General features: G+C 69.3%; 50 protein-coding genes and 1 pseudogene (1 of these 51 only partly in view). 29 read left to right on the forward strand and 22 right to left on the reverse strand.

All coding sequences use genetic code 11. From position 1 onward, the window contains the following. Positions 1–1,285, reverse strand: the 5' portion of a protein-coding gene (locus tag ACGFU7_RS26620) for a ricin-type beta-trefoil lectin domain protein (protein ID WP_393698837.1). Its footprint begins 245 nt before the window's first position; 1,285 of the gene's 1,530 nt are visible here — the first part of the coding sequence; its start codon is at positions 1,283–1,285; its stop codon lies off the left edge, out of view. A gap of 106 nt (positions 1,286–1,391) precedes the next feature. Here ACGFU7_RS26620 and ACGFU7_RS26625 point away from each other — a divergent pair, with 106 nt between their 5' ends. The 4 genes from ACGFU7_RS26625 (at position 1,392) to ACGFU7_RS26640 (ending at position 7,466) form a co-directional block, all read left to right on the forward strand. Beyond that, positions 1,392–2,816 (forward strand): class II fumarate hydratase, encoded by a 1,425-nt coding sequence (locus tag ACGFU7_RS26625; RefSeq protein WP_393698839.1) that lies wholly within the window; start codon positions 1,392–1,394, stop codon positions 2,814–2,816. 44 nt (positions 2,817–2,860) lie between these two features. Beyond that, on the forward strand, positions 2,861–3,559 hold the full coding sequence (locus ACGFU7_RS26630) for a DUF402 domain-containing protein (protein WP_393698840.1): 699 nt from the start codon (positions 2,861–2,863) through the stop codon (positions 3,557–3,559). Between the two features lie 371 nt (positions 3,560–3,930). After that, entirely contained in the window at positions 3,931–5,862 is a 1,932-nt protein-coding gene (locus tag ACGFU7_RS26635) for a SpoIIE family protein phosphatase (RefSeq protein ID WP_393698842.1), read from the forward strand. Positions 5,863–5,996: 134 nt separating this feature from the next. Further along, a complete protein-coding gene (locus tag ACGFU7_RS26640) occupies positions 5,997–7,466 on the forward strand; it encodes a catalase (protein ID WP_393698844.1) in 1,470 nt (489 codons plus the stop codon). 84 nt (positions 7,467–7,550) lie between these two features. On the opposite strand, the gene ACGFU7_RS26645 is transcribed toward ACGFU7_RS26640, so the two are convergent. Continuing rightward, complete coding sequence (locus ACGFU7_RS26645; protein ID WP_393698845.1) at positions 7,551–9,782, reverse strand: transglycosylase domain-containing protein; 2,232 nt, start codon at positions 9,780–9,782, stop codon at positions 7,551–7,553. A gap of 221 nt (positions 9,783–10,003) precedes the next feature. On the opposite strand from ACGFU7_RS26645, the gene ACGFU7_RS26650 reads away from it, so the two are divergent. From ACGFU7_RS26650 to ACGFU7_RS26670, 5 genes are all read left to right on the forward strand, one after another. After that, positions 10,004–10,975: an SPFH domain-containing protein gene (locus ACGFU7_RS26650; protein ID WP_393698846.1), complete on the forward strand. Its 972-nt coding sequence runs from the start codon at positions 10,004–10,006 to the stop codon at positions 10,973–10,975. Then, entirely contained in the window at positions 10,972–11,208 is a 237-nt protein-coding gene (locus tag ACGFU7_RS26655) for a hypothetical protein (RefSeq protein ID WP_393698848.1), read from the forward strand. The genes ACGFU7_RS26650 and ACGFU7_RS26655 overlap by 4 nt, the downstream gene beginning before the upstream one ends. Before the next feature lie 111 nt (positions 11,209–11,319). Beyond that, a complete protein-coding gene (locus ACGFU7_RS26660) occupies positions 11,320–11,844 on the forward strand; it encodes a PadR family transcriptional regulator (RefSeq protein WP_393698849.1) in 525 nt (174 codons plus the stop codon). Then, positions 11,841–12,527, forward strand: coding sequence for an ABC transporter ATP-binding protein (locus tag ACGFU7_RS26665; protein WP_393698851.1), 687 nt, complete (start codon positions 11,841–11,843; stop codon positions 12,525–12,527). The genes ACGFU7_RS26660 and ACGFU7_RS26665 overlap by 4 nt, the downstream gene beginning before the upstream one ends. Continuing rightward, complete coding sequence (locus ACGFU7_RS26670; protein WP_393698853.1) at positions 12,524–14,932, forward strand: FtsX-like permease family protein; 2,409 nt, start codon at positions 12,524–12,526, stop codon at positions 14,930–14,932. Before ACGFU7_RS26665 ends, ACGFU7_RS26670 begins: the two co-directional genes overlap by 4 nt. Positions 14,933–14,991: 59 nt before the next feature. Here the strand turns inward: ACGFU7_RS26670 and ACGFU7_RS26675 are convergent, their stop codons facing one another. Beyond that, a complete protein-coding gene (locus tag ACGFU7_RS26675; RefSeq protein ID WP_393698855.1) occupies positions 14,992–15,951 on the reverse strand; it encodes a hydrogen peroxide-inducible genes activator in 960 nt (319 codons plus the stop codon). A 131-nt stretch (positions 15,952–16,082) separates the two neighbouring features. On the opposite strand from ACGFU7_RS26675, the gene ACGFU7_RS26680 reads away from it, so the two are divergent. Further along, positions 16,083–16,637, forward strand: coding sequence for a peroxiredoxin (locus tag ACGFU7_RS26680; protein ID WP_014048079.1), 555 nt, complete (start codon positions 16,083–16,085; stop codon positions 16,635–16,637). A 12-nt stretch (positions 16,638–16,649) separates the two neighbouring features. Continuing rightward, a complete protein-coding gene (locus ACGFU7_RS26685) occupies positions 16,650–17,183 on the forward strand; it encodes an alkyl hydroperoxide reductase (RefSeq protein WP_072483998.1) in 534 nt (177 codons plus the stop codon). 69 nt (positions 17,184–17,252) lie between these two features. Here the strand turns inward: ACGFU7_RS26685 and ACGFU7_RS26690 are convergent, their stop codons facing one another. From ACGFU7_RS26690 to ACGFU7_RS26705, 4 genes are all read right to left on the reverse strand, one after another. Beyond that, the gene (locus ACGFU7_RS26690; protein WP_393698857.1) at positions 17,253–18,698 is read right to left on the reverse strand and encodes an AI-2E family transporter; all 1,446 of its coding nucleotides are present in this window, start codon (positions 18,696–18,698) and stop codon (positions 17,253–17,255) included. A gap of 135 nt (positions 18,699–18,833) precedes the next feature. Further along, positions 18,834–19,541, reverse strand: a complete 708-nt coding sequence (locus ACGFU7_RS26695; protein ID WP_393698859.1) for a transglycosylase SLT domain-containing protein — start codon at positions 19,539–19,541, stop codon at positions 18,834–18,836. Positions 19,542–19,931: 390 nt separating this feature from the next. Continuing rightward, positions 19,932–21,254 (reverse strand): PhoH family protein, encoded by a 1,323-nt coding sequence (locus tag ACGFU7_RS26700; RefSeq protein WP_393698860.1) that lies wholly within the window; start codon positions 21,252–21,254, stop codon positions 19,932–19,934. 475 nt (positions 21,255–21,729) lie between these two features. Continuing rightward, positions 21,730–22,491 (reverse strand): isoprenyl transferase, encoded by a 762-nt coding sequence (locus ACGFU7_RS26705; RefSeq protein WP_393698862.1) that lies wholly within the window; start codon positions 22,489–22,491, stop codon positions 21,730–21,732. A 200-nt stretch (positions 22,492–22,691) separates the two neighbouring features. Between ACGFU7_RS26705 and mgrA the strand changes: the two genes are divergently transcribed. Then, on the forward strand, positions 22,692–23,732 hold the full coding sequence (mgrA, locus tag ACGFU7_RS26710; protein WP_393698863.1) for an L-glyceraldehyde 3-phosphate reductase: 1,041 nt from the start codon (positions 22,692–22,694) through the stop codon (positions 23,730–23,732). A 224-nt stretch (positions 23,733–23,956) separates the two neighbouring features. Here mgrA and ACGFU7_RS26715 read toward each other — a convergent pair whose 3' ends face one another. Beyond that, positions 23,957–24,484: a hypothetical protein gene (locus tag ACGFU7_RS26715; protein ID WP_393698865.1), complete on the reverse strand. Its 528-nt coding sequence runs from the start codon at positions 24,482–24,484 to the stop codon at positions 23,957–23,959. Positions 24,485–24,535: 51 nt separating this feature from the next. Here ACGFU7_RS26715 and ACGFU7_RS26720 point away from each other — a divergent pair, with 51 nt between their 5' ends. Further along, on the forward strand, positions 24,536–25,687 hold the full coding sequence (locus ACGFU7_RS26720) for a winged helix DNA-binding domain-containing protein (RefSeq protein ID WP_393698867.1): 1,152 nt from the start codon (positions 24,536–24,538) through the stop codon (positions 25,685–25,687). 82 nt (positions 25,688–25,769) lie between these two features. Here ACGFU7_RS26720 and ACGFU7_RS26725 read toward each other — a convergent pair whose 3' ends face one another. The 3 genes from ACGFU7_RS26725 to ACGFU7_RS26735 all read right to left on the reverse strand — a co-directional run bounded on the left by ACGFU7_RS26725 (position 25,770) and on the right by ACGFU7_RS26735 (position 27,995). Next, positions 25,770–26,228 (reverse strand): hypothetical protein, encoded by a 459-nt coding sequence (locus ACGFU7_RS26725; RefSeq protein ID WP_393698868.1) that lies wholly within the window; start codon positions 26,226–26,228, stop codon positions 25,770–25,772. A 67-nt stretch (positions 26,229–26,295) separates the two neighbouring features. Next, positions 26,296–27,099: a class I SAM-dependent methyltransferase gene (locus tag ACGFU7_RS26730; RefSeq protein WP_393698870.1), complete on the reverse strand. Its 804-nt coding sequence runs from the start codon at positions 27,097–27,099 to the stop codon at positions 26,296–26,298. 86 nt (positions 27,100–27,185) lie between these two features. After that, positions 27,186–27,995 (reverse strand): prepilin peptidase, encoded by an 810-nt coding sequence (locus ACGFU7_RS26735; protein ID WP_393698872.1) that lies wholly within the window; start codon positions 27,993–27,995, stop codon positions 27,186–27,188. A 103-nt stretch (positions 27,996–28,098) separates the two neighbouring features. On the opposite strand from ACGFU7_RS26735, the gene ACGFU7_RS26740 reads away from it, so the two are divergent. Beyond that, positions 28,099–28,482, forward strand: coding sequence for a DUF192 domain-containing protein (locus tag ACGFU7_RS26740; protein WP_393698874.1), 384 nt, complete (start codon positions 28,099–28,101; stop codon positions 28,480–28,482). Positions 28,483–28,575: 93 nt separating this feature from the next. Here ACGFU7_RS26740 and ACGFU7_RS26745 read toward each other — a convergent pair whose 3' ends face one another. Both ACGFU7_RS26745 and ACGFU7_RS26750 read right to left on the reverse strand, forming a co-directional pair. After that, a complete protein-coding gene (locus ACGFU7_RS26745; RefSeq protein WP_393698876.1) occupies positions 28,576–29,868 on the reverse strand; it encodes an amidohydrolase in 1,293 nt (430 codons plus the stop codon). Next, positions 29,865–31,130 carry an MFS transporter gene (locus tag ACGFU7_RS26750; RefSeq protein ID WP_393698878.1) on the reverse strand — a complete coding sequence of 422 codons (1,266 nt, stop codon included), beginning with the start codon at positions 31,128–31,130 and terminating at the stop codon, positions 29,865–29,867. Before ACGFU7_RS26750 ends, ACGFU7_RS26745 begins: the two co-directional genes overlap by 4 nt. 110 nt (positions 31,131–31,240) lie before the next feature. Between ACGFU7_RS26750 and ACGFU7_RS26755 the strand changes: the two genes are divergently transcribed. Next, entirely contained in the window at positions 31,241–32,296 is a 1,056-nt protein-coding gene (locus tag ACGFU7_RS26755; RefSeq protein WP_393698880.1) for an Lrp/AsnC family transcriptional regulator, read from the forward strand. Positions 32,297–32,374: 78 nt separating this feature from the next. On the opposite strand, the gene ACGFU7_RS26760 is transcribed toward ACGFU7_RS26755, so the two are convergent. After that, positions 32,375–33,598 (reverse strand): hypothetical protein, encoded by a 1,224-nt coding sequence (locus tag ACGFU7_RS26760; RefSeq protein ID WP_393698882.1) that lies wholly within the window; start codon positions 33,596–33,598, stop codon positions 32,375–32,377. 182 nt (positions 33,599–33,780) lie between these two features. Between ACGFU7_RS26760 and ACGFU7_RS26765 the strand changes: the two genes are divergently transcribed. The 3 genes from ACGFU7_RS26765 to ACGFU7_RS26775 all read left to right on the forward strand — a co-directional run bounded on the left by ACGFU7_RS26765 (position 33,781) and on the right by ACGFU7_RS26775 (position 36,929). Further along, positions 33,781–35,778 (forward strand): hypothetical protein, encoded by a 1,998-nt coding sequence (locus ACGFU7_RS26765; protein WP_393698884.1) that lies wholly within the window; start codon positions 33,781–33,783, stop codon positions 35,776–35,778. 72 nt (positions 35,779–35,850) lie between these two features. Further along, positions 35,851–36,438, forward strand: a complete 588-nt coding sequence (locus ACGFU7_RS26770; RefSeq protein ID WP_393698885.1) for a hypothetical protein — start codon at positions 35,851–35,853, stop codon at positions 36,436–36,438. 41 nt (positions 36,439–36,479) lie between these two features. Then, positions 36,480–36,929, forward strand: a complete 450-nt coding sequence (locus ACGFU7_RS26775) for a DUF3592 domain-containing protein (RefSeq protein ID WP_393698887.1) — start codon at positions 36,480–36,482, stop codon at positions 36,927–36,929. Positions 36,930–36,956: 27 nt separating this feature from the next. Here ACGFU7_RS26775 and ACGFU7_RS26780 read toward each other — a convergent pair whose 3' ends face one another. From ACGFU7_RS26780 to ACGFU7_RS26790, 3 genes are all read right to left on the reverse strand, one after another. Next, the gene (locus ACGFU7_RS26780; RefSeq protein WP_393698889.1) at positions 36,957–37,685 is read right to left on the reverse strand and encodes an Imm52 family immunity protein; all 729 of its coding nucleotides are present in this window, start codon (positions 37,683–37,685) and stop codon (positions 36,957–36,959) included. 47 nt (positions 37,686–37,732) lie between these two features. Further along, a complete protein-coding gene (locus ACGFU7_RS26785; RefSeq protein ID WP_393698891.1) occupies positions 37,733–40,090 on the reverse strand; it encodes a Tox-REase-5 domain-containing protein in 2,358 nt (785 codons plus the stop codon). A gap of 175 nt (positions 40,091–40,265) precedes the next feature. Further along, positions 40,266–40,859, reverse strand: coding sequence for a hypothetical protein (locus ACGFU7_RS26790; RefSeq protein WP_393698893.1), 594 nt, complete (start codon positions 40,857–40,859; stop codon positions 40,266–40,268). 223 nt (positions 40,860–41,082) lie between these two features. On the opposite strand from ACGFU7_RS26790, the gene ACGFU7_RS26795 reads away from it, so the two are divergent. Continuing rightward, a complete protein-coding gene (locus ACGFU7_RS26795) occupies positions 41,083–41,586 on the forward strand; it encodes a DinB family protein (RefSeq protein ID WP_393698895.1) in 504 nt (167 codons plus the stop codon). A gap of 253 nt (positions 41,587–41,839) precedes the next feature. Then, positions 41,840–42,370: a DUF2867 domain-containing protein gene (locus ACGFU7_RS26800; protein WP_393698897.1), complete on the forward strand. Its 531-nt coding sequence runs from the start codon at positions 41,840–41,842 to the stop codon at positions 42,368–42,370. A gap of 34 nt (positions 42,371–42,404) precedes the next feature. Here the strand turns inward: ACGFU7_RS26800 and ACGFU7_RS26805 are convergent, their stop codons facing one another. Continuing rightward, positions 42,405–43,274 carry an LLM class F420-dependent oxidoreductase gene (locus ACGFU7_RS26805; protein ID WP_393698898.1) on the reverse strand — a complete coding sequence of 290 codons (870 nt, stop codon included), beginning with the start codon at positions 43,272–43,274 and terminating at the stop codon, positions 42,405–42,407. 63 nt (positions 43,275–43,337) lie between these two features. Further along, the gene (locus ACGFU7_RS26810; protein WP_393698900.1) at positions 43,338–43,544 is read right to left on the reverse strand and encodes a DUF2795 domain-containing protein; all 207 of its coding nucleotides are present in this window, start codon (positions 43,542–43,544) and stop codon (positions 43,338–43,340) included. A gap of 498 nt (positions 43,545–44,042) precedes the next feature. Between ACGFU7_RS26810 and ACGFU7_RS26815 the strand changes: the two genes are divergently transcribed. The 4 genes from ACGFU7_RS26815 to ACGFU7_RS26830 all read left to right on the forward strand — a co-directional run bounded on the left by ACGFU7_RS26815 (position 44,043) and on the right by ACGFU7_RS26830 (position 47,354). Next, positions 44,043–44,561, forward strand: coding sequence for a hypothetical protein (locus ACGFU7_RS26815; protein ID WP_393698901.1), 519 nt, complete (start codon positions 44,043–44,045; stop codon positions 44,559–44,561). Between the two features lie 89 nt (positions 44,562–44,650). Further along, on the forward strand, positions 44,651–45,496 hold the full coding sequence (locus ACGFU7_RS26820) for a DUF4097 domain-containing protein (RefSeq protein WP_393698903.1): 846 nt from the start codon (positions 44,651–44,653) through the stop codon (positions 45,494–45,496). 62 nt (positions 45,497–45,558) lie between these two features. Continuing rightward, entirely contained in the window at positions 45,559–46,566 is a 1,008-nt protein-coding gene (locus tag ACGFU7_RS26825) for an ATP-binding cassette domain-containing protein (protein ID WP_393698905.1), read from the forward strand. Further along, the gene (locus ACGFU7_RS26830; RefSeq protein WP_393698906.1) at positions 46,563–47,354 is read left to right on the forward strand and encodes an ABC transporter permease; all 792 of its coding nucleotides are present in this window, start codon (positions 46,563–46,565) and stop codon (positions 47,352–47,354) included. The genes ACGFU7_RS26825 and ACGFU7_RS26830 overlap by 4 nt, the downstream gene beginning before the upstream one ends. On the opposite strand, the gene ACGFU7_RS26835 is transcribed toward ACGFU7_RS26830, so the two are convergent. Next, the gene (locus tag ACGFU7_RS26835) at positions 47,335–47,487 is read right to left on the reverse strand and encodes a hypothetical protein (protein WP_393698908.1); all 153 of its coding nucleotides are present in this window, start codon (positions 47,485–47,487) and stop codon (positions 47,335–47,337) included. The two genes, ACGFU7_RS26830 and ACGFU7_RS26835, sit on opposite strands and share 20 nt — an antisense overlap. A gap of 141 nt (positions 47,488–47,628) precedes the next feature. Here ACGFU7_RS26835 and ACGFU7_RS26840 point away from each other — a divergent pair, with 141 nt between their 5' ends. Further along, positions 47,629–48,639, forward strand: coding sequence for an amidase domain-containing protein (locus ACGFU7_RS26840; protein ID WP_393698909.1), 1,011 nt, complete (start codon positions 47,629–47,631; stop codon positions 48,637–48,639). Between the two features lie 44 nt (positions 48,640–48,683). After that, positions 48,684–49,154, forward strand: coding sequence for a hypothetical protein (locus ACGFU7_RS26845; protein ID WP_393698911.1), 471 nt, complete (start codon positions 48,684–48,686; stop codon positions 49,152–49,154). Between the two features lie 327 nt (positions 49,155–49,481). Here the strand turns inward: ACGFU7_RS26845 and ACGFU7_RS26850 are convergent, their stop codons facing one another. Next, complete coding sequence (locus ACGFU7_RS26850; protein WP_393698912.1) at positions 49,482–50,021, reverse strand: ATP-binding protein; 540 nt, start codon at positions 50,019–50,021, stop codon at positions 49,482–49,484. 315 nt (positions 50,022–50,336) lie between these two features. On the opposite strand from ACGFU7_RS26850, the gene ACGFU7_RS26855 reads away from it, so the two are divergent. Then, a complete protein-coding gene (locus tag ACGFU7_RS26855; RefSeq protein WP_393698914.1) occupies positions 50,337–51,188 on the forward strand; it encodes a DUF5753 domain-containing protein in 852 nt (283 codons plus the stop codon). Positions 51,189–51,199: 11 nt separating this feature from the next. Beyond that, a complete protein-coding gene (locus tag ACGFU7_RS26860) occupies positions 51,200–51,391 on the forward strand; it encodes a hypothetical protein (RefSeq protein ID WP_393698916.1) in 192 nt (63 codons plus the stop codon). A 183-nt stretch (positions 51,392–51,574) separates the two neighbouring features. On the opposite strand, the gene ACGFU7_RS26865 is transcribed toward ACGFU7_RS26860, so the two are convergent. After that, positions 51,575–52,153: a winged helix-turn-helix domain-containing protein gene (locus ACGFU7_RS26865; protein WP_393698918.1), complete on the reverse strand. Its 579-nt coding sequence runs from the start codon at positions 52,151–52,153 to the stop codon at positions 51,575–51,577. A 111-nt stretch (positions 52,154–52,264) separates the two neighbouring features. Between ACGFU7_RS26865 and ACGFU7_RS26870 the strand changes: the two are divergent. Beyond that, positions 52,265–52,554, forward strand: a pseudogene (locus tag ACGFU7_RS26870) (hypothetical protein); the annotation flags it as partial.

Consider the following 52,554-nt stretch of genomic DNA (forward strand, 5'->3'; position numbering starts at 1 on the left):
CGGAGTCGTACCACCAGCCCTGGTTGCGGCCGCCGTGGCAGTCCCAGCCGGTGATCCGGGTGTCGTTGCGGGTCACCGAGGCGGGGACGTCCACGCAGGTGCCCGTGGCCTCGTTCTTCAGGGGCTTGAAGACGTCGTCCCACGCCGCGGCCTGCAGGACGGGCGATCCGGTGCTCGCCGGGTCGGCGCAGCTCGCCTCGCGCAGACCCGAGTTGTAGATCTGGGTCAGGCAGGAGGCGAAGGCGGCGTGGCCGCGCGCGTTCGGGTGGAAGGACTGCCGGACGGAGTTGGAGTCCGGCGGAAAGTGCGACAGGTCGATGTAGAGGCCGCGGGCCCAGGTGTCCTCGCTGCAGACCTCGTGGCCGTGGAAGAGCCGGGAGTTGTCGAGGTAGACGGCTCCGGTGTCGGCGGCCGCCCTGCGCATGCCGCGCTCGAAGGCGGGGACCGCGGTGTTACGTCCCCAGGCGGCGTCGGAGTCGTATCCGGCGCAGCCACCGGGAAGCTTGCCGGGGAAGTTCGGGTTGTCGTAGAAGTCCGGGCCGATCGGGCTCGGGTAGCCCATGACCACGAGCTTGTAGTCGCTGTTGTTGTATCCGGCGTCGGACATGACAGTCTTCAGATCGCGCACCGTCTTCTCGACCTTGGGGACGAGTCCGTCGACGCGCGCCTGCCAGCCGCCCTCGTACTTCGACTGGCACGCGCCCTGGAGGAGGACCCAGCGCTCGACACAGTCCGTCATGACCGGGCCGAACTGGAGGTCGTCATTGGCGCCGGCGACCAGCACGATCATCTTGATGCGGGTGTTGCGGGCCTTGATGGCGAGGTTGTCGCTCTGCACGAGTTCGTCGGCGTACTGCTTCGATCCGCCGATCACGATGTTGCCGGTGTACGCGCCGGAGCAGGAGACGTTGTACGTGACGTCGGCCGGGATCCCGGTGCGGTGGATGGCGGAGTCGGGCGAGCGGTGGCACCAGTTGTCGGGGCCGTCGGTGCCCGACTCGTACGTGCCGACGCCCTCGCCGGAGATCTCGCTGTCACCGAGCGAGATCAGCCCGGTCTTGCGGTCGGCGAGCGGGCGCTCGGCCGGGTCGCCGTACAGCTGGGTGGCTTCGGCGGCGCGGATGGCCTCCAGCTCGGGCGACAGGGGGGTGGATGCGGTAGGGGTGGTACCGGACCGGTCCGCCGCGCCCGCCGGTCCTGCGGCGGCGGCCATGCCGCCCAGTGCCGCCGCCATGGCCGCGACGGCCGCGACCGTACAGCGAAGTCTGTGCCTGGTGCGCCTCATTGCGCCTCCCCGGGTTGTGGTTACCCCCGGTATTTACTGGTCGGTAGGCGACTTGGGAATACACAGAACAAGACAAGTGCTCAGCTTTTTCAGGAGGTTGAACCCCATGGACGACGCACAGACCCCCGCACAGACCCCCGCGGGCGGTACGGATTTCCGCATCGAGCACGATTCGATGGGCGAGGTGAGGGTGCCCGCGGACGCCAGGTGGCGGGCCCAGACGCAGCGCGCGGTGGAGAACTTCCCGATCTCCGGCCAGCGCCTGGAGCGGGCCCACATCGAGGCCCTGGCCCGCATCAAGGCGGCCGCGGCCAAGGTGAACGCCGAGCTGAAGGTGCTCGACCCGGAGATCGCCCTGGCGATCCAGGAGGCCGCCGAGGAGGTCGCCGGGGGGCGCTGGGACGCCCACTTCCCGATCGATGTCTTCCAGACCGGGTCCGGCACCTCGTCCAACATGAACACCAACGAGGTCGTGGCCACCCTCGCCACCGAGCGTCTGGGCCGCGAGGTCCACCCGAACGACCACGTCAACGCCTCGCAGTCGTCCAACGACGTCTTCCCGTCCTCCATCCACATCGCCGCGACCGCGGCCGTCACCGGCGAGCTGATCCCGGCGCTGGACCATCTGGCCGGCGCCCTGGAGCGCAAGTCCGCCGAGTTCGCGACGGTCGTGAAGTCGGGGCGTACCCATCTGATGGACGCCACGCCTGTCACTCTGGGCCAGGAGTTCGGCGGCTACGCGGCGCAGATCCGGTACGGCATCGAGCGGCTGCGCGCGTCCCTCCCCCGCCTCGCCGAGCTGCCGCTGGGCGGCACGGCCGTCGGCACCGGCATCAACACCCCGCCCGGCTTCTCCGCCGCCGTCATCGCCGAGGTCGCCCGCGTCACCGGGCTGCCGCTCACCGAGGCCAGGGACCACTTCGAGGCGCAGGGCGCGCGGGACGGGCTCGTGGAGACATCCGGCCAGCTCCGTACCGTCGCCGTCTCGCTCACCAAGATCTCCAACGACCTGCGCTGGATGGCCTCGGGCCCCCGCACCGGATTGGCCGAGATCAGCCTTCCCGACCTCCAGCCGGGCTCGTCGATCATGCCGGGGAAGGTAAATCCGGTCATTCCTGAGGCCGTGCTGATGGTCGCGGCCCAGGTGATGGGGAACGATGCGACGGTCGCCGTCGCGGGCGCGGCGGGCAATTTCGAACTGAATGTGATGCTTCCGGTCATGGCGAAGAATCTGCTGGAGTCGGTGCGGCTGCTGGCCAATGTCTCCCGGCTGCTCGCGGACCGTACCGTCGACGGGATCACGGCGAACGTGGAGCGGGCCAGGGAGTACGCGGAGTCCTCGCCGTCCGTCGTCACCCCGCTGAACAAGTACATCGGTTACGAGGAGGCGGCGAAGGTCGCCAAGAAGTCCCTGGCCGAGCGCAGGACGATCCGCGAGGTGGTGCTGGACTCGGGATATGTCGAGCGCGGCGACCTCACGGTGGAGCAGCTCGACGAGGCGCTGGACGTGTTGCGTATGACCCGCCCGTGACATGCGTCGCAGCAACCGGGCTGCGGCATCTCTAAGATCTGCCCATGGCAGGTACGGAGTACATCGAGCACTGGGCGCCGGGCGATCAGATCCTGTGGCGCTACCGCGGCAACGGCCCGCTGCCGCGGGACGCCGCGCCGGATCATGCCCCGGGCCCGGTCCACATCTGTCGCCCCGTCACCGTCGTCCAGGACACCGACGAGCTGCTCGCCGTATGGGTGGCGCCCGGCACCCAGTGTGTGAAGCCGGTGCTGGCCAACGGCACCGAGGTGCACGACGAGCCGCTCGCCACCCGCTACACCGCCCCGCGCACCACCGCCCGCTCGACCTGGCTGGGCAACGGAGTGCTGAAGCTCGCCCGTCCCGGTGAACCCTGGTCGGTCTGGCTGTTCTGGGAGCCCGGCTGGGAGTTCCGCAGCTGGTACGTGAACCTGGAGGAACCGCGCACCCGCTGGGCGGGCGGTATCGACTCCGAGGATCACTTTCTCGACATCTCCGTCTACCCGGACCGCAGCTGGGTCTGGCGCGACGAGGACGAGTTCGCCCAGGCGCAGCGGGTCGGTCTGATGGCCCCGCAGACCGCGCAGCGGGTGCGCGAAGCGGGCCGCGCGGCCGTCGAGGTGATCCGGGACTGGGGCGCACCGTTCCGGGACGGCTGGGAGGACTGGCGGCCCGATCCGCGCTGGCGGGTTCCCGCGCTCCCGGATGACTGGGACCGTACCCCCTCGCATATGCCGTCGTGAGACCCTTGATGCACCCCAGGGGGGCAAACGTAGGATCGTCCTCCGGAGGGCCGCTCCGCTCCAACCGGCGTACGCGGAACCGGACCTGACCGCAAGTCATCGCACGAGCACCACGTACTGCATGAGCTGTATGAGCCGCATCAGTCGCATGAGTCGCATGAACCACTACGAGGGGGTGGAGACGTGCTCGCTGTCGCCCGCCCCGTCGCTGGAAACGTTGTCACCGAACCGCGCTGCGGGCATCCGGTTTCGGCCCCTCGTTCGGGGGCATCCGGTGACAGCCGTTGTTATCGCCGCTCTTGCCGGGGCACAGTAGCGCCCCACGAGGTGATTGCCTCATACAACCGGCCCGGACGGACGGAACCCCACGCGTGACGGAGCATCCCACCTCCCACGAAGGCCGGCAGCCTCTCGCCGCCCGGTCGCAGGAACGCACCCGGCCGCGGCAGCAGGACGCCGCGGCGGCTGCTTCCCCTGTCGGCGCCGCGATCCCCGGCCCGGCCCCGGCGCCGGACGCGGGACCGAATCCGGCGGCTTCCGCGGCGAACCCCGGCCCCGCAGGACTCGACCCACAGGCCGCGGCCCGTCGCGAGGGCGACCGGCTGCGTTTCGTGGGGGCCGCCACCCGCCGGATCGCCCGCGGCATAGACCTGGACGAGATCGTGCTGGGCCTGTGCCGGGCCAGCGTGCCGACGTTCTCCGACGCCATACTGGTCTACCTCCGCGACCCGCTCCCGGTCGGCGACGAGCGGCCGGTCTCCCCGTTCGTGCTGCGGCTGCGCCGCTCCGACCGGCTGCGTTTAAACGAGGAGGAGACCGAGACCTCGTCGGAGATCGAACGGCTGCGGCTGCCCGCCATCGATCCGTACGGCGACCTGCCCCTGGCGGCCGAGCTGTGCGAGGTCCGCTCGGGCGGCGCGCTCGCCGAGGTGCTGCGCGGTGTACGGCCGGTCTTCGGGGACTCCGCGGCGGCCCGTGCCGCGCTGCCCGAACTGCTCGGCACCGGCCGGGCCGTGCCCACCGGGCACCGTGCGATCCTCGCCCCGCTGCGCGGCCGGCGACGGGTGATCGGCGCCGCCGTCTTCCTGCGCGGGACCGAGCGGCCGCCCTTCGAGGCCAACGACCTGCTGGTCGCGGCCCAGCTGGCGACGCACACCGCGCTCGGCATCGACAAGGCCGTGCTGTACGGACGCGAGGCGTACATCGCCGACGAGCTGCAGCGCACCATGCTGCCCGACTCGCTGCCGCAGCCGACCGGCGTCCGGCTCGCCTCCCGCTACCTCCCGGCCGCCGAGACGGCCCGGGTCGGCGGCGACTGGTACGACGCGATCCCACTGCCCGGGAGCCGGGTCGCCCTGGTCGTCGGCGACGTCATGGGCCACTCCATGACCTCCGCGGCGATCATGGGCCAGCTGCGCACCACCGCACAGACCCTCGCCGGGCTCGACCTGCCGCCGCAGGAGGTGCTGCACCACCTCGACGAGCAGGCGCAGCGGCTCGGCAGCGACCGCATGGCGACCTGCCTGTACGCGGTGTACGACCCCGTCGCGCACCGCATCACCATCGCCAACGCCGGGCATCCGCCGCCCGTCCTGCTCCATCTGGGCGGCCGCGCGGAGGTGCTGCGGGTGCCGCCCGGCGCCCCGATCGGCGTCGGCGGTGTGGACTTCGAGGCCGTCGAGCTGGACGCACCCGCGGGCGCCACACTGCTGCTGTACACCGACGGTCTGGTGGAGTCCCGGCTGCGGGACGTCTGGACCGGGATCGAGCAGCTGCGGGAACGGCTCGCCGCCACAGCCCGGCTCACCGGCCCGGACCACTCGCCTCCGCTGGAGGCCCTCTGCGACGACGTGCTCGACATGCTCGGCCCGGGCGACCGGGACGACGACATCGCACTGCTGGCCGCCCGGTTCGACGGGATCGCGCCCAGTGATGTCGCGTACTGGCACCTGGAACCGGAGGAGACCGCTCCGGGCAAGGCCCGCAGGCTGGCCCGCCGGGCGCTGAGCCGATGGGGGCTCGACGATCTCTCCGACTCGGTGGAGCTGCTCGTCAGCGAGGTGGTCACCAACGCGGTGCGCTATGCGGAGCGGCCGGTGACGCTGCGGCTGCTGCGCACCGACATCCTGCGCTGCGAGGTCGGCGATGATGCACCGCAGCTGCCCCGGCAGCGCCGGGCCCGGGACACGGACGAGGGCGGCCGTGGCCTGTTCCTCGTGAACCGGCTGGCCAGACGGTGGGGGGCGACGCGTCTTTCGACCGGCAAGGTGGTCTGGTTCGAGATGCCGACCCGGGGCCAGTAGGAGGGTCCGGGCGGGGCACAGAAGAGAGCCCTGCACGGACGGTAGCCAAATGTTGCCGACCTCCTGTCGGCGGAGTTGACTTCAGTCGTGAACGAGACGACCTGACCGAAACCCCCACCGACGGGAGGACGCTCGTGCCCGAGGAATCGAAGACCAAGAACGTTCCTTACACCACCAACAACGCCGGAATCCCGGTGGAGAGCGACGAACACTCGCTCACCGTCGGATCCGACGGGCCGGTCCTGCTCCAGGACCACTACCTCATCGAGAAGATGGCCCAGTTCAACCGTGAACGGGTCCCCGAACGGGTGGTCCACGCCAAGGGCTCCGGCGCCTACGGCACTTTCAAGGTGACCAACGACGTCAGCCAGTTCACCAAGGCCGACCTCTTCCAACCGGGCAAGCAGACCGCCATGCTCGCCCGCTTCTCCACGGTCGCCGGTGAACAGGGCTCCCCCGACACCTGGCGCGACCCCCGCGGTTTCGCGCTGAAGTTCTACACCGAGCTCGGCAACTACGACATGGTCGGCAACAACACGCCGGTCTTCTTCGTACGCGACCCGATGAAGTTCCAGGACTTCATCCGCTCGCAGAAGCGCCGCCCGGACAGCGCGGTGCGCGACCACGACATGCAGTGGGACTTCTGGACCCTCTCCCCCGAGTCCGCCCACATGGTCACCTGGCTGATGGGCGACCGCGGCATCCCGAAGACGTACCGCAACATGAACGGCTACAGCTCGCACACCTATATGTGGGTGAACGCGGGCGGCGAGAGGTTCTGGGTCAAGTACCGCTTCAAGACCGACCAGGGCATCGACTTCTACCCCCAGGCCGAGGCCGACGAGGTGGCCGGCATCGACGGCGACGTCCACCGCCGCGACCTGTTCGAGTCGATCAAGCGGGGTGATCACCCGAGCTGGACGCTGTACGTCCAGATCATGCCGTTCGACGATGCGCCGGACTACCGGTTCAACCCGTTCGACCTCACGAAGGTGTGGCCGCACGGCGACTACCCGGAGATCGAAGTCGGCCGGATGACGCTCAACGAGAACCCCGAGGACTTCTTCGTCCATATCGAGCAGGCGTCCTTCGAGCCGTCGAACCTGGTGCCCGGCATCGGTCCGTCGCCCGACAAGATGCTGCTCGGCCGGCTCTTCTCGTACCCGGACACCCACCGGTACCGGATCGGTCCGAACTACGCGCAGCTGCCGCCGAACCGTCCGCGGTTCGGCCGGAACTCGTACGCGAAGGACGGCCCGATGCGGTACGAGCCGGCTCGTACGGGAGCGGTCTACGCACCGAACTCGTACGGCGGTCCGGCCGCGGACACCGAGCGCTACGGCGACCCGGCGGGCTGGGCCACGGCGGGCGAGATGGTGCACGAGGCGTACAAGCTGCACAGCGAGGACGACGACTGGGGCCAGGCGGGCACGATGGTCCGCAAGGTGCTCGACGACGCGGCGCGGGATCGGCTGGTGTCGAACATTTCCGGCCATCTGCTGGACGGCGTGAGCGCCCCGGTCCTGGAGCGGGCGCTGCAGTACTGGCGCAACGTGGACAAGGACCTCGGCGACCGGATCGCGAAGAAGGTCAACGGCGGCTGACACCGTCGTACGCGGACGCATGAGTCAGGGGCGGTGCCGGCCGGCACCGCCCCTGACTCATGCGTTCACTGCTCTCTCACGCGTTCACTGATTGAGCGGGTTGTTGTTGCTGTTGTTATTGCCCGGCCGCCCGGAGTTGCCTCCCTCGCCCGGCAGGACCGGGGACTGACTCGGTGGCTCCGGCGACTGGCTCGGCGGCTCGATGGGCGACTGACTGGCCGAATCGCTGGGCGTCTCGCTCGGGCGCTGCGAGGGCACGTCCGGCGACTGGGACGTCGACGGATCGGGGCTCTCCGACTGCGAGGGAGTCATCGACGGGCTCGCCGGCACGGTGACCTCGCCACGCTCGACATCCTCCAGATCGAACTGGGCACTGGAGCCGCCGCCCAGCGCGCCGAGGGTGTAGTCCGCCCAGATCTGCGCCGGGAAGCCACCGCCGTTGGCCCGGCCGGAGTTGGCGGTACCGGTCAGGCTGACCTGGCCGCCGCCGTCCTTGGGGGATTCACCGAAGAGCGCCACGACCGTGGTGAGCTCCGGGGTGTAGCCCGCGAACAGGGCGGCCTTGTTGTTCTCCGAGGTACCCGTCTTGCCGGCCGCCTCGTAGGCCGAGGTGTTGGCCGCCTGGCCGGAGCCGCTCTCCACGACGCCCGTCAGCACGGAGGTCACGGTGTCGGCGGACTTACGGCTGATCACCTGGTCGCCGATGCCCTTGACCGGCTCGACCGTCCGGTCGCGGTTCTTCGCGGACTTCACGATGAACGGGGTGACCTTCTTGCCGTGGTTGTCGAGCGTGGCGTACGCGCCCGCCATGTCCCAGGTCGAGGCGTTCATCGTGCCCAGCGAGATGGCTGGACGCTCGGGGAAGTACTTGTCCGGTACGCCGAGCGCCAGCGCGGTCTTCTTCACCTCGGGCGGGCCGACGTCGACCACCATCTGCGCGAAGACCGAGTTGATCGACTTGTTCATCGCGGTCTGCACGGTGACGTTGCCGTAGCTCTGGTTGTCCTCGTTCTCCGGGGCGAACGGCGTATCGCTGCCCACGACCGGCCGCTTGCTGGTGCCGTCGTAACGGGTGTTGACGCCGATCAGATCGCCGTCGTGGGTCTTCGACTCGTTCTCCAGCGCGGAGGCGAGCACCAGCGGCTTGAAGGTGGAGGCGGGCTGGTAGTCCTGACGCGTGGCGTTGGAGATGTAGTGCTTGACGTAGTCCACCCCGCCGTAGAGCGCGACGACTGCGCCGGTCCTGGGATCGACGGAGGTGGCACCCGCCTGGACGGTCGCGTCGACCTTGTTGCCCTTGCGGTCCAGCTTGGACTCCAGCTGCCGGTCGACCGACTGCTCCAGCTGCTTCTGCCGCTTCTTGTCGATGTTGAGGGTGAAGGTCCAGCCGCCGGCCTGCCGCATGTCCCCCGTGATGCCCTGCTTGTCCAGCTCCTTGTTGGCGGCCTCGACCAGGTAACCGGTCTGGCCCTCCATGCCGCGGGCAGGCTTGGGCTTGTCCGGGTAGGGGAACTTCAGGGTGTCGCGCTCGGACTTGTCGAGCCAGTGCATCTCGACCATGTTGTCGAGCGTGTAGCCCCAGCGCTCCTTGACGAGCTTCTTGCCGGTCCCCGTCGCGGTCGCCCAGTCGTACTGGCTGGGGGCCTGGAGCAGCGCGGCCAGATAGGCGCCCTGGGAGACGTTGAGGTCCTTGGCGTCGACCCCGTAGTAGGCCTGCGCCGCGGCCTGGATCCCGCTCGCGCCGCGTCCGTAGTACGCGGTGTTGATGTACCCGGCGAGGATGAAGTTCTTGTCCTTCTTCTGGTCGACCTTGAGCGAGATCACCAGCTCTTTGAGCTTGCGGCTGACCGTCGGGTCCTGCGTCAGGTAGTAGTTCTTCACGTACTGCTGGGTGATGGTCGAGCCACCCTGCTTGCCCTTGCCGGAGAGCGTGTTGAGGAGGCCGCGCGCGGTGCCCTTCAGGTCGACGCCCTTGTCCTTGTAGAACGTCTTGTTCTCGGCGGCGACGAAGGTGTGCTGCACCTCCTTGGGGACCTCGGCGAGGTCCACGATCTGGCGGTTGACCCCGTCACCGGTCCGGGTCAGCACGGTGCCGTCGCTGTACTGGTAGACGTTGCTCTGCCGCTCGGCCATGTCGTTGGCCTTCGGTATGTCCACGTACATGTAGAGCGCCACGAAGGCGCCCATGATCAGCAGGCAGAACCCGAAGAACGTGCCCAGCATCTTCCGCCAGGTGAAGAGTCTGCGTATGCCGCCGCTCTTCGCAGCCCGCCGCGCTCCGCGCCGCTGGGCTCGTCGCGCATCCGCTCGACCCATCGCTGTGTTGCTCCCGTTTCTCTGCTCGACCGACCAGCTCAGCCCAGCCAGCTAACACCGTCGGCGAGGACAAAAAGCAAGCGATGCGGTCTTTTCCGGACGTGACAATCAGCACCCGTTCTCTAGGGAACCGACTCATGAGAGGCGCTCAAGGTTGCGAAACCCGGTAATGTGTAATCACATTGCTAGCACCGAGTCAGTCTTTCGAAACGGGGGATTCCATGCCCGACCAAGGCAATCCGCGCGACGTGTCCATCCCGGCCGTCGATCTCACGCCCGACGCGCCTCAGATGCCCGAACCGCAGGTGAGGGAGGTGACGGCGCACAGCATCCCCGGCGGCCTCGGCCTGCTGCTGACCGTGATCGGAGTGATCGCCGGCATCGGTCTCGCCATAGTCGGCGGCGTCGTCGGCTCGAACGGGAACAACGGGGTGGGCGTCCCGGTCTTCATCCTCGGGGTCCTGCTCGTCATCGCCTCGTTCTTCTGCATGACGGGTGTGAAGATGGTCGCACCGGGTGAGGCGCGGGTGATTCAGCTCTTCGGCCGGTACGTCGGCACGATCCGTACCGACGGGCTGCGCTGGATCAACCCGCTCACCAGCAGCCGGAAGATCTCCACCCGGGTCCGCAACCACGAGACCGCGGTCCTGAAGGTCAACGACGCCTACGGCAACCCGATCGAGCTCGCCGCGATCGTCGTCTGGAAGGTCGAGGACACCGCGCAGGCACTCTTCGAGGTCGACGACTTCCTGGAGTTCGTCGCCACCCAGACCGAGGCGGCCGTCCGCCACATCGCGATCGAGTACCCGTACGACGCTCACGAGGAGGGCGGTCTCTCGCTGCGCGGCAACGCGGAGGAGATCACCGAGAAGCTGGCCGTGGAGCTCACGGCCCGGGTGCAGGCCGCCGGCGTACGGATCATCGAATCGCGCTTCAGCCATCTCGCGTACGCCCCCGAGATCGCCTCGGCGATGCTTCAGCGCCAGCAGGCCGGTGCGGTGGTCGCGGCCCGGCAGCAGATCGTCGAGGGTGCGGTCGGCATGGTCGAGATGGCACTGACCCGGATCGCCGAGCAGGACATCGTCGAGCTGGACTCGGAGCGGAAGGCAGCCATGGTCAGCAATCTGATGGTGGTGCTGTGCGGTGACCGTGCGGCGCAGCCGGTCCTCAATACGGGCACTCTTTACCAGTGACGGAAGAGACCCCCGGGCGCAGTCAGCCGCCGCAGCGCAAGCAGATGCTGCTGCGGCTGGACCCCGCGGTGCACGATGCGCTGGCCCGCTGGGCCTCCGACGAGCTGCGCAGCGCGAACGCCCAGATCGAGTTCCTGCTGCGCAGGGCGCTGGCGGAGGCGGGCCGCCTGCCGGGCACGGCCCGCCCGATCCCCCGCCGGGGGCGGCCCCCGAAGTCCCCACCCCCCGAGTGATCCCCGGGGCTTCGCCCCCGGACCCCCGGTCGTCAATCTCCGGACCGGCTTGGTTTACCCTCCACTCCCGGGTATACACCCGAGGTATACACGCCATGTACAGTGCTTGGCATGTCTATCGGCCACACCCTGCTCGGACTCCTGGAGTCCGGCCCCCGCCACGGCTACGACCTCAAGCGCACATTCGACGAGAAGTTCGGCCACGACCGCCCCCTGCACTACGGCCAGGTCTACTCGACCATGTCCCGGCTCCTGAAGAACGGCCTCGTCGAGGTCGACGGCGTCGAGAGCGGCGGCGGCCCCGAGCGCAAGCGGTACGCCATCACCGAGGCGGGTATCACCGATGTCGGCACCTGGCTCGCGCAGCCGGAGAAGCCCGAGCCGTACCTCCAGTCGACGCTCTACACCAAGGTCGTCCTGGCCCTGCTCACCGGCCGCAGCGCCGAGGCCCTGCTGGACACCCAGCGCGCCGAGCATCTGCGCCTCATGCGCGTCCTCACCGACCGCAAGCGCAAGGGCGACCTCGCCGATCAGCTGATCTGCGACCACGCGCTCTTCCACCTCGAAGCGGATCTGCGCTGGCTGGAACTGACCGCCGCCCGGCTGGACCGGCTCGCCGCGGAGGTGGGCGCATGACCCCCGCCGGCTCCCTGCTGAGCGCCGACAACCTGTACAAGTCGTACGGGTCCACGCCCGCGCTCGACGGTGCCTCGTTCTCCATCCACCCCGGCGAGGTCGTGGCCGTGATGGGCCCGTCCGGCTCCGGCAAGTCGACCCTGCTGCACTGCCTCGCCGGAATCGTCACCCCCGACAAGGGCACGATCACCTACGCGGGCCGCGAGCTCTCCGCGATGTCGGACGCCGAACGCAGCGCCCTGCGCCGCACCGAGTTCGGCTTCGTCTTCCAGTTCGGCCAGCTCGTCCCCGAGCTGACCTGTGTGGAGAACGTCGCCCTGCCGCTGCGCCTGAGCGGCGCCAAGCGCAAGGACGCCGAGCGCACCGCCCACCACTGGCTGGAGCGCCTGGAGGTCGAGGACGTCGGCGCCAAGCGCCCCGGCGAGGTCTCCGGCGGCCAGGGCCAGCGCGTCGCCGTGGCCCGTGCACTGGCCGCATCGCCGAAGGTGATCTTCGCGGACGAGCCGACCGGCGCCCTGGACTCCCTCAACGGCGAGCGCGTCATGGAGCTGCTCACCGAGGCGGCCCGGTCCGCCAATGTCGCCGTGGTCCTGGTGACCCACGAGGCCCGGGTCGCCGCGTACTCCGACCGCGACGTAACCGTGCGCGACGGCCGGGCCCGCGACATGGAGCACGCGGTATGACCCTGCTCGACCACAAGAACGCCCCGGCGGACGCACCTCCCCGGCCGACGCAGCCCACCGGCATCGCCGCCCTGCTGCGCGATCTCGGCCTCGGCATCCGGTTCGCCGTCTCCGGCGGGCGCGAGGGCTGGATCCGCACCCTGCTGACCGCCGTCGGCGTCGGCCTCGGCGTGGCGCTGCTGCTGGCCGCCGCCTCCGTGCCGCATCTGCTCGACGAGCGTTCCGCACGCGATCAGGCCCGCTCCGAGACCAAGATCTCCGAGTCACCCGACGCCACGGCCGAGAAGTCGGACACCTCGGTGCTCCGGATCAACGCGGAGACGGAGTACCGCGGCCGCTCCATCGGCGGCTTCCTGATGCGCGCGGACGGTGCCCACCCGGTCGTCCCACCGGGCGTCGCAGGCTTCCCCGGTGCGGACGAGATGGTGGTGTCCCCCGCTCTGAAGGAGCTGCTGGGTTCCTCGGAGGGCAGCCTTCTCAAGGAGCGGCTGCCGTACCGGATCACCGGCACGATCGCCGACGCGGGCCTCGTCTCCCCGGGCGAGCTGCTCTTCTACGCGGGCAGCGACACCCTGGCCCCCGCCAACGGCGGCCACCGGATCGCCGGTTACGGCGACCCGGGCCCGGCCGACAAGCTTCCGCCGATCCTCATCGTGCTGATCATCATGATCTGTGTGGTGCTGCTGGTACCGGTCGCGATCTTCATCGCGACGGCCGTGCGCTTCGGCGGTGACCGCCGCGACCGCAGGCTCGCCGCGCTGCGGCTGGTCGGTGCGGACATCCGGACGACCCGCCGGATCGCGGCCGGTGAGGCGTTCTTCGGGGCGGTGCTCGGCCTGCTGACCGGCCTGGTGTTCTTCCTGGTGGCGCGTCAGTTCATGGGCTACGTCGAGGTGTGGGACGTCAGTGCCTTCCCCTCCGACCTGGTCCCCGATCCCTTGCTGACCGCCTTGATCGCCGTCGCGATTCCGGTGGCGGCGGTGCTCGTCACGCTGACCGCCCTGCGTTCGGTGGTGATCGAACCGCTCGGCGTCGTACGCAACGGCCGAAGCCGCAGGCGCCGCCTCTGGTGGCGGCTGCTGATGCCGGTCGCGGGCCTGGCGGTGCTCGGGCTGACCGGCAAGGTCGACGATTACTCCCCGGTCGACCCGTATCCGATCGCGGGCGGCGCCGTGCTGGTCCTGGTGGGGCTCGCGCTGCTGCTGCCCTGGCTGGTCGAGGCGTGTGTGAACCGGCTGCACGGCGGCCCTGTGCCCTGGCAGCTCGCCACCCGCAGGCTCCAGCTGAGCAGTGGAGCGGCCGCCCGCGCGGTCAGCGGCATCACCGTCGCGGTGGCGGGAGCGGTGGCGCTGCAGATGCTGTTCGCCGCGGTGAACGACGACTTCAACCGGATGACGGGGCAGGACCCGACGCGCGCCCAGTTCTCCACGTTCTCCGAGAACGTCACCGGTGAGGCGGCCACCCGGACCATCAAGGAGTTCCGGGCCACCAAGGGGGTGGAGGCGGTCATCGGCCTGGTCGAGTCGTACGTCGTCAGGCCGGGCACGTACAAGGGCGACGACGTCCAGCCCACCACCTCGCTGACCATCGGCGACTGTGCGACTCTGCGCGAGATCGCCCGGATCGGCTCCTGCAAGGAGGGCGACGCGTTCGTCGTCCACCCCAAGGGCAAGGAGATGGCCGAGTGGGTGGACAAGACGGCCCGCAAAGGCAGGGCGGTCGAACTCAACTACCAGGTGGGATCGGAGCCCGGCGCGAAGTCGAAGCTGTGGACCCTGCCTGCCGACGCTCCGACCGTTCTCTCCCGCCGTGATCCGGTGGGCCAGGACCACTGGGGCATCATGGCGACGGTCGGCGCGATCGACCCGAGCACCCTGCCGCACGCGCAGACCAACGCACAGATCCGGGTGGACCGGAGCGTCAAGGACGTCGCCGAGTATGTACGGAACACGGCGGCCCGGCTCGACCCGGGGATGCGGATCGGCACCCTGAACTCGGTGGCGCGCGACCGCCAGTACGCCAGCGTGCAGACCGGCCTCCAGGTCGGCGCGACCGCGACCCTGCTGCTGATCGCCGCCGCGATGCTGGTCTCGCAGCTGGAGCAGCTGCGCGAGCGCAAGCGCCTGCTGTCGGTCCTGGTCGCCTTCGGTACCCGGCGGACCACGCTCGGCTGGTCGGTGCTCTGGCAGACCGCCGTACCCGTGGTCATCGGCCTGGTGGTGGCCGTAGCGGGCGGTCTCGGCCTGGGCGCGGTGATGATCAGGATGATCGCCAAGAAGGTGACCGACTGGTGGCTGTTCCTGCCCATGACGGTCGCGGGAGCGGCACTGATCCTGCTCGTCACCCTGCTGTCGCTGCCACCGCTGTGGCGCATGATGCGCCCGGACGGCCTGCGCACGGAGTGATGGCCCAGTAGCCGCAAGGGGTGCGGTCTCCCGGGGGACCGCACCCCCTTCCGCCTGCTCTATGCGCCCGCCGTCACCCGTACCGGCAGCATCCCCATCGCCTCCCGCAGCGCCGCCGCGAACTCCTCGAACTCCTCGTGCCGCGCCGCCCCCGTCCGCATCGCCAGCGCCACCCGCCGCGACGGTGCGGGGTCCGCGAAATACCCGGTGGCCAGCGCATCGTTGCGGCCGGTCTCGACCGTCACCGCGGTACGCGGCAGCAGCGTCACCCCGAGCCCGCCGGCCACCAGCTGCACCAGCGTGGAGAGCCCGGCCGCGGTCGTGGTGACCGGCGCGCCCTCCGTACGCCCCGCCTCCCTGCATATGTCGAGCGCCTGGTCGCGCAGGCAGTGCCCCTCGTCGAGCAGCAGCAGCGACAGCTCGCGCAGGGCCTCGCGCGGAATGTCGGTGCGCCCGCCCAGCCAGTGGTCCCGCTCCATCACCAGCACGAAGTCCTCGTCGAAGAGCGGGAGTTCGGTCACTCCCGGCACCCCCAGCGGCACGGCGAGCAGCAGCAGATCCAGCCTTCCCGCGGCCAGCCCCTCCAGCAGCGAGGAGGTCTGCTCCTCGTGCACCTGGAGGTCGAGGTCCGGGTAGCGCTCGTGAACCAGCCGCAGCACGGTCGGCAGCAGATAGGGCGCGACGGTCGGGATCACTCCGAGCCTGAGCACTCCGGTGAACGGCGCCCGGACCGCTTCGGCCTCCTCCATCAGCTCACCCACGGCCTCCAGCACCACCCGGGCCCGCACCGCGAGCCGCTCCCCGGCCGGCGAGAGCAGTACCTTGCGCGTCGTACGCTCGATGAGCTGGACACCCAGTGCCTCCTCCAGCGCCGACACGGCTCCGGACAGTGCCGGCTGACTCATCCCGATTGCTGCCGCAGCGTCCCTGAAGTGCAGATATTCGGCGACGGCCGCGAAGGCCCGCAGCTGCGACAGGCTGGGCTGTTTGGTCCGATTGCCCTGATTACTCTGCGCCACTGATAGGCACCTCCGATCATCACGACCAAGTGTAGCTATTTCCGTGATCAATGCACTCTGTGCCAAGGTGGAGATCGTCCAACCTCCAGGAACTCCCGCAAAAGGGAATTCCTATGCTGCAAGGAGAGCGCGTGCTCACTGTCGGTGACAAGTTCCCCGAGTTCGACCTGACTGCTTGTGTCTCGCTGGAGAGCGGCAAGGAGTTCGAGCAGATCAACCACAAGACCTACGAGGGCAAGTGGAAGATCGTCTTCGCATGGCCGAAGGACTTCACCTTCGTGTGCCCCACCGAGATCGCCGCCTTCGGCAAGCTGAACGACGAGTTCGCCGACCGTGACGCCCAGATCCTCGGCTTCTCCGGTGACTCCGAGTTCGTGCACCACGCCTGGCGCAAGGACCACCCGGACCTGACCGACCTGCCCTTCCCGATGCTGGCCGACTCGAAGCACGAGCTCATGCGTGACCTCGGCATCGAGGGCGAGGACGGCTTCGCCCAGCGCGCCGTCTTCATCGTCGACCAGAACAACGAGATCCAGTTCACGATGGTGACCGCCGGTTCCGTGGGCCGTAACCCCAAGGAGGTCCTGCGGGTCCTGGACGCCCTGCAGACCGACGAGCTGTGCCCGTGCAACTGGACCAAGGGCGAGAACACCCTCGACCCGGTCGCGCTCCTCTCGGGCGAGTGAGCTGACAGCGACATGGCACTCGACGAACTGAAGGCCGCCGTTCCGGACTTCGCCAAGGACCTGAAGCTGAACCTCGGTTCGGTCATCGGGAACAGCGAACTCCCGCAGCAGCAGCTCTGGGGCACCGTCCTCGCCTGCGCGATCGCCTCGCGCTCGCCGAAGGTGCTGCGCGAGCTGGAGCCGGAGGCGAAGGCCAACCTCTCCGCGGAGGCGTACACCGCCGCGAAGTCGGCCGCCGCCATCATGGCGATGAACAACGTCTTCTACCGGACCCGGCACCTGCTGTCGGACCCCGAGTACGGGACGCTCCGTGCGGGCCTGCGGATGAACGTCATCGGCAAGCCCGGCGTGGAGAAGATCGACTTCGAACTGTGGTCGCTCGCCGTCTCCGCGATCAACGGCTGCGGCCAGTGCCTGGACTCCCACGAGCAGGTGCTGCGCAAGGCCGGCGTGGATCGTGAGACCATTCAGGAAGCCGTCAAGATTGCCTCGGTGATCCAGGCGGTCGGCGTGACCCTCGATGCCGAGGCCGTGCTCGCCGAGTAGGACCAGCAGTACCCCTTGTACGAGAAGGGCCCCGAGGACGACCGACCGTCCACGGGGCCCTTCTTCTGTTCACTTGGTCTTCTTGCCGCCGCTCGCCTCGTCGTCGCCGTGGTCGATGCCCTCGGGCGGCGATCCCGGTGCTGCTGTCGGAGCGATGTCGAGCGCGGTCGCCCCGCGCGGGGACGGCGAGTGCCGCAGGGCTTCCTCCTGCCCGTACGACCGCAGATAGCCGACCACCGTATTGGTGACCGCGACCAGCGGCACCGCGACGACCGCGCCGCCGATGCCCGCGACCATGCCGCCCGCGGCGACCGAGAGGACGACGGCGAGCGGATGCACCCGCACCGCGCGTCCCAGGATGAACGGCTGCAGCACATGGCCCTCGATCTGCTGCACGGCGAGCACCACGAGCAGCACCATGAGCGCGGTGAACACGCCCTCGGTGACCAGTGCGACGACCACCGCGAGCGCTCCGGAGATCACCGCGCCGACCAGCGGGATGAAGGCGAAGAGGAAGATGAAGACGGCGAGCGGCACCGCCATCGGCACGTTGAGGAACCAGATCCCGAGCCCGATGAAGATCGCGTCGATCAGCGCCACTACGACCGTGCCCCGCACATAGGCGGTCAGCGTCCGCCAGGCGCGCGGCCCGGCGCCCGCGACGCCCGGCCGGGCCTGCGCGGGCACCAGCTTCAGCACCCAGTGCCAGATGCGCTTCCCGTCGTACAGCAGGAAGAGCGTCGAGAACATCGCCAGCAGTATCCCGGTGAGGAACTCCACCATCACGGTGACGCCCTGCAGCCCTGCTGAGGTGATCTGTTCGGTGTTGGTGCCGATGGTGTCGCTGAGGTTCTTCGCGATGTCGTTGATCTGCTGCTCGGTGACATGGAAGGGGCTGTCGAGCAGCCAGTTCTTCAGATCATCGATACCCGCCCGCACCTTGTCGGAGAGGGTGTCGATGTTGTCCATGACCTGCCAGACCACGAACCAGCCGACCAGCCCCATGATGACGAAGCCCAGGATCGCCGTGACCGCGGTGGCCAGTCCGCGCGGCAGACCGTACCGCCTCAGCCGGGCGACGGTCGGATGCAGCATCGCGGTGACGAGCAGCGCGGCGACGAAGGCCAGGACCACCAGCTGTACGGCGCTGATGACCCGCATCAGCACGTAGAGCGTGCCCGCCAGGACGAGCAGCCGCCAGCCCGCCTCGGCCGCGACGCGCATGCCCCAGGGGATCGCCGCGACGGGATCGGGCCGGGCCGCCACGGAGGGGGCGTACGCGGGCGGCAGCGGCACACGGTCGGCCGCGGCGCCACGCCGGGCGGACTCGTCCGGTACGGCTCCGGCAGGCACGGCAGCGGCGGGTACGGCGGCGGTCTCCGGCGGCTCGAACGGCGCGGCCTCGCCCCCCTCGTCCTCGACCCTCTCGGCCTCGGCCCTGCGCTGCTCCAGCCGCTCGCCCAGTTCGGTCAGTTCGGCACCCAGACGGCCGAGCCACCCCGGAAGCTTCGACATGATCGTTCCTCTTCCCCCGTCTTCTCTCCCCACCGCTCCCCCGCCGAGCGTCCGGAACGACCGTACACGCGCGAAGCCCCTCACCGTAGGACGGCGAGGGGCTTCGAAAGGTTGAGACCGGAACCTCGGAAGGTTCTAGTACCAGTGGTTGGCCTGCCAGAAGGACCAGGCAGCGCACGGGCTTCCGTAGCGGCCGCTGTTCATGTAGCTGAGGCCCCACTTGATCTGCGTGGCCGGGTTGGTCTGCCAGTCGGCTCCGGCGGATACCATCTTCGAGCCCGGCAGCGCCTGGACGAGGCCGTAGGCACCGGAACTCTCGTTGGTCGCCCGGTAGTTCCAGCTCGACTCGACGTTCACGATGTTGCTGAAGCACTGGAACTGGTCGGCGGGAACGATCTGCCGCGCGATCGCCTGGATTTCGGCCACGGTGTACGAGCCCTGCTGGGCGAACGAGGAGGCGCTGCGGATCTCGGAACGGCTGGCGCGCTCTGCCGCGTCCTTCTTGTCCTGGCGCTCCTGCTCCAGCTTGTCCTCGGCCGCCTGCTTCTTCGACTTGGCGTCCTTGGCAGCCTGGATACGGGCCGCTTCCTCCACGGACTTCTTCGCCGTCGCGTCGGCCGCGGACGCCTGGGCGTCGGCCTGCTGAGTCAGCGAGGCGGTCTGCACCTGGGCCTGCTGGCCCGCAGGGATGTCGGCGAGAAGTGTCGTATCGGCTGCGGTCGCCTCGAAGTTGTTGTCGTCGACAGCAGGAGTGCTGCCCGAGGCAACGCCTACGACGGCGCCGACGGTGGTGACCGCGGTGGCTGACGCCACGGCGAACCCCCGGACCGAGATCCGGCTCACACGGTGTCCTTCCAGCATCGCCCGCTTAGGTGACCTCGCGGACGCAATCGTGCCCTTGACACTGGCCTCCCTACTGCTTGGGTCACGGGAGGCACGGGCCCGGTGGGCAACTCCCCGGAGGGAGTGCCGCGTGATGCTCGCGGGCGGCATACGGACGGCGATTGTTGAGTTGTGTGGTGCGTGGCACCTCTGGAGGTGCGGGTGTGCCGTATGCGGGGCCTGACGGAAGCAAGACTCTGCCGGAACGGCACACCGGGAAGCAATTCTCTGTTGCGTGTGAAAGCTCACACCCCGTTTGCAGCAAGTGTTTTACGGAAATGCCGCCGCAGCCCGATGCCGCCCGGCTAAGCTGCTTCGCTCGCCGGGCGGCACCAACTGTCGCATCCCGTATCAGATCTGGCCTTCCTCCAGCATTTCGGTCACCAGCGCGGCGATCTGCGAACGCTCGGAGCGGGTGAGCGTGACATGCGCGAAGAGCGGATGGCCCTTCAGTTTCTCGACCACGGCGACGACTCCGTCGTACCGGCCGACCCTGAGGTTGTCCCGCTGGGCCACGTCATGCGTGAGCACCACCCGGGAATTCGCCCCGATCCGGGACAACACGGTCAGCAGTACGTTCCGTTCGAGGGACTGCGCCTCGTCGACGATCACGAAGGCGTCGTGGAGCGAGCGGCCCCGGATGTGGGTGAGCGGCAGGACCTCCAGCATGCCGCGCCCCAGCACCTCCTCGATGACCTCGCGCCCGGCGACCGCCGAGAGCGTGTCGAAGACGGCCTGCGCCCAGGGGCTCATCTTCTCGGCCTCGGTGCCGGGGAGATAGCCCAGTTCCTGCCCGCCGACCGCGTACAGCGGGCGGAAGACCATTACCTTCTGGTGCTGCCTGCGCTCCAGAACGGCTTCGAGTCCGGCGCAGAGCGCCAGCGCCGACTTGCCGGTGCCGGCCCGGCCGCCCAGCGACACGATGCCGACGTCCTGGTCGAGGAGCAGATCGAGCGCGATGCGCTGTTCGGCGCTGCGGCCGTGGATGCCGAAGGCCTCCCGGTCGCCACGCACCAGACGCACATTGCCCTCGGCCGTGACCCGGCCGAGGGCCTTGCCGCGCTCGGACTGGAGGACCAGTCCGGTGTGCACGGGCAGTTCGGCGGCCTCGGGTACGTACAGCGTCTCCTCCCCGTAGAGCAGATCCACCTGCTCGGCGGCGAGGGGCAGTTCCGACATTCCCGTCCAGCCGGAGTCGGTGATGGCGAGTTCGGCGCGGTACTCCTCGGCGAGGAGGCCGACCGAGGACGCCTTGATACGCAGCGGCAGGTCCTTGGAGACGACCGTGACGTCGTACCCCTCGGCCTGGAGGTTGCGCGCGACCGCGAGGATCCGTGAGTCGTTGTCCCCCAACCGGTAGCCGGCGGGCAGTACGCCGGGGTCTGAATGGTTGAGTTCGACGCGCAGCGTCCCGCCCAGATCCCCGAGCGGGATCGGGGCATCCAGCCGGCCGTACCGGGTCCGGAAGTCGTCCAGCAGGCGCAGGGCCTGCCGGGCGAAGTACCCGAGCTCCGGGTGGTGCCGTTTGGCCTCCAGTTCCGTGACCACGACGATCGGGAGCACGACTTCGTGCTCGTCGAACCGGGCCATGGCATTCGGATCGGCCAGCAGGACGCTGGTGTCGAGAACATAGGTGCGCCTGTCGGGCATGCGGCGCTTTGTGCTGGTCACCACGGAAGGACGTACCCCCTCGGACGAGGTTGGGGTGCGACGGCGTCGCGGAGCATCCCAATGGGAGAGGACGGACCGGGCTGCGACCCCGATGCACGGGCCGAGCGCCGGCCCTCCGCGTCGGCCGCACTGTATGTACGGTCCTTCGTGTGCAAGAGGCCTCCCGGGCGAGCGGACTCCATGCCGCTCACTTGGACACGACGTCCGCCTGGTTTGTGACCGGACGTCGACCTGTCAGGGGTATTCCCTCGAACACGCGAAGCCATGCCGCCCTGGGCCGGCCGGGTGAGCCGGGTCGGTGCGTCCGGGCACGTCAGTGCGGGCCCACCGCCGTGACGGTTCCGTCCTCAAACGCCGGACGGGCTGGAAAAGGTCGGTGAGCGACACCGCTCAAGCCCGTCCGGCAATTGAGGACGGAACCGGTGCCACCGGGGGGCGGCGCCCTGTCCTGGGGACGGAGCCCCGTAAAACGGCGGCGTCAGCCGCCGAAGCGGCGGCCTCGGGCGGCGTAGTCGCGCAGCGCGCGGAGGAAGTCGACCTTGCGGAAGGCCGGCCAGAAGACCTCGCAGAAGTAGTACTCGGAGTGCGCGCTCTGCCAGAGCATGAAGCCGGACAGCCGCTGCTCGCCGCTGGTGCGGATCACCAGGTCCGGGTCGGGCTGGCCCCGGGTGTAGAGGTGCTCGGAGATCAGGTCGGTGGAGACGATCTCCGCCAGGTCCTCGAAGGACGTCCCCTTGGCGGAGTGGTCCAGCAGCAGCGAGCGGACCGCGTCCGCGATCTCCTGGCGCCCGCCGTAGCCGACGGCGACATTGACCAGTATTCCGTCGATGCCGACCGTGGCCTGCTCGGCCTCCTTGAGGACGGTCTGGGTGCGGGCGGGCAGCAGATCGAGCGTGCCGACGTGGTGGACCCGCCAGCGCCCGTCCGCCGCGAGGTCGCGCACGGTGTTCTCGATGATGCCGAGGAGCGGCGTCAGCTCGGACTCGGGCCGGTCGAAGTTGTCCGTGGAGAGCAGCCAGAGTGTGACGACTTCCACATCGGTCTCACTGCACCAGCCGAGCAGCTCCTGGATCTTGTCCGCACCGGCCTGGTGCCCCTGTGCGGCCGTGCCGCCGGACGCCTTCGCCCAGCGCCGGTTGCCGTCGAGGATGACGCCGATGTGCTTGGGCACCTGGGTGTGGTCGAGGCGGGCCTCCACCCGGCGCGCGTAGAGCCCGTACACCAGGTCGCGCAAGTTCACTGAGTTCACCTCTCGGTTCCGTGCGGGCCCGCCCGCCCCCTTGCCCGGGGCCCGGGGTCGTCCCCCTGGGGATCGCCGCACTACTCCGCAGAGTCCATCGCCCCGCCGTGCCGTGGCAGTCCCCGAAGCCGCCACATTACTGCGCAGGCGGCGCACCGGCCCAACCCGGCCTGTCACAAGTCCGTGATAAGCAGAGAAACGTGACTGATTCTCCTCTCTTCTACCGGGCCGCCGGTTCGCGCTACGACTCCATGGAGTACCGCCGCACCGGCCGCAGCGGTCTCAAGCTTCCGGCCGTCTCCCTCGGCCTCTGGCACAACTTCGGCGACGACCGCACGCTGGACTCCCAGCGGGCGATCCTGCGCCGCGCCTTCGATCTCGGGGTGACCCATTTCGATCTGGCCAATAACTACGGGCCGCCGCCCGGCTCCGCCGAGCTCAACTTCGGCAAGATGTTCCGGCAGGACTTCGCCCCGTACCGGGACGAGCTGATCATCTCCACCAAGGCCGGCTACGACATGCACCCCGGCCCGTACGGCGAGTGGGGCTCCCGCAAGTACCTGCTGTCGTCGCTGGACGCCTCGCTGAAGCGGATGGGGCTCGACTACGTCGACATCTTCTACTCCCACCGCTTCGACCCGGACACTCCGCTGGAGGAGACGATGGGGGCGCTGGCCTCCGCCGTACAGCAGGGCAAGGCGCTGTACGTGGGTGTGTCCTCGTACAACGCGGAGCAGACCGCCGAGGCGGCCCGGCTGCTCAAGGAGATGGGTGTACCGGCCCTGATCCACCAGCCGTCCTACTCGATGATCAACCGCTGGATCGAGGACGACGGGCTGCTCGACACCCTGGAGACGGCCGGCATGGGCTGCATCTCCTTCGTGCCGCTCGCCCAGGGCCTGCTCACGAACAAGTACCTGACGGGCATCCCGGAGGGTTCGCGCGCCACCCAGGGCAAGTCGCTGGACCCGGGCCTGCTCTCCGACGAGGTGCTGCGCCGGCTGAACGGGCTGAACGACATCGCCCGGCAGCGCGGGCAGTCACTCGCCCAGCTGGCACTCAACTGGGTGCTGCGGGACAGCCGTATGACGTCGGCGCTGATCGGCGCTTCGAGCGTGAAGCAGCTGGAGGAGAACGTCGCGGCGCTGGCCGGGGCGCCGCTGTCCGCCGAGGAGTTGAAGGAGATCGACACCTTCGCCGTGGACACCGCGGGCACCAACATCTGGGCCGGACGGGGCTGACCGGGGCGGCCTTCGCGGGGCCGGTACGGGGTCGGGACGCGGCCGCCACGGGGTCCGCACAGCGGGCCCACAAAAAACGGGCCGGTCCGTGGGGGGGGATACGGACCGGCCCGAGGGGGGGTTTCCACCATAACCCTTCGTAAGTGATGCTGCGTGCCGCGCCACTCCATAATTACTCTCCGAATTCACCGGACTCCGCTGCGAGCACGGCATCCGGTGACGTCTCAGTGGCCGCCGACCGGCTTCACGCAGCCGGTGCCTTCGAGATACTTGCCGTGGGCCTCGGCCGTGACGAGCCCGTTGACCATGCCGTCCAGCGCCCCCTGCACACAGATCGCGCCGAGGTCGAGGATGAACGTGTTGCGGTGGGGCCCGAAGGTGTCGGTGGAGATGGTTTCGGGGCCGTATCCCAGACGGGCGAGTGCCTCACGGATCTGGGACTGGGTTGTCCTGCGGCCCTCCGCGATCCCGGCCAGGCCCGCCTCGACCTTCTTCACCTCGGCCTCGCCCTTGGCCCGGTCGGCCGGGGACAGCTCGGCGGTGGACTGGAAGGCGTGGTTCTCCCGGTAGTGCGGTGCGCCGTCACCGGCGTCCGGTTCGACGTAGGGGGAGGCGCCCACGGCCGGAGGGCTGCTCGCCGCTCCGGGTCCGGCGTACCCGGCCCGCTCCGTGCCGCAGCCGGCGAGGGCGAGGGTCAGGACGGGCACCGCCACGGTGGCGAGAGTCTTGGCTGTACGTCTCGCAGAGGTCATGGGCCGAGTATGGGACGGGACCTGACCTGATGGGCCGCTAGTCTCCGAATCATGACGACACGAACCGCGACCGTGACCTGGACCGGGGCGAACGCGCGCCGAATGGAACGTCAGGGGCTCGCCGCCCCGGTGCACCTCACCCCGGCCGATGTGGTCGGCGCGCTGCCGGCCGCGCACGCCCAGGTGCTGTCGGCCGCCGAGCTCTCCATCGGGCTGCGGACGGCGGGCGTGACCCGTACCGATGTGCGCGAGGCGCTCTGGGCCGAGCGCACGCTGGTCAAGACGCACGGGCCGCGCGGCACCGTCCATCTGCTGCCGATGGCCGAACTGCCCATGTGGACCGGCGCGTTGTCCGCCGTACCGGTCGGGCGCAGTCCGTTTCCCGACGATGTCCGGATGACGCCGGAACAGACCGAGGCCGTGCTCGCCTCGATCGCGGACGCGCTGACCGGGGCTGAGCTGACCATCGACGAGCTCTCGGAGGCGGTGGTGGAACGTGTCGGGGCATGGGCCGGGGACCGGGTGATGCCCGCGTTCCAGGACATGTGGCCGCGCTGGCGGCAGGTGATGCATCTTGCGGGTCACCGCGGCGCGCTGTGCTTCGCGCCCGGTCGCGGCCGCAAGGTCACCTTTACCCGCCCGGACGCCGTTCTGCTCGACGGTCCGGAGTCGCTCGCCCGTCTCGTACGCCGCTATCTGTACGCATACGGTCCCGCCACACCGCAGCACTTCGCGAAGTGGCTCGCGGCGCCGCGGCGTTGGGCGGCGGAGCTGTTCGCGGGGATGGCCGCGCGCGGGGAGATCGATGAGGTGGTGTACGAGGGGGAGCCGGCCTGGCTGGTGGCGGGCGACACCGCGTTTCCGGTGGAGCCGGTGCGCGGGGTGCGGCTGCTCCCCTACTTCGACGCGTATCTCATCGCCTCCCAGCCGCGCGAGAAGCTCTTCCCCGGGGCGGCTTACACCCGTGCGCTGGCGGGTGGCCAGGCGGGGAACTTCCCGGTGCTGCTGATCGACGGGGCCGTGGCCGGGGTGTGGCACCAGCGCCGGTCGGGCCGGCGGATCGCGGTGACGGTGGAGCCGCTGTCACCGCTCACGACCGGGCAGTTGCGGGGGCTGGAGGAGCAGGTGGCGCGGGTCGGCGAAGTGCTTGAGGGGAAGCCGGAACTGACGGTGGGGAAGGTGGCGGTGGGGCCGCACGCGTAGCGCCTGCCGGCGCTGTGACGGCATTGGTTCACCGGGCCCGCCCGGTCGCCGTCTTGTTCTCAAGCGTCGGACGGGCCGGAAGTCAGCCCCTTGCCGGTGCGCCCCGGTGGCCGCGGGTGAAGCGGATCGACACGGTGTCGCCGCCGATGACCACGAAGCGTCCGCCCTCGCACCGGATGACGGCCTCGTGTACCTCGCCCTTCTCGTCCCTGCGCTCCTCGGTGCGGGTGACGGTCCAGCCGCCGTCGGGCGGCTGCGGCAGGTTCGACACGGCGGCGAACTCCCACTGCCCCGACGGTACGCACCAGTCGGGCAGCTGTGGCCAGGCGCCGGGGCCGACATGCAGGGTTCGGTCGGAGACGCAGGTCAGGATCACCGACTGGCCGTCGGCCAGCAGGAATTCAACGGCTTCCGGCTCCCCCATCCGCCCCTCGGGCCGGTAGAAGACGCCGAGCACTCCGACGATCCGCGCACCTCTGAGCCAGTCGGCCTTCCCCTGCCGCGGGACACGCGGTGCTTCCTCTTCGTTCCCCACCCTCATGGCCGGTTCCCTCCCATGCGCTCACCGTCCAGGGTCGCATCCTTCGGGCGAAAGCAGGGGGCACGGCCTATGCCGGTTTGCGGGCCTCGGCCTTGCGGGCCTCGATCAGGAATCGGGTGGTGTGGGCGACGAACGGGCCCTCGGTCCCGATCCGGTGGTGCAGCGCGGCCAGTTTCGGCCGGTACTCCTCGACGGTGAAGCCCGGCACCATCCAGATCACTTTTCGCAGGAAGTAGACGACGGCGCCGATGTCGAAGAACTCGGTACGCAGCGTCTCCATCCGCAGATCCACGACTTCGAGTCCGGCTGCCTCGGCTGCGGCCCGTGCCTTCTCCGGGTCGCGGGCGCCTCGCGCCTCGGGCGGCTGCGGGCCGAGGAAGTACTCGACGAGTTCGAAGACGCTGGCCGGGCCGACCTGCTGCGAGAAGTACGTGCCCCCGGGGGTGAGCACCCGTGCGATCTCCGCCCACCAGGTGGTCACCGGATGCCGGCTGACCACCAGGTCGAAGGCGTTGTCGCCGAACGGCAGCGGAGGCTCGTCCGCATCGGCGACCACGGCTGCACCGAGCGGGTGCAGGAGAGCGGTGGCGCGGGTGATGTTCGGCGGCCAGGACTCGGTGGCGACGGTGAGTGGCGGCAGCTTCGGTACGGAGGCGAGGACCTCGCCGCCGCCGGTCTGGATGTCGAGCGCGGCCCCGGCCCGTCCCATCCGGTCCGCCATGGCGCGGGCGTAGCCCCAGGAGGGGCGCTGTTCGGTGGCCCGGCCGTCGAGCCAGGAGAAGTCCCAGCCGTCGACGGAGACGGCAGCGGCCTCCGCGACGAGGGCGTCGAACCGTGCGCGCTCTGCTGCTTCTTCGGGTGTCCCTGGCATACGGGAATGCTGTCAGCCGGGCGGTGGCCCGCGCGACCTCAATTCGGCGGGACGGGCGGCCGGCAGGCCGAGCAGTGGTCAGTCGGTCAGGCGGCCAGTCCGCCGAGGAGTATGCCCAGCACCGCGCCCGTGATCATGAACGGTCCGAACGGGATGCCGGTCTTGCGCCCGGCCCGCTTCAGGACCATCAGCCCGAACCCGTACACCGCACCGAGCAGGAACCCGGCGAAGCCCCCGGCGAACACCACGGCCCAGCCGTACCAGCCGAGGGCCACGCCCAGCGACAGGGCGAGCTTGACGTCTCCGAAGCCCATTCCGTTCGGGTTGATGAGGAAGAGCAGGAAGTAGAAAGCGCCGAGGGCCACTCCGCCGAGCAGGGCGGACAGCCAGGATCCGCCGTGCTCCGGCAGCAGCGCCGCCACACCCAGGAGTACGGCGACCGCCCCCGCGGCCGGCAGGGTCAGCCGGTCGGGCAGGCGGTGGACGCGGCGGTCGATGGTCGCGAGGAGTACGCCGACAGGGGCCAGCAGCAGCCAGACGGCGAGCTCGGGCCGGAGTCCGGTGGCCGCTGCGAGGGCGGCGCAGGCGAGCGCGGTGACGACGGGGACGAGGACGCCGGGGGCGTAGCGCGCGGCGGGCCGCGCGGTGTCTTCCCCGTCGCTCCGGTCTCCCGGCTCGGCGCCCGGAGCGATGGGTACCGGTACGGCCGCCGCACACAGGGCGCACCGGGTGGAGCCGAGCCAGCCGCGGGCGGCCCCGGTCAGGGCGTGCCCCGCGGGGCAGGTGTCCCGCCAGGCGTCCTCCGGTTCGACGGAGAACCGGTAGGCGGCGCGCGGGACCAGCAGTCCGGCCGCTGCGCCCCAGAGTGCGGCGAGCACTGTCAGCATGGCGTACACGGAGCAGACCCTAGGCGGGTGCCGGGCACGGGTCATGGGTCCTGGGGCCCACTGCGCACCGTTCCGGACCCAGCGGCCGTCACCGGACGCTACGGTCTTGGCCATGGCTCAATGGCGCAATGGGAATGGCACGTTGACGGTCACCGATCCACAGGGAGGGCAGGAGCCGGAGATACCGCTGCGGATCGCGGCCACGTACCGGACCAGGAGCCGCGGGCTGCTCGGGCAGGACGGGATCGACGGCGCCCTGCTGATCACCCCGTGCGGGAGTGTGCACACCTTCCGGATGCGGTTCACCATCGATGTGGCTTACCTGGACCGGAAGTTCAACGTGGTCGCCGTCCACACGATGAAGCCGGGCCGGCTCGGGATGCCGCGGCTGCGGGCCCGTCATGTGATCGAGTCGGAGGCCGGGGCGATGGAGAAGTGGGGGCTGCGACCGGGGGTGCGGGTGGCGGTCGTCCAGACGGAGGAGAGCCGGGGCTGAGGCGCGGGCGGCCGGGCCGCCCGCGCGCGTGCGGTGTCTCGTTCACGCTGTCCGGGTGGGGCGGCCGCCGAGGCTGGTGGCCGGGACGGCGACCTACCCGTGGGTGGTGTCGGTGCCGGCCGTCAGCCACTGTGCGGCAGCCGTCAGCAGTGACGTCACGCCGATTTCGACGGTCGGGTCGATGACCGGTGCGAACAGCGGTGAGTGGTTGCCGGGGATCTCGGCGGGGATTCCGTTCTCCAGCAGGGCGTCGGGGTCGATGTCCTTGAACGCGGCCAGGTCGGCGCCGCCGAAGTACCAGAAGACCGAGGGCACTTGGAGCGCGGTGCCGAAGATGCCGAAGTCCTCGCTGCCGGTGAGCGTGTGGGGCAGGGTGAAGACGTGTCCCTCTCCCAGGGTCCGGGTGAGGGCGGCCTGGACGGTGGCGGTGGCCTCGTGGTCGTTGACGGTCACCGGGAAGGCGTTGAAGTCCGTGATCTCGGGGTCCTTGGGGGCGCCGGAGGCGGCGGCCTCGGCGCGGACGATCCGCTTGACGGCCTCCAGGACCCGTTCCCGTACGGCGGACGTCGTGCTGCGGATGTTGATCCTGAGGTCGGCGGTGTCCGGGATGATGTTCTCCTTGGTGCCGCTGTGGATCGAGCCCACGGTCACCACCGCCTGCTGCGCCGCCCCCACTTCGCGGGAGACCACCGTCTGCAGCCGCATCACGATCGCGGCGGCCATCACGACGGGGTCCACGGTCGTCTCGGGCATCGACCCGTGACCGCCCCGCCCGAACAGCCGCACCCGCACGCTGTCGGACGCGGCCATCACCGGGCCGGGCCGGGTGGCGACGAAGCCCGCGGGGACGGGCCCCACATGCTGGCCCAGGCAGACCTCGGCGCGCGGGAAGCGCTCCAGGAAGCCGTCGTCGATCATGGCCGGGGCCCCGCCGATCTCCTCGGCGGGCTGGAACACCGCGACGACAGTGCCGCGCCAGGCATGCCGGTTGGCGGCCAGCAGCGCGGCGGCGCCGAGCAGACAGGTGACATGCATGTCGTGGCCGCAGGCGTGCATCACCGGGACCTCGTTGCCCTCCGGGTCCACCCCGGTCCTCGTGGAGGCGTACGGAAGTCCGGTCTCCTCCTTCACGGGCAGCGCGTCCATGTCGGCGCGGAGCAGCACCACCGGGCCGTCGCCCGCGGTGAGGACACCGACGACGCCGGTTTCACCGACCCCCTCGGTGACGTCCCAGCCCTGCTCCCGCAGTCGGGCGGCGACGATCCCCGCCGTACGGACCTCCTGGAAGGAGAGCTCCGGGTTGGCATGCAGATCCTTGTACAGGTCGCGCAGGCCGGGCAGTTGTCCGTCCAGTCCGGACAGCAGCGAGGTGACCGAGGCAGTCATGAGTGCTCCAATGCGAGAGGAGTACGGCGTGCGGAGGAAGCGAGGAAGGACGTGGTGTCCTGCGGGGTCGCGATGGCCATGGCCGCGGCGATGACCGCGCCCAGGACGAGGAAGGCGAAGGCGACCTGGAAGGAGAAGGTGTCGGCGAGCACGCCCATGACGGGCGGGGCGATCATGCCGGCGACCTGGCCGCCGAAGACGATCACCGCGCTTCCCACTCCGACGTGTTCGGGAGCGAGGCTGCGCAGGGGCACCGCGAAGATCGGCATGTAGCAGAGAGAGGCGGCGAAGACGGCGAGCGTCCCGAAGACGATGAAGCCGACGAGTGAGGCCGAGAAGGCCATCAGGAGCAGCGCGAGCGCGGACACCGCCATCCCGGGCACGATCACCTTCCGGTGGTGGCCTTCGAGGCGGTCCGACAGACGGCCGCCGACAATGGTGGCCGCTGCAGCCCCCAGTGCCGGGATGGCGACGAGGGCTCCGGCCGAGGTCAGGGAGATGCCGCGCTCTTCGCTGAGATAGGACGGAACCCAGGTGTTGAGGCCCCAGATGATGACGCTGTAGCCGAACATCATCAGCGCGAAGCGCCAGAGCACGCCCATGCGCAGCAGGTCACGGACGCCGCCCCGGCCGCTGTGCGTCCCGGCGTCCGGCTCCGTACGGGGCAGCGGATCCGGCAGCCGCATCCGTATCGCCACCAGGACGAAGACGCCGAGCGCCGCCGTCGAGAAGAAGGCGGACCGCCAGCCGAAGACGCCGATCAGCGGTGCGACGGCGAGCGGTGTCACCACCGCGGCGATGGCGTTCGAGCTCATGATCAGCCCGTTGGCGCCCATCCGCTCCTCGGGCGTGGTCCGCTCGACCAGCACCTTCGTCCCGGCCGACGGGAAGATCCCTTCGGCCGCTCCGAACACGAAGCGCAGCACCAGCAGAGCGGCGAAGGACCAGGCGAGGCCGGTCAGGGCCGTGAACAGGGACCAGGCCAGCAGGGCCCAGCCGGTGACCCGCTTGCCGCCGAAGCGGTCGGCGAGCATGCCGCCGGGGATCTGGCAGGCCGCGTAGGCGAGGAAGAAGGCGGAGACGATCAGGCCCTGCTGTCCCCGGTTGAGGTCGAAGTCCTCACCGATGGACGGCAGTACGAGGTTGATCACGAGCCGGTCGGTGTAGTCGATCAGCCAGGCGGCGAACAGCAGCACCACCGTGGTCCTGACCGCGCGGTTCGCGGCCTCGGGGCGCGGGATTCTCGGGCGCGGAGCAGGCACGGCACTCCTCTCTGCAGTGGCCGATACACAGTGGCCGATGAGTGGCCGATACTGGGCGTCGGCCGGGAAGTGCCCTTACGATCCGGCCTGCGCGTGAGGGAGGACCGAAAATGCAGGAAAGCGTCGTTGGCTCACCGGATACACCGGATTCCGACACACGGTTCTCCGAACTGGATCTCGCCCTCGTCGACGCCCTGCAGGCCGCGCCCCGTGCACCGTGGACCCGTATCGGCCGGGCGCTCGGCGTGGACGCGACGACTGCGGCCCGCCGCTGGGAGCGCCTGCGCGCCAACCGCCTGGCATGGATCACCGCCTACGACGCACCGAAATCGGCCACGGTCGCCTATGTCGAAGTGCGTTGCCGGCCCAGCTCCCTCGAAACGGTCAGCGCCGCCCTGGCCGAACTGCCGTGGGTCTTCAGCATCGACGAGACGGCCGGGGACTTCGATCTCTTCCTGTCCGTCGCCGCCACCGACCTGCCCACGCTCGGCCGGGCGGTCCACCGCACCATCGGCGGACTGCCGGGGCTGCGCTCCACCCGTACCCGGCTCGGGATCACGCTCTACGGCGAAGGCGGCGACTGGCGGATCCGGGCGATGGAACCGGCGGGGCGTGCCACGCTCTCGGCTCCGCGCGCCGCGCGGCAGTCCACGTACAGCACGGACATGCACGACCGGCCGTCCCCCGAGGACCAGGCGTTGATAACCGCCCTCGGTGGCAATGGGCGACTCGGCTACACCGAGCTCGGCGCCGCGACGGGGATGAGCGAGCACACCGCCCGTCGCCGCCTCCAGCGCCTGATCCACCACGGCGACGTCAATTTCCGCTGCGACATCGCCCACCCCCTGGCCGGTCTGCGGACCATGGTGATCTACCGGGTCGCCGCCCCGCACGCCCAACTCGAACACACCGGAAACGCCCTCGCGCGTATGGAACAGGTCCGTATGTGCGTCTCCGTCAGCGGGCCGCACAACCTCCTGGTCGGCGTCTGGCTCCATGGCCTGAACGCCATCGGCCCGTTCGAGATGCTGCTGGCGGAGCGCTTCCCGACGCTGGAGGTCAAGGACCGCACGGTGGCGCTGCACTCCCCCAAGCGCATGGGCTGGCTCCTCGACACCCGGGGCCGCGCGACCCGCCGCATCCCGCTGGACCTGCCCCGGCCCTGACCGGGTTCGGGCTCATGCTCATGCTCGTGCTCGTGCTCGTGCTCGTGCTCGTTCTCGTGCTCGTTCTCATGCTCGTGCTTACGGCGGGCCGGAGCCGAGCAGTGTCCACGCCCCGTAGGCCGCCGAAGCCACCGCGAGCACGGCGACGACCGTCACCGTGCGGGCCGTGGTGCGCAGCCGCAGCAGCGCGACGGCGGGCGGGAGGAGCAGCGGGAACGCGGGCATCATCAGCCGCGGCCTGGACCCGAAGTACCCGGAGCCGATCAGCGCGATGACGACGACGGCGATGCAGTAGGCGAGTACGGGGAGCGGCTGGCGCTGCCGTACGCACAGGAACACCACCCATCCCAGGCCCACCAGCGCCGCGCACAGCCCGAGCGCGCCGGGCAATGGCAGCCCGAGGATGAACGAGGCGAGCGCCACACCTCCGTCGATGCTGTTGCCCCACTGCGCCTGAACGTCGAAGTACGCGAACGGGCTGCCCTCCCGTACGGCCACGAACACCACGTACGCGAGCCAGCCCAGCGGCGCGAGTGCGGTACCGGCCAGCATCCGTGCGTTGCGGCGCACGATGCCGTGCGTCCGGCCGGCCCGGTACTCCCGTACGAGCGTGAGCGCGGCGGTGATCGCGAGGGCGGCGATGAGCGCCGCCGCGGAGGGCCTGGTCAGCCCGGCGAATACGCACAAGGTGCCCGCCACGATCCAGCGCCGGGTCAGTACGGCGTACAGCGCCCAGGCGGCGAACGCGGTGAACAGTGTCTCGGTGTACGCCATCGACTGCACGAACGCCGTCGGGTACACGCCCCACAGCGCGGCCAGCACCACCCCGGCCCGGCGCCCGTACAGATGCGCCCCGACGGCGTAGATCCCCCAGGCGGCGAAGAGCCCGGCGACCCAGGCGACCAGCAGCCCGGCGCCCGCGAGGGAGAGCGGGGTCAGCTCGGCGATGCCGCGCTCCAGAGCGGGCAGCAGGGGGAAGAAGGCCAGGTCGGAGTGGATGCCGCCGTTCAAAAGGGTGACGGTGTAGCCGTAGCCGTTCTCGGCGATCCGCTGGTACCAGACGGAGTCCCAGCGCTCTCCGAGGAGATGGAAGGCGCTCTTGTCGGCGTTGGACGCGGCGGCAGCGAAGACGACGAGACCGATCAGGCGCACGGCCGCGTACGCCCCCAGGGCCGGTGCCGCCGCCGCGAGGGCCGTGGCGAGGCGGCCGCGGACGGGGGGCTGCGGCGGCTGCGGCCCCGTGCGGCGGCTGCGCTGCCGTACGGGGGCGGTGGCCTGAGCGGCCGGATCGTCGTCGGGCATGCTGCCGATTATCTCCGCAGCGGGTGGCATCGCCCGCCACGGGCGGGGCGTCCCTCGTTGGGCCCGACTTTGGGGCCAAGGGCCCAGGTCACCCGGCCCGTACAGCCGTACGCTCACGCCCACACCCGAATTGCGGAACTGCGGGCACAGGCATGTCAAGTGGGCGTCGGAGAGGAAGAACCGTGACTGGTGGCGGGGGCTGGGGAAGCGGGAGCACGGGCCACATACCACCGGGGAGCGGGGGTGGTGGTTCCGGCGCGAGCGGTGGCGTGTTCTTCGCACTGACCCGTAGCTGGGCCGCCGGTGCCCTGGTCTACATCGCCGCCGGATATCTCGTGTCGCGCGGGCTCGTCGAGCTGCTCGCCACCGACGAACGGCTCGCGTCCTTCGGCTGGCGCCTCGCCCTGCTGCACATACCGAACGTCATCACGACCGTGCTCACGGTCCTGGCCTCGGCCCGCGTCCTGCCCGAGGAACAGCGCGAGTCCCGCCTGCTGACGCTGCTCGCCTCCCTGGGTGTCCCGCTGGCCGCGCTCGCCTACGGATTCGCCGTGTCCTGGCATCTCGTGGGCTTCGAGGGCACGCTGATGCCGATCGTCTCGCTGGTGACCGGTTCGGCCGTGGGGCTGGCCGTCGACCGGCTGCTGGACGACCGCGCCGAACAGTCGCCCGCGCCGTACCAGCCGTACTCCTGGCGGGACGGCGGAGCCACCGCCCTGGAGTACCTCGGGGTGATCGTCCTCGTCGTCACGATGATCGGCGCGATGGCCATGGCGGGTGTCGGCGGGCAGATCGGGGAACGCATCCGCTGTGCGATCAGCTCGATGGGCGGCGGCGGTGCCGGCTGCTCCACGGGCGGCGGGGACACCACCGCGAAGCCGAAGACGGACGCCGACTACGAGCCCAAGATGTGCCAGGTCTCCAGCATCTCCGACACCGTCGGCGACAAGGTCAAGATCGGCTGGTTCGAGTGGGGCAACGAGTACGGCTTCCAGCAGAAGGTCAGCCAGGCCAAGACGGACGTGAACGAGGACGGCAAGGTCGACGAGAACGACAAGCTGGTCTACATGACGTTCACGGACGCCGCTTCGGCCGGTGCCACCGCCAGCACCCCCGGCGTCAAGCTCGGCAAGCTGGGCAAGGCCGATGTGGACGTCGGCGGCGGCATCAAGATCACCAACGGTGACACCTGGGTCTTCAAGAGCGAGGAGGACGCCAAGAAGATGCGGGACGACATCGAGGAAATGAAGATGTGGGAGACCTCAACCAAGTACAGCGGCGGCTACGGCGGCGGCTGGTACTCGGGGATGAAGTGGGCCGACAAGAAGAAGGACGTCGAGAGCAAGATCGGCGACAAGAAGATCTCCTACTCGACCATCGGCCTCAACGGTTACGCGGACGGCGGGCTCTCCATCAGCGCGGGCGACGAGACCAAGCTCGGTGCCAAGCTCGGCGGCAAGGCCAAGTTCTCCCCCGATGTGACCATCACCAAGGACGACGTCAACGGCAACGAGTCGTACACGTACACCGCCAAGCTCGAACTGGAGGGCAAGGTCGGCGGTTCGGCCGGTCCGCTCGGCGGCACGGCCGCCGCGAAGGACAGCCGGACCGGGGCGATCACCGTCACCCGCGACCAGAAGACCGGCAAGATCGTCCGCATCGACATGACCCAGACCCTCGAGAACGGCTCCACGTCGGACAAGGGCGACATCAGCGGCGACAACGGCGAGAAGGGCAAGGACAAGCGCGGCGGCAAGGTCAGCGGCTCCGACTCCTCCGGCGAGACCGCCATCCAGGTCCAGACGAACTCGATCGTCTTCGGCAAGGAGACGGACAAGGCCACCGAGGACAAGCGGGCCGTCGCCGAGCAGTGGCTGGACGGCTCCGGCAACAACACCGCCCCGTTCGAGTACATGTTCGGCGACCATTCCCTGCAGCAGAAGCCCACCGGAACCGACCCGTTCGACCAGCTGATGTACCAGGACGGCCTGTCGAGCACCATGAAGTACCACGGCGAGACGGACGCCCAGGAGTTCGGCTTCGAGGTTTCGCTCGGGATGAGTCTTGGATTCTCCATCTCGGACGAGCACAAGAAGGAGACACTGACGGACGCGCAGTTCCTCGGGGCTCCGCAGGGCGACAAGCGCTCGTACCTTCCGTACAGCTACTGCGCGAAGTAGCCGTAGCCGTAGCCGCATGGAAGGTACGGCTACGGCACGCAGCAACCACGCACGACGACGAGGCGATAGGCGATGACGACGACGATGAAGATGTCCCGGGCAATCGGCGCAACTGCTGCCGCCGCCATCGGCCTCGCCCTGCTCACCGGCTGCGGCGGCGACGATGCCGCCGCGGTCCCGGAGGGCTGGAGCAAGCTCGACACCAAGAGCCTCTCCGTCGGCTACCCCGGGAACAAGGGCTACAAGGAGCAGCCCGCGGCCGACCATGCCAAGGCCAACGCCGCCGTCGCGCTGAAGGAGGAGGGCGGGCTGCGCACCGGCATGGTCTCCGTGCAGCTCGACTTCGCCACGGGCGTGGACGACGCCGGTGAGGCGGCGGCTGCGGCGGGTGCGGGTATCGGGCTCGGGGCGACCCGCAAGGAGACCTCGGACGTGCGGCTGGCGGGTGCCGAGAGTGCCCGTGAGGCGCGCAGGATCGACTACGAGTTCACGTCGAGCGGCAAGGAGCAGACCCCGGCGCCGGGCACCCCGATGACGGGCGTCGTGGTGGCGGGCGTCGATTCGAAGGACGTGCCGTTCGCGGTCCGGATCAATGCGGTGAAGGGCTCGCTGAGCCGGCAGGACCTCGACGCGTTCGTCGAGTCGATCACGGTCAAGTAGCAGTCAGCAGCGGTCAAGTAGCAGATCAGGGGCGCTCGTTCATGCAGATCCTGCCCGGCGGCACGGCCACGTTCCTGGCCCTGTTCGGCCTGTTGCTCGGCGCGTTCGCCATCCGGTCGGCGCTGCGTCTGAACCGGGTGCTGCGGCTGGTCCGGCACGGCGAACACGCCGAGGGCCGGTGCGCGGACCGCCGGACGGTCGACCGGGGGCCGGGCATGGACCGGAGTTACGTCACCGAGTACGTCTTCGCGTTCCGTACCCGCGACGGCCGCGACATCGAGTTCACCGACCATGCGCCGGGGCCGTTCGGCTTCGAGGTCGGGGCGCCGATCCGGGTCAGCTACGACCCGGCGGACCCGGCGAAGCACGCCACGGTGGCCGGGCCGGGGTCGTGGGGGCCGGTGGTGATGCCCGCGGTGTTCGCCGTCGTGCTGGGGGCGTTCGCGGTGGGCCTGCTGCTCGGGTTCGCGGCGATGCGGGGGTGGCTCTGACGGGGGGGGCGTACCGGTGTACGAGTGTCAGAACTTGTCCCGGTCGTACGGCTCCGGGATCGGCTCCAGTGCCCCGGCTGCCCGCAGTTCCCTGTTGGACTCGACGACCGCCTCAACGCTCGGAACGGTCCTGCCGCCCCGGGTGAGGTCGATGATCAGACCGCCGGCCGCGGTACGGGTGTACGTACCGTCGAGCCCCTCGGGTGCCGACGCCGCGCGTCCGGCGGAGAGGTAGACCGCCCGACCGCAGCGGGGGTGGGAATTCTCCAGGTCGAACTCATCGGACACGGCCCGGTACTCGGACTTGTTGTACACCTGGCCGGCGTCGATGTCCCAGGCCTCGGCAATGACGCGGAGCATCTCGGGAGCGCGCAGAATTACCTCTGCCGATTCCTCCACCTCGCGGGAGCGGAAGGCGACCGAGAGGGAGTTCGTGACCCACTGAGACGTGCCACCCGCATGAACGGCCACGGTCACACGCGGCATGCCCGGGTTCTGCGCCCACAGTGAGGACGTAACTCCGATCACGCCGATGTCCGGCGCCACGTTCTTCCGCTCGATGTAGGCGGTCAGAGTGTCGACCGAAGGTTCCAGAACGGGGTCCGAAGCAACTCCGTCCTCCGCCTCGTGCCATCCGTCGAACGTCGGACCGTCAATGTCCTTGAGCCCGGTCAGAGTACTGAGCCAGCGTCCGGCGATCGCTGATGTGCTCTCTTCGCGGACGCCCCACAGACCGTTGGCCACGACGTACAACACGGCTTTCCTTTCCCGTCCGCTCGGCCGGTCCCCCGGCTCGCCCGTACTCAGCCCGTCACATCACCAGCCGTGTTGATCACCTTAACCTTGATGCCCCGGGCCTCGAACATTTCCCTGGCCGCCTCCGCGACGTCCGGATCGGACAGGTGCCATTCGACCGGCTTCCCACGTGCCGCGTCCACTTGCCGGGTGGCTTGATCCGCCCATCGGTCCGCAACCTTCGGGGTGAGTTCCCCGGTCTCGGCGTTGTAGAAGTCCTTGCCCTTGTACCCGTACTTCGCCTCCAGGTAGGTGCCGCGCGAGGCGTCCCAGCCGTCGAAGTCGACCGGCTTCCCCGTGAGCTTGTCCAGCGGAACCCGGTACTCCTTTCCGCGGCCCACCTTGGAGATCTGCTCCTGATAACGGGCACCCATTTCGGTCGGGTAGTTCCAGACGCCCGGCTTGATTTCCTGCCAGTTGCCTTCCCCGCCGTCCTTGGCCGCGGCCGGCGGGTCCTTCAGGTCCTTGTACCAGGCCGGCTTCGGTTCGTTCTGAGCACGCTCCAGGTTCTTCCTCCGCTTGGCCGCGTCAGCCGCCTTCTTCGCCTCGTCGGCCAGCCTCTGGGCCTCGTCGGCGGCCGCCTTCTTCTCCGGGTCGACCTCGTCGCACTTCCCGGTGAGGAACCCGACGGGCACGGACGTGCGGGCCGCGGCCATGACGCCGGTGCCCGAGCCCGGCAGACCCATGCTCACGCCGCTGTCGTACGGGACTCTTACGCGGCCGCCCATGCCGACGGTGCAGCCCTTGAGGCCGACCTGCTCGGCGGCGTCGTCGGCGTGCTGCTGCGCTTCCTTCGCGGCCTTCTCGGCGCCCGTGACATCGCCGGCCTTGGCGGCCTTTCTCGCCTTGGCCGCGGCTTCCGACGCCTTCTCGGCCACTTCGCCGAGCTTGCCGAGTTTCCCGAGCTTGCCCAGCTTTCCGAACTTGCCGACGAGCTTGGCCTCGCCGTAGCCGGGGATGAACAGCGAGCCGATGTTCCAGAGACCGGTGCCGATCGCCTGGCCCTCGTTGCCCTTCTTCCACATGTCGCGGACGTCGTCGCCGATGAACATGTCGTCCAGGACCTTCACCCCGGTGCCGCCGGACGCCTTGGTCCAGTCCCAGACCGCACCGAAGTAGTCGCCCTTGGACCACTTGTCCCCGGCGTCCTTGGAGTCCTGGCTCCACTTGTCGCCGAGGCTCTTGCCGTAGTCCATCAGGCCGTTCCACGCCTTGACGGGGTGGAAGATCGTGTCGAAGGTGCCGGTGATGTCGCCCCACAGCCCGTCGCCGACCAGGCCCTTGAAGAAGCCGCCGGTCTGGTGTGCGGCGCAGGAGAAGAACGCGCCGACGCCGGAGGTGCAGCTCTCGCCGGGCTTCTCGTCGCCGCCGTCGCCGCTGTCGTCGACGTCGTCGCCACCGTCCGGCTCGCCGGAGGTGTCCACGTCGTCGCCGCCGTCGTCGACCTGGGTGGCGGTGTCGCCTCCGCCGGAGCTGCCGGAGCCGGAGCCGCCGGCGGCGTTGGAGCCGCCGGCCGCGTTGGAGCCACCGGCTGTGTTGGAGCCACCGGCTGCGCCCGACCCGCCGGAACCGGAGCCTCCCGAGCCGGACCCGCCGGAGTCCGTACCGCCGGTGGCGGCCGACCCGCTCGAATCCGTACCGCCGGAGTCCGTACCGCCGGTGGCGGCCGACCCGCTCGAATCCGTACCGCCGGACGCGGCCGCGCCACCCGAATCCGTACCTCCGGAATGCTTCCCGTCCCCCGCCACCACATCGCCGCCCCCGGGCGCGGGGCACGCGCTCCCGGTCAGCTGGCAGATCGCGTTGCGCATCTCACCGGTCAGCTGGGCGCCGATACCCGTGGCGATGAGTCCGCCGATGAGGGCCACGACCACCAGGACCATGCCCAGGTATTCCATCGCGGTCTGACCGGCGTCGTCGCGGCGCCACTTGATCATCCGGGCGATGCTGAACGGTCGGTGCGGCAACCGCTGTTCGGGGGAAAGCTCGAACCAGTCGCGCGAGCTCGGCCGGAACAGCAGGACGACGACGGCGACCGGCATCACCAGCTGCGTCACGCCTCGCCCGCCGCCGTCGCCGCCGAGGGTCGCCAGCGCGCCGAGGGTGAGCCAGACGTGTACGGCCAGGAGCCCGCGCCAGATCCAGATGCCGCCGGTCCGCAGATACAGCGAGAGCACGAATGCGGTCACGCTCGGCAGCGCCGCGTACAGCAGCAGCCCGAGCAGCTGGCCGTCGACCTCATCGACCGCCGACGCCACCGTCAGCACACCGGCGCCGCCCAGGACCGCGGCCGCGAAGAGGACCCGGACAAGAATCAGCACCGCCTGCAGTGGGCGCGGCAGCGGCTGCCTGCCCTGCTGAGCCACGGCAGCACCCCCACCGGCGCCACCCGAAACCGCAAATCCGCCTATGCCAGACACGACGAGTCCCCCAGCTTGCCGGTGTGCAGCCACAGTTCAGCCACTCCACGCATCCGACCACATCGGCACCCTTCGGGCATGGGCCTCAGGGCCCAATGCAAGGCTCAAAGTGCCGTCGCCGCTACCGGCTGGGGACCTCGCTCCCGAAAAGCATCCACGGCGACTGGTCGAATGACGCCACTCCGGACAACTGTGGCTGCATCGCGGCGATTTCATGCCGTACGGCGAGTGTGTCCGGCCAACTGTCGAAGTACGTCGTGCCGTTGATGACGACACCGCTCCAGTCGGTCGCCGCGGAAGCACCCTCCCGGTCGACCACGAAGCCGATGCAGAGCACGGAAGCCCGCCCTATCGCCTCCCTGATCGCCCGCGCGGCCACCTCCTGCTCGTCCCGCGCCAGCCGCCCGAATCCGAATTCGAGCGCGACGACTCCGTCCCCCATCCGCCGGATGCGCGCGGGAACGTCGGTTCCGCTGTTCACCCACAGCACGAAGTCGACCCTGTCGATCCGCTGCAGGCCGGCCAGGAGGACGAGCTGCTCCTTCGTCACCCACGAAGGGGTGCCCCACGGATCCGGCCCCGGGCCGAGGAGCGTGACCCGCCTCGTGACGGGGTGTCTGAGCCGCAGTCCCGCCGCGTCGAGGTCACCGAAGAGCGACTCGGCATCCGGGCGGCTCCAGCCGAGGTGGTACGAGTAGAAGAATCCGTCACTCATCGACACATCACCCCAGGAAAAAGTGGTGGAGCGTGCAGATCCATGCGTGTGGGCACGCCCGACAGGCGCCCGTGTCGGGCGCCTGGTCAGGTGGGCTCACAGTTGGTCACGTACGAGCGTAATGAGCCCCGCCCGCCCGTGCGTGGGCCCACGGACCCAGGGACGGGCCCCTTTGAAACAATGCGATGGACAGGGGCCGGGCCATCGCACATCGTGTACGCCGATGACACGCACCGATTCGCCTCCCGCATGGGACGAGCGCACCCAGCTGGCCACCTTCCTCGACTACACCCGCGACACCGCACGCGCGAAGTGCGAGGGCATCTCGCCGGACGATGCCCGCCGGGCCCCGCTGCCCGGCTCTCCCCTGATGACGGTCTCCGGGCTGATCAACCACCTCAGTTGGGTCGAGTACTACTGGTTCGAGGTGGCCTTCCTCGGCGGCGAGGACGAAGGGCCGTGGACGGACGAGGATCCCGACCGTGAGATGCGCATCGCGGTGGACATGCCGCTCGCCGATGTGCTGTCGGACTACGGGACACGGACCACCCGCTACCGCGAGCTGGTCGCCTCCCACGACCTGGACACACCGGCCAAGCGCCCGCGCAGTGACGGCCGGTACCCCGATCTGCGCTGGATCGTCCTGCACCTGATCGAGGAGACCGCGCGGCACAACGGCCACCTCGACATGGTCCGGGAGCTCGTCGACGGCACCACCGGCGTCTAGTGACCTTCCCGCATCGCCGGACTGCTGGAAGAGGCCGGATTCGCCGTGACGATGCGGATGGAACACACCCACTACGCCAACGAGGTCGAGACACGCCGGGCCTACCTCCTGGCCCGTCGAGCCTGTGGTTCGCCGAGCCGACCCGGAAGAAACTCAGGCGCGGCGTCCACCGCTTTGTCCGTGCCGGGGTCGTGAACGACCCCCGGCCGCCTAAAATCGTTCCACGCCCGCTGTAGGCGAAGGAGCCCCTCCCATGGCCACACCGCGCACACGTCGCGTCGAGGTGCCGCGGGTGGCCGCTGCCGCCGAGGAGGAGTTGGCCGCGGGTGCCGGCTACGCCTCGGCGTTCGAACTGCCGGTTGCCGACGCCCGGTCCCGCACCCCTGAGCAGTGGGCGCGGGCCGTATTCGAGGACGCACCGGTGCTCCTGCGAGGGTTCCTGGTGCTCGGCTGGAGTCTCGTACTGAGGATCCGGCTGGGCCCACGTCCGTCGCCCGGCCATGTACTGGGCTGGACCGTCTCGGACTCCGCCGCCGATTCGGATACGGGTAGGGATGCGGGTACGGGTACGGATGAGGGCCCGGGTTCCAACACGACCACCCTCGCCGCCCCTTCCCCCCTGATCACCACCCGGAACGTTGCGGTCGTGAACGCCTCGACCGTCGTCTGGGTGACCTTCGTACGCTTCGACCGGCGCATCGCACGCCCGGTGTGGGCCATGATCGCGCCCATCCACCACCTGGCGATCCCCTACCTCCTCAGACGCGCAGGCCGCCGCCGCTGAGGCAGAGACGAAGGCGAAGGCAGCACCCGTCCGGCTACCCCATCGCGGCAATGCCAGGTGCGATGCGTTCGGCGATCTGGTGGGTGAAGCTGACCGGGTGCCGGTCCGGCAGCACCTGGATCTCGCTGACGCCCAGGCGTGCGTACGCCTCCGCGTCGGCAAGGAACGCGTCCGGCTTGTCCAGCACCGGGCCGTTGTACATCACGGTCTTGGCGATGGCGTCGTAGTCACGGCCCTCCGCGGCGCAGTGCGCGCGCAGCACATCGAGCTTGTGGGCCACTTCTTCCTGGTCCGTGGCGAACAGATTGCACGCGTCCGCGTACCGGGCGACCAGGAGCAGGGTCTTCCTCTCACCCCCGCCGCCGATCATGATCGGCGGGCGCTCACCGATCGGCTCGGGCACGCACAGCGTCTCGGCGAGCTGGTAATGACGGCCCCGGAACGGGCCGTTGTCGTCGCTCCACATCTGCAGGCAGATCAGGATCGTCTCCTCCAGCCGTTCGAACCGCTCGGCGACCGGAACCACCGGCACTCCGAGCCCGTACTGCTCCCGCTCGTACCAGGAGGCGCCGATGCCCAGCCTGGCCCTGCCGCGCGACAGCACATCGAGGCTGGTGACGATCTTCGCCAGCAGCCCGGGATGCCGGTACATCACGCCCGTGACCATCAGCCCGAGCGTCATGCGCTCGCTCACCGCCGCCACATAGCCGAGCGTGGTGTACCCCTCCAGCATCGGGTCGTCGGCGACGGTCTGCCCGGTCTCCATCTGGAAGTAGTGATCCATCACGGTGAACGACGAGATCCCCGCCTGTTCGGCGATCCGTACCGACTCCGCGAGCGTCGGCGCGATGAGCGCGGGGTCGGCCGGTGTCGAGTAGTTCCAGTAGTGCAGGCCGAGCTTCACGACCGACCTCCGCGGGTCGAGGGAGAGCCGGCCGGGACGGCGTCGCCGTCCCGGCCGGGGTGTTCAGCGGGACTCGTGCTTGGTGTACTCGCTCTGCACCGCGTCGGCGTTCACGTACTCGCGGTCAGGCAGCTTCTTCGCGACCGTTGCGCGATCCGTGAGCCCGTTCTCGGAGAGGTGGGAGACGACCTGCTCCTTCGTCGCCGGGAACTTCAACTGCTTGAGGTCGGCCCGCAGGTTCGACGCGTTCGTTCCATGGACTTCTACCAAGGCTTCCAGCCTTCCGATCCGTCGATACGACTACCCTATGTAGCCCATCGTCACGCTACGCCAGGTCGAGGTCGTCGGCATTTTGATACGCCCGGCCGGGCGGCCCTTGTGTCTCTGAACCGGTTAGCCGACTGAGGACTTGGAAGTTCAGCCGGCCGCCGGCGCCGACGGCGGTGGGGGCGCCGATGCCGGCCCGGGTGAGGGCAGGGCGGAAATGCGACCCTCGCACGCCGCCGGCGCACCGGAGGTCGGCTGCTCGGGCAGTGGGCGGTCGCTGACGACGTGCTTCATAAAACACTTGATCTTGAACGGTGCGAGGACGCCCGGGCGGGCCCGCGCGATACCGCTCGACACCACCCGGCGACAACTTGGCGCCACAACCACGCCCGCCCCTGAACTGCAACGATGCACCCACCTGCCACCCCGAAACTCCACCCCGCGCCACGTTTCGCATCTTCGGGCTTGCCAATGGCGCCATAGTGGTGCCACTATGACGTCATGGACCTCACGCCGTATGTCGAAACACTCCGCAGGGAACTGGCGGTGGCCGCCGAAGCCGGGGGCGACGAAGCCCGCGAGCTCGCCGAGCGGCTGACCGCGCCGCTGGAGTCGGCCACCCGCCTGACCCTGCTCAATGTGCTGTCCGCCGCCATGGACGAGATCACCCGTGAACTCGCCCCCGGCTCGGTCGACGTACGACTGCGTGGCCTCGACCCCGACTTCGTGGTGGTGCTGCCGCAGCACGAGGACCGGACCGGACCGCTCGACGCACCGGCGCCCGCACCGGCCCCGGTCCCCGCCGACACGGACGAGGGCGGCACCGCCCGCGTCAATCTGCGCCTGCCCGCCCACCTCAAGACCCGCGCCGAGGAGGCGGCGGGCAGCGAGGGCCTGTCGGTCAACGCATGGCTGGTACGCGTCGTGTCGGCCGCGGTCGACACGGGCGGCGCCGCCACCCCCCGCACCCCCGAGAAGACCAGGAGCATCGGCCAGAGCTTCACGGGCTGGGTGCGTTAACCAGCCCCTCGGAACGACTTCACCCGCACCACGTCCCACCAGCGGGGACGCCACGAACACCCAAGAGGACCCAAGAGGACGGGACAGCCATGCCTTCTTTCGACACTCCCGAACCGATTTCGGTCAACGCCCACGTGTCCGCCGGTTCCATCCAGTTCGCCGCGGGCGACCGCCTCGACACGGTCGTCGAGGTGCGGCCCCGCGACCCGCAGAAGGACCAGGACGTGCGGTCGGCCGACCAGACCGAGGTCACGTACACGAGCGGCGTCCTGACCGTCAGGACGCCCAAGCAGCGCTATCTCGTCGGGCGCACCGGCACCGTCGATGTGACGGTCGAACTGCCCACGGGCTCGGGCGTCGACATGACCGGCGCCTGGGCCCAGGTGCTCGGCGAGGGCCGGCTCGGCGAGGTCCGCGTGAAGACCTCGTCCGGTGACGTCCGCCTCGACACGACCGGGCCGCTCCAGCTGACCGCGTCCCACGGCTCGATCACCGTGGACCGGGTCGAGGGCATGGCCGAGATCACCACCAGCTCCGGCAGCCTGCGCGTCGGCCTCGTCGACGGCCCCGCCGTCCTGAAGAACTCGCACGGCACCACGACCGTCGGCGCCGCGACCGGCGACCTGCGGGTGAGCGGCGCCAACGGCGACATCGACATCGAGCGCGCCGAGGGCTCGGTCGTCGCCACCACCGCCCATGGCACCCTGCGCGTCGCCGAAGTGGCCCGCGGCACCGTTCAGTTGGAGACCTCCTACGGCGCCATCGAGGTCGGCATCCGCGAGGGCACCGCCGCCTGGCTCGACGTCAGCTCCGGCTCCGGGCAGGTGCGCAACACGCTCGCCGCCTCCGAGACCCCGGAGAAGACCGAGGACACCGTCGAGGTCCGCGCCCGGACCCGCTACGGCAACATCGACGTGCGCCGCGCCCGGGCCTGAACACCGGCCCCACCAACTCGCCTACACCTCCAGTCACTTCAGCCTTCGAACGGGAGAGCCCCATGCCTTCATCTGTCATGTCCACGTCCACGCACGGCAACGGCCAGGAGCCGCCCGCCGCCGTCTCCACCGTCGGCCTGCGCAAGTCCTACGGCGACAAGCTCGTCCTCGACGGGATCGACCTGCGCATCCCGGCAGGCACCGTCTTCGCGCTGCTCGGCCCGAACGGCGCCGGCAAGACCACCGCCGTCAAGATCCTCTCCACTCTCATCTCCGCCGACGCCGGCTCCGGCGACATCCGCGTCGGCGGCCACGACCTGGCCGCCGACCCCCAGGCGGTGCGGGCCGCGATCGGTGTCACCGGGCAGTTCTCCGCCGTCGACGGCCTGATCACCGGTGAGGAGAACATGCTCCTCATGGCGGACCTGCACCACCTCTCCCGCACCGAGGGGCGCCGCACCGCCGCCGAACTGCTGGAGCGCTTCGACCTGGTGGAGGCCGCGAAGAAGCCCGCCTCCACCTACTCCGGCGGCATGAAGCGCCGCCTCGACCTCGCCATGACGCTGGTCGGCAACCCGCGGATCATCTTCCTCGACGAGCCGACCACCGGCCTCGACCCGCGCAGCCGCCATAACATGTGGGGCATCATCCGCGGGCTGGTCTCCGGCGGCGTCACCGTCTTCCTCACCACCCAGTACCTGGACGAGGCCGACGAGCTCGCCGACCGCATCGCGGTGCTGAACGACGGGAAGATCGCCGCCCAGGGCACCGCCGAGGAACTGAAGCGGCTCATCCCCGGCGGGCACGTCCGGCTCCGCTTCACCGACCCGGCCGCCTACCAGTCCGCCGCCGTCGCCCTGAGCGAGGTCACCAGGGACGACGAGGCGCTGTCGCTGCAGATCCCCAGCGACGGCAGCCAGCGCGAGCTGCGCTCCATCCTCGACTGGCTCGACTCGGCCGGCATCGAGGCGGACGAGCTGACCGTGCACACCCCCGACCTCGACGACGTGTTCTTCGCCCTGACCAGCGGCACCAACGTCCCCAACCAGCCCAAGGAGACCGTCCGATGAGCACCCTCTCCCTCGCCGTCCGCGACTCGTCCACGATGCTGCGCCGCAACCTGCTGCACGCGCGGCGCTACCCGTCCCTGACGCTGAATCTGCTGCTCACGCCGGTCATGCTGCTGCTGCTCTTCGTCTACGTCTTCGGCGGCGTGATGAGTGCGGGCATCGGCGGCGGCAGTGCGGACCGCTCCGAGTACATCGCGTATATCGTCCCGGGCATCCTGCTGATGACCATCGGCGGCACCACGATCGGGACCGCGGTATCCGTCTCCAACGACATGACCGAGGGCATCATCGCCCGCTTCCGCACGATGGCGATCCACCGCCCTTCGGTGCTCGTCGGGCACGTCGTCGGCAGCGTGCTGCAGTGCGTGATGAGCGTGGTCCTCGTGGGCGCCGTCGCCGTGGCCATCGGCTTCCGGTCCACGGACGCAACCGCCCTGGAGTGGCTGGCGGCATTCGGGCTGCTCGTGCTCTTCGCCCTGGCGCTCACCTGGATCGCGGTCGGCATGGGCCTGATCAGCCCGAACGCCGAGGCCGCCAGCAACAACGCGATGCCGATGATCCTGCTGCCGCTCCTCTCCAGCGCCTTCGTCCCCCTCCACGCGATGCCGGGCTGGTTCCAGCCGATCGCCGAGTACCAGCCGTTCACGCCCGCCATCGAGACGCTGCGGGGGCTGCTGCTCGGCAGCGAGATCGGCAACAACGGGTGGCTCGCGATCGCCTGGTGCCTGGGTCTCGCGGTGCTCGGCTACTTCTGGTCGACGTCGAAGTTCAACCGCGACCCGAAGTAACCGCCATGACAGCGCGGGCCACCTCCCGCACATCGCCCCGCCCCAGGGCGGCGTACTCCGACACCACGTCGGCGTACGCCGCCCCGTCGGCGTCCTCGGCCGCCTGCCGGGCCCGGGCCGCGGATGTATACACGTCCTGGTCGCGGCACTGGCTGCGGCGATCACGGCGAGTGGCGTCACCACGTCGGCGGGTGCCGCTGACCGGACAACGGCAGCAGCAGACCCGGCCCGGCTGTCTCAGCTCACGGAGAGCTACCTGCAACAGCGGGCCGACATGGTGACCCCCGCCGCTACGCAGCTCCATGCCGCCGAACCTCCGGTCGCAGCCACTACATCGATGCGGGCTCAGCTGCGGCAAGACTTCGCCGCACTCGTCCGCAAGGGACACCTCTACCAGAAGGTCGACGGCGGATACACCCGCGCCGCAGTCAAAGTGACAGTGGCCGATTCGGCCACTGCCGGGGGCATCGCGACTCTGCGCGTCACCGAGGACACCCGTCTCTATCTTCCGTTCACAGCCGCTCAAGTAGCGGAAGGGGCACCGGAGTACGAGGAGTACTCGCTGCCCCACACGCTGACGTTCACCCGTGGCCCTTCCGGGGGGTGGTTACTCGCTTCGGACAAGGCCGAACTGGGCGGCGGCCCCGCACCGAGTACGCAGATAGCTCCGAGTGCGGATGCCCCGGCACCGCGCTCGGGCGGTGAGGGCGCAAAGCACGCTCCCTCCGACACGATTCCGCCGACTACCGGCACGGGCTCCCCGAAACAGACGACCGCTGCCCGGACCATGGCGGCCGCCTCGTACAACTACAAAGCGATGGTCAAGTACGCGGACAAGTACTGGAAAAAGCCGAACAGTACCTATCGGACCTACGGCAGCGACTGCACCAATTTCATCTCGCAGGTCATGAGGGCCGGCGGATGGAAAATTATTGGGCCGACGGATGCGGGCCAGCGATCGAACAACAAGAAATGGTTCTACACGATCTACCAGAGCCGCACCAGTTACACCTGGGCGGGCGCGGAGAACTGGTACTGGTTTGCCATCAAGCACTCGAAGCGAACCAAGCCCCTCAACAATGTCTGGAAACTCGGTCTGGCCGATGTGCTGCAGGCCAACTGGAAGCCGCGAAGCGACGAGATCACCGATCACACCATGGTGGTCACAAAGCTCTACAACGGCACCCCGTACCTCACCTACCACACTGGTACCACACACAACAAAAGCCTCAGGAAGCTGATCGCCGACCACCCGAACACGGCCTGGTACGCGCACCGCACCTGAGGACACCATGCCCGGCACATCAGTCGATCCACCTGTGAGGAAAAATGAAGAGGCGCTTCTTCGCCGGCGTCACGCTCGCGGCGCTGCTCGCCTTGACCGGATGCGGCAACGACGACGCAAAGCCTGGGGCGGGAGCAGATCACGAGGCCGTCGAGGCGTACATCGCCGCCCTCAATGAACGGGACTCGGACGCTCTGCTGAAGCTGGACGGCGCCACCGGTCCGGACGCCGAACGGGACGCCCAAAAAGTCATCAGCGAGAAGGGCGGCCGCGGCCTTGAGGTAGAAGGCATCGAGATCGACTACGACTTCGGCCCCGACACCGGCTCAGCGAAGATCACTGCCAAGGACAGCAAGGGAGCCGACTACCGCGAGAACCTCACCATCACCCGCGACGGCAACCAATGGCGCCTCGCGATCCTGCCCGCGTCGCCATCGGCCGGCAGCTCAAAAACTCCGGCCTTGACGACAGCTCCGTCCGACGCGGCCAGCGCCTCGAAGTCCGTACCAGGCTGACCAACGCCGCGAAGTGGCCACGGACCGCCCGTTCCGTGGTCCCTTCGGAGCAAGTGAGCTTCCGTCTCACGCGGAACGCAGCCGTACGAGCCAGGAGTTCAGTACGACGCGATGGCATCCATCAGCGACACGACAGCACAGCGCCCGACGATGACGGGTGCCCGGCGCACATCCTTCGATGTCATAGCCCTCACCGACGAATCACTCTGCGCCACCAGGGCATCGACCAGGGAACCCGCCGCAGGACGTCACCACCTGTACGCCGCAGCGGGGGCGGACTTTGCATCCACCCCCGTCAGGCACGCCACCAATCGCCGATAGCGAACGTCAACGGGGCAGCAGGACCGATGACTTGATGCCACGCTGCGGTGGAGACGCGTCGCAGGCGCCCCATTCCCCGCCCCAGTCGTCCACGACCGCCGCCAGCAGCCAGAGCGCCCGCCGACGCCGCGTCTCGCAGAGTGTGGCCATGTCCGGTTCGAGGTGGTGGGGGTGTTGGTCCCAGACGAGGAGGCGGAGCGCGTCGTCACGGTGGCGCAGGGATACGTACAGATCCTTGCCCGGGCTCATCCTGCTGGTGACGGCGATGAGTTCGGCCGCCGCGAGCGTGGCCGGCCAGATGTACGGGGCGAGCCCGTGCGCTTTCAGAGCGGCAGCAATCGCCGTACGGCCGATGAGCGCGCTACGGACGTCGCCGGGGAGCGTGAAACTCAGAGTGAGCCCACGGCTGGAACGGCCCTTGGAGCGCAGATATGGCTGTGGGTACTGCTGGGTGTTGGGATGCGGGCTGCCGGGATGCGGATACGGGACCGGCGTACGCGTCTCGGCGACGGCCGGGCAGAGTGCGGCGAGTGGAGCTGAGTGCATGGCTGACTCCCCTGATACGGGTGGCGAGTTGGCGGTGTCCCTCTTTCACGTGGGCGCGCACGAGTGGCTCTCGCGTTGCGGACGAACAGTGGCTTGTCTCCCTGACGCGGGACTGCCTCTCCCAGGGAAGGAGATTGCGGGCAGGACCGCGCGATGCACTTCCGGCTCATCGTCGCTGTGTGAGCGGTTGGTAACCCAACGTAGCGCAGCGATGGCACTCGTGTCGTTAAATTGGAGGCAATTGCCTCCAATCTGTTGGACTCGACACCCCGCGCGGCGGCAGACTGTGCCCACAGTCCGTGGAAGAGAGGGCCCATGCCGAGCAGTTCCACTCCGACAGAGCGCCAGAAGCGGCTCGGTGCCGAACTGCGCAAGATGCGCGTCGCAGCCGAGGCAACCACCGCTTACGCGGCCGGCTTGCTGGGCATCGACCGAACGAAGATCTCCAACGTGGAGGTCGGCGTCCGCCCGATTGCGCCTGCCCGCGTCCGCACGTTGGCCTGCAACTACGCCTGCGCCGACACTGTTTACGTTGGCGCACTGGTAGAGATGGCCGAACAGCGCGAACGCGGATGGTGGGAGCAGTACAGGGGCACGCTCCCGCCAGGCCTGCTGGACATCGCCGAGCTCGAATGGCACGCAGCTCGCATCCGTACAGCGCAGACCGTCCATCTTCCCGGCCTGCTCCATACCGACGGATACGCCCGCGCGGTGTTCGGCGCCGTCCTGCCCGAGCTGTCCCGACTGGAGATCGAGTTGCGGGTGGCCCACCGGATGGAGAGGCAACAGGTACTGGACCGCGAATCACCCATCGAATACGTGGGCTACGTCCACGAGGCCGCCCTGCGCATGCAATTCGGTGGCCGAAGCGTCACACAGGAGCAGCTGCTCCATCTGTGCGAGATGTCGGAACGCGAGCACATCGAAGTACGGGTGATTCCAGTCGACCGAGGCGCGTTTCCCGGAGCCGGGCACGCGCTCCTCTATGCCCACGGCGTCGTGCCCCAACTCGACACCGTGCAGCTCGATTCAGCTCACGGCCCCGAGTTCATGCACGCGGATGCGCAGCTGACCAAGTACCGCGCACACCTGGACTGGATGGAGGATGCCTCGCTGTCAACCGCCGAGTCCCGGGACTTCATTCGAGCCGTCTCCCGCCAATTTTAAGGAAGTTCAGCATGTCCGATATCAGCTGGGAAGAGCCCTACTGCGGCGAAGGAAACAACTGCTTCAGGCTCGGCACAGACACAGAAGGCAACGGCTTCATCGCCATCCGGGGCGAGGAGGATCGTTACCTCACCGACAGCCGCAAAGCGCTTCAGCAGATGATCCGCGACATCAAGGCCGGCAAGGCCGACCACCTGCTGTAACAGCAAGGGGCCCGGCACCGCGACGTGCTCGCGGTGCCGGGCCCCTGTGTAGGATCTCGCGGCTCATGACATAGGGCGCCCCTGTGACCAGCGGGTTCTCAGGCTGTCTCACACCGTGTCATGCGCCCGTTGTCTCAGCTTCGTGTCATTTCCTTGAGCGAGCACGAAACAGCCGGCGGCTCCTCAGTCCTGATCCGCGTCGTCCGTTGCATGGGGAAGCAGGGGAAACAGCCGGGTGATGAGGGCCACCGGTCGAGCGCTGCCGGGCCGGGCCAGGGGGCGTTGTTCGCGGTCTTGGTATGGCTCGAGCGCCCGTCGGATCGTGTCCGCGACCCGGCTCATCTCTTCAGGTGTCAGATAGGCGACGGCGCTGAAAGCTTCGTGGTGACGCCACTCGGCGGGCGCCTGGTTTCTCTGGGCCAGCCATCGCTGCCAGCTCTCGTCCTCCAGCCCTCGGGCCAAGTCACCGAACGGCTCCTCTGTGGGCGCTTCGGCAGCGGAGTTGTGCTGCCTCAGGCGCCAGGGGCGTGCGCGGCCCCCGTTGCGGGGGGCTTCTTCGATGTATCCGTGGCGTGCGAGCTGCCGTAGGTGAAATGAGCAGAGACCGGAGCTGTAACCCAGCCGGGAGGCGGCTTCGGTCGCCGTGACAGTGCCAACTTCGGCGAGCAGGTCCAGCAGGGCTGTGCGGACCTCGTGCTCGCGCAGTTCGTCGCCGGTGTTGCGTGTCTGGTCGCGGGGGGCGTTGAGGTCATCTTCAGTCACTTTGCAAAGTCTGCTACTTTGCAAAGAACTTGGCAAGCGGTCCTTGCTTGAAGGCATCAGGCCACGGTGACGTCTGCGGCATCTGTGGCGTGCGCAGAAGGGGAGACAGTGATGTCTGTTCGTCACGAGCGGTCCCGTCCCGTTGACCGGCGAGTCCATGTGCAGGGCCGCCCCGTCGACTCCTATCCGGCTCTGCCACCGGAGACGGAACGAGGTTCGGTGCGCCGGGTCACGGTGGTGGGTGAAGAGATTCTGAGCCGTCCGTGCCAGGAGGTGACCGAGTTCGGCTCTCCCGAGTTGTCGGCCTTAGACCCACCGGCAAATGGATCACTTGAGGCGTCGGGTGTTGGGGCGGCCGTCCCAGCGGTAGCGGCTCGTCGAGCGTCGAATGAGCATGCGGA

The organism is Streptomyces sp. NPDC048473 (assembly GCF_043200155.1).
In the GTDB taxonomy this organism is placed as follows: Bacteria; Actinomycetota; Actinomycetes; order Streptomycetales; family Streptomycetaceae; genus Streptomyces.

Bases quoted from the DNA above. Each gene is read 5' to 3' on its own strand.
- ACGFU7_RS26625 (WP_393698839.1), top strand. From the start codon at position 1,392: ATGGACGACGCACAGACCCCCGCACAGACCCCCGCGGGCGGTACGGAT.
- ACGFU7_RS26630 (WP_393698840.1), top strand. From the start codon at position 2,861: ATGGCAGGTACGGAGTACATCGAGCACTGGGCGCCGGGCGATCAGATC.
- ACGFU7_RS26645 (WP_393698845.1), bottom strand. From the start codon at position 9,782: ATGGGTCGAGCGGATGCGCGACGAGCCCAGCGGCGCGGAGCGCGGCGG.
- ACGFU7_RS26650 (WP_393698846.1), top strand. From the start codon at position 10,004: ATGCCCGACCAAGGCAATCCGCGCGACGTGTCCATCCCGGCCGTCGAT.
- ACGFU7_RS26660 (WP_393698849.1), top strand. From the start codon at position 11,320: ATGTCTATCGGCCACACCCTGCTCGGACTCCTGGAGTCCGGCCCCCGC.
- ACGFU7_RS26665 (WP_393698851.1), top strand. From the start codon at position 11,841: ATGACCCCCGCCGGCTCCCTGCTGAGCGCCGACAACCTGTACAAGTCG.
- ACGFU7_RS26670 (WP_393698853.1), top strand. From the start codon at position 12,524: ATGACCCTGCTCGACCACAAGAACGCCCCGGCGGACGCACCTCCCCGG.
- ACGFU7_RS26685 (WP_072483998.1), top strand. From the start codon at position 16,650: ATGGCACTCGACGAACTGAAGGCCGCCGTTCCGGACTTCGCCAAGGAC.
- ACGFU7_RS26690 (WP_393698857.1), bottom strand. From the start codon at position 18,698: ATGTCGAAGCTTCCGGGGTGGCTCGGCCGTCTGGGTGCCGAACTGACC.
- ACGFU7_RS26715 (WP_393698865.1), bottom strand. From the start codon at position 24,484: ATGACCTCTGCGAGACGTACAGCCAAGACTCTCGCCACCGTGGCGGTG.
- ACGFU7_RS26720 (WP_393698867.1), top strand. From the start codon at position 24,536: ATGACGACACGAACCGCGACCGTGACCTGGACCGGGGCGAACGCGCGC.
- ACGFU7_RS26725 (WP_393698868.1), bottom strand. From the start codon at position 26,228: ATGAGGGTGGGGAACGAAGAGGAAGCACCGCGTGTCCCGCGGCAGGGG.
- ACGFU7_RS26730 (WP_393698870.1), bottom strand. From the start codon at position 27,099: ATGCCAGGGACACCCGAAGAAGCAGCAGAGCGCGCACGGTTCGACGCC.
- ACGFU7_RS26740 (WP_393698874.1), top strand. From the start codon at position 28,099: ATGGCTCAATGGCGCAATGGGAATGGCACGTTGACGGTCACCGATCCA.
- ACGFU7_RS26745 (WP_393698876.1), bottom strand. From the start codon at position 29,868: ATGACTGCCTCGGTCACCTCGCTGCTGTCCGGACTGGACGGACAACTG.
- ACGFU7_RS26755 (WP_393698880.1), top strand. From the start codon at position 31,241: ATGCAGGAAAGCGTCGTTGGCTCACCGGATACACCGGATTCCGACACA.
- ACGFU7_RS26760 (WP_393698882.1), bottom strand. From the start codon at position 33,598: ATGCCCGACGACGATCCGGCCGCTCAGGCCACCGCCCCCGTACGGCAG.
- ACGFU7_RS26770 (WP_393698885.1), top strand. From the start codon at position 35,851: ATGACGACGACGATGAAGATGTCCCGGGCAATCGGCGCAACTGCTGCC.
- ACGFU7_RS26775 (WP_393698887.1), top strand. From the start codon at position 36,480: ATGCAGATCCTGCCCGGCGGCACGGCCACGTTCCTGGCCCTGTTCGGC.
- ACGFU7_RS26790 (WP_393698893.1), bottom strand. From the start codon at position 40,859: ATGAGTGACGGATTCTTCTACTCGTACCACCTCGGCTGGAGCCGCCCG.
- ACGFU7_RS26795 (WP_393698895.1), top strand. From the start codon at position 41,083: ATGACACGCACCGATTCGCCTCCCGCATGGGACGAGCGCACCCAGCTG.
- ACGFU7_RS26800 (WP_393698897.1), top strand. From the start codon at position 41,840: ATGGCCACACCGCGCACACGTCGCGTCGAGGTGCCGCGGGTGGCCGCT.
- ACGFU7_RS26815 (WP_393698901.1), top strand. From the start codon at position 44,043: ATGGACCTCACGCCGTATGTCGAAACACTCCGCAGGGAACTGGCGGTG.
- ACGFU7_RS26820 (WP_393698903.1), top strand. From the start codon at position 44,651: ATGCCTTCTTTCGACACTCCCGAACCGATTTCGGTCAACGCCCACGTG.
- ACGFU7_RS26825 (WP_393698905.1), top strand. From the start codon at position 45,559: ATGCCTTCATCTGTCATGTCCACGTCCACGCACGGCAACGGCCAGGAG.
- ACGFU7_RS26830 (WP_393698906.1), top strand. From the start codon at position 46,563: ATGAGCACCCTCTCCCTCGCCGTCCGCGACTCGTCCACGATGCTGCGC.
- ACGFU7_RS26840 (WP_393698909.1), top strand. From the start codon at position 47,629: ATGGTGACCCCCGCCGCTACGCAGCTCCATGCCGCCGAACCTCCGGTC.
- ACGFU7_RS26845 (WP_393698911.1), top strand. From the start codon at position 48,684: ATGAAGAGGCGCTTCTTCGCCGGCGTCACGCTCGCGGCGCTGCTCGCC.
- ACGFU7_RS26850 (WP_393698912.1), bottom strand. From the start codon at position 50,021: ATGCACTCAGCTCCACTCGCCGCACTCTGCCCGGCCGTCGCCGAGACG.
- ACGFU7_RS26855 (WP_393698914.1), top strand. From the start codon at position 50,337: ATGCCGAGCAGTTCCACTCCGACAGAGCGCCAGAAGCGGCTCGGTGCC.
- ACGFU7_RS26860 (WP_393698916.1), top strand. From the start codon at position 51,200: ATGTCCGATATCAGCTGGGAAGAGCCCTACTGCGGCGAAGGAAACAAC.